We start from the raw sequence: 57671 nt of genomic DNA on the forward strand, positions 1-57671 counted from the left end.
GGAATCCGCCTCGCCTGACAACTCAACCAAGCCGGAAATCTCCACTTCCGACCGGGACTAATTCTGGTTCAGGGTCAGTTCACTGGAGAGAAAGAGTTTGAGTACAAGGGCAACTGGTATCCGCTTAAAGACGCTGATATGGCGCACCAAACGGACGCGGTTACCTGGTGGAACAATGTTGGGCGAGAGTATGGGGCGAAAGCTCCAGAGGTTCGTGCATGGATGCTCGATTCTAAGAATTACGATTTGCAACCATACTGGGTCAACAGATCCCTTGGTGCTAAACTGGGTGAACGTTATCTGTAGTGGCCTAATGAACCCGGACACTGATTTAGGCGAGAATGCTCGCCATGGAGAGGTGTCTGATGCCGAAGCAACGTCGTTCGTTTTCCCCCGAGTTCAAACAGCAAGCAGCCAGCCTGGTGCTTGACCAAGGCTATAACTTTTCAGAGGCGAGCCGTTCGGTCGGCGTCGGCGAGACGGTGCTGCGCCGCTGGGTGCGGCAATTTCAGATGGAACGCCAGGGCAAGGCAATCACGCCGGATCAACAGCGTATTCAGGAACTCGAGGCGCGTATCGAACGCCTCGAGCGTGAGAAGGCCATTTTAAAAAAGGCTACCGCGCTCTTGATGTCGGAAGGCATCGAACGTACGAAGTAATTGATCAGATTGGAGCAAGCGAATCGGTCGAGCTGATCTGCGCGGTATTCGACGTGTCGCGGTCCTGCCTGTATGCCCACCGAGGGCGAGCCCGACGTGTTGATGCCGAGCGAATGGCACTGCGTAGCCGGGTACACGAGCTGTTCATCGAGAGTCGAAGCTCAGCCGGCAGTCGCAGCATCATGGGCATGATGCGCGAGGAAGGTACGGCGATTGGCCGCTTCAAGGTCAGCCGCTTGATGGAAGAGCTGGGGTTGATTTGCAAGCAACCCGGCAGTCACGCGTACAAACAGGCGACGGTTGAGCGGATCGATATCCCGAACCATCTCAACCGTCAGTTTGAGGTTGGTGCGCCGAATCAGGTCTGGTGCGGCGACATCACGTATGTCTGGGCACAAGGCCGTTGGCATTATCTGGCGGTCGTGCTCGACCTGTTCACGCGGCGAGTTGTCAGTTGGGCTTTCTCGACACGCCCGGACGCCGATTTGGTCGTGCGGGCGTTGGAAATGGCCTACGAGCAACGAGGCCGACCGCAGGGGTTGTTGTTTCACTCGGACCAGGGCGGCCAATACGCAAGCCGGAAGTTCCGTCAGCGTCTGTGGCGCTACCGGATAAAGCAGAGCATGAGCCGTCGTGGAAATTGCTGGGACAATTCCCCGATGGAGCGGCTGTTCCGCAGCTTCAAGACGGAATGGCTGCCGTCAGTGGGTTACATGTCGGCGCAGGAAGCACACCGGGATATCAGTCACTACCTGATGCATCGGTACAACTGGATACGGCCGCATCAGTTCAACGACGGACTGGCGCCGGCTGTCGCGGAAGAAAAACTTAACGCAGTGTCCGGAATCAGTTGACCACTACAATCTACCCCCATTGAAGTAAGGTGCATATGGCCATGAAGCTACCAGAAGAACTGACCAAAGACGTATACGCTTACGGTGCGGCGGGTCGGGAAGCTTGGAAGAAGGGAGACATCGCGGAAGCCGAGGTAAATTTCACAAAGGCGTGGGAGATTTTGCCCGAGCCTAGAGAGCAATACGACCTCGCGCAGTCGATGACACGTGGATTCGTCGTTTTTTATCGCGATACTAAACAGTTTGATAAGGCTGTTCACTGGTTGGCAGAATTGAAAAAGGCGTACGGTTCTGGAACCGGCCCGGATCTGACAATCGGCTTTCTTAGCGGAACAGTGTATTTTGAAGCCGGCGATCTAGATAAATCCGCTGAATTTTTTGTGCCGCTGTATGAGCAATTTGGAAACAGACCATTTTCCGGTGAGGATAAGAAGTATCTCGAATTCGCAAAGCGTGCATCGAAGGGAAGAAAATAAAGATGGCCAGGCTTCCCAAGAAAATCCAAGATGAGTTAGATGCTCTCTCGGAGCAGGGTAATGTCTTGTGTGATGCATCGAAGTTCGACGAAGCGATTCAGCGATGGAGTGCAGCTCTCGAGTTGCTTCCCGAACCTCGCGTTGATTGGGAAGCGTACACGTGGCTTTCCGCATCGATTGGTGATGCGCAATATCAGCTCGAAGAGTTTGAGGCAGCGCGACAGAGCTTCTTTGATGCGCTCAATGGCCCCGGCGGACAGGAGAACCCCTTTGTTCACTATCGATTGGGGCAAAGTCAGGTCAGTCTCGGAGACGAGGAGCAGGGAGTCGCCAGTTTACTAAAGGCGTACATGCTCGATGGCGAAGAGATTTTCGACGAGGACGACGAGGGCGAAAAGTATTTGCAGATGTTGCGTGATAGAAAGCTTGTCGGTTGATCCATCAAACCTTGTACTGCGTGAACTTTGGGGTAGTCCGCGATAAGGGTTGCAGGCGCTTGTAATTGGAAGGAAGTTGTCGCGGGCGGCGCGACTAGGACGGGCTTGTGGCGAAATCATTCGATGTGTCACAAGCGTAGTGGGAGCAGCTGGCGTTCTTGAGGCTGCGCGTCTATTTCACCGGCGGGCTGCGACGCTTCGACATCGGTGCACGTTGCGGCACCATAGCGGCGGCTTCGCGCGACTTAGAGAGCGGTCAGGACATCGTGCCAAAGAACCTCGATCGTGACTTGGCCAGCCGCTGTCACCGGCCAGCCCGCATCAGGTGTTGGCGCTCGACAGCGCTGGCTGAGACTTTTTTCACGGATCAGGCAATCGTCGACAGTCGCTTGAAGACGGACTTCTTCAAGCATCTCCCGGGGTGCTCACGGGCCTGGGGATCATCGGAACCTTCCTCGGCCTCATCAAGGGTCTCGTGCATTTCGATGTGAGCGTCGACCCGGCGGCGGCCCAAGCCTCTGTCTGGTGAGGTGGAGGCTGCTGCAGCATTTCTACTCAATGCCTCTCCACAGCCTAAGGAGATCGGGGTGAAAGCGGTAATGCGATTGGACGCGCTGACGGTGCGGTAACAGCATTTACTGAGAATGGGGAGGTGTATTCTGTTGGTGTGAGGAATCAACTTTCGAGCGATGTTCGTGGAATTAAGATCGGTTACAAAAAAGACGCGGTCATTCGTGTCTTGGGGAAGACGGATAGGTAGTAAACCGTTCATGACGGTATTGATCGTTGGTTTTATGATGCAAAGACGTTCATGAGAGTGGATTTTAATCCGAATCAAAGAACCGCCCATCACTCCACCGTCACCGATTTCGCCAGATTCCTCGGCTTGTCGATATCCGCACCCCGCAAGCACGCCGCGTGATACGCGAGCAGTTGCAACGGCACGACGTGCAGAATCGGCGACAGCAACCCGTAGTAGTCCGGCATTCGCAGTACCGACACGCCTTCACCGTTGTCGATCCGCGTATCGGCATCCGCGAACACATAAAGCTGCCCGCCGCGAGCTCGCACTTCCTGCATGTTCGACTTGAGCTTTTCGAGCAACGCGTCGTTCGGCGCGATCGTGGCGACGGGCATCGTATGCGTGACGAGCGCGAGCGGCCCGTGTTTCAGCTCGCCGGCCGGATACGCTTCCGCATGGATATACGAGATCTCCTTCAGCTTCAGCGCGCCTTCGAGCGCGATCGGGTAGTGCAGCCCGCGCCCGAGAAACAGCGCGTTTTCATGTCGCGAGAATTCCGCCGCCCAGCGCGCGACCTGCGGCTCCAGCCCCAGCACGTCTTCGAGCGCGCCGGGCAGGCGCCGCAACTGCATCGTGTAGCGCGCGAGCTGCGCGTCGTCGACGTAGCCGCGCAGCCGCCCGAGCGTGACGGCGAGAATGAACAGCGCGACGAGCTGCGTCGTGAACGCCTTGGTCGACGCGACGCCGATTTCCGGGCCGGCCCGTGTCAGGAAGCGCAAGCCGGTCTGACGCATCATCGCGCTGGTCGGCACGTTGCAGATCGCCAGCGTGTCGATGTGGCCGAGCGCCTGCGCATACTTGAGCGCGGCGAGCGTGTCGGCGGTCTCGCCGGATTGCGACACACTGACCACCAGCGTATTCGGCATCGCGAGCGCGTCGCTGTAGCGGTATTCACTCGCGATCTCGACCTGCGCGGGGATGCGCGCGATCGTCTCGAGCCAACGGCGGGCAGTCAGGCCTGAATAGTGGCTCGTGCCGCACGCGAGGATCAGCACGTTGTCGATCTGCTCGAACGCGCGCGCGGCGTCCGGGCCGAATACCGCGGGATCGAACAGCCCTGCATCGGGGATGGTCGCGGCCACGGCTTGCGGCTGCTCGAAGATTTCCTTCTGCATGAAGTGCCGGTATGGCCCGAGTTCGACCGCGCCTTGCGCGGACGAAACGGTTTGTATCGCGCGTTCGACCGGCGCGCCGGTGCGATCGAGCACCCGCACGCCACCCGGCGTCAGTTCGACGATGTCGCCTTCCTCGAGAAAGATGAAGCGGTCGGTGATGCCCGCGAGCGCGAGCGCGTCGGACGCGAGAAAACATTCGCCGTCTTTCACGCCGACGACGAGCGGCGAGCCGGCGCGCGCGCCGATCAGACGCTGCGGCTCGTGCTTGCTGAACACCGCGATCGCATAGGCGCCGTGCAGTTGCGAGGTCGCATCGCGTACGGCGGCGAGGAGGTCGCCGCGGTACTTGCTGTGGATCAGATGCGCGACCACTTCGGTGTCGGTCTGCCCGTCGAACTCGTAATGCGCGTCGGAAAGTTGCTTGCGCAACGTTTCGTGGTTCTCGATGATGCCGTTGTGAACCAGCGCGATTTCGTCGCGCGAGAAGATCGGATGCGCGTTGCAGGTGGCGGGCGCGCCGTGGGTTGCCCAGCGCGTGTGCGCGATGCCGGTGCTGCCGGTCAGGCCGGCGCTGCGCACGTGGGCGTCGAGATCGGCGACGCGCGACATGCTGCGCTCGCGGCGTGCCTGGCCGTCGACGACCGTCGCCACCCCGCATGAATCGTAGCCGCGATATTCGAGGCGGCGCAGACCTTCGATCAGAATCGGGACGATATCCCGTTGCGCGACCGCGCCGACGATGCCACACATGACCCGTCTCCTTCCCTGTAGATGTCCCCGGACCGTGCGCGTGCGTGGATCAGCGCGACGCGGTCTCCGTCGCCGCCGCCGTCGTGAAACCGCATTGAGCGGGCGCGACCGGGTCGGCCATCCGGCTTTCGAATGCCAGGTAAAGCGCCTCCTCCAGTACGTTCCAGTGCGCGCCGTGCCGGTACGGGCCCGATCGCGCATGCCAGCACGCGACCGTGTTCCTGTCGTTCATCTTGAAGGCGACCAGTGCGATCAAGCCCCATGGATAATCGGAGCCGGCGAGTTGAAGCCAGGTCTTTCCGTACTTCTGCATCCACTGCGCGTAGATCGTCTCGTTCGATTGTTCGGGAACCTGAATGCCGGACAGGAGCGGAAAGATTTGCGCGACTTTCGCCGGATAGAACGTCGTGTCGCTGATGCGCTGCGTGCTCGCGCGAAATCCGGTCTGCATGCCGCGCCAGAACACCTTCAGGATCGCGGACGCGAGCCGGTCGGCGCGCTGGCTCCACGGGCCGGCGCGCGCGTAGTCGGCATGCCGGACGTAATACGCCGCGAGCGCCCGGAACGCGCTGTGTACCTCGACGTTGTCCATCAGCAACGCGACGTGCAGCGTCGACGAGATCTGATAAACGCCGGTGGGCTTGCCGAGCAGCGTGTCGAGATGCGCACCTGCGCGATTGAGGCTGAGTTCCCATGCGGCAGGCAGACCGTCGGGCGGCGCGAAGCGGGCGAGGAGTTCGATCCAGGTCGCCATCATCGCGTCGTCGGCGTCGGCCTCGGCACAGGCGCTGTACTGGCCGTTCTTCACGCAGTAGCGGTCGAACCCGCCGTCCGGACGCTGGCGCGGCAACAGCCACGCGATCCATGCAAGCGCGGCCTGACGGGCGTCGAGCCCGGCATCGGCGGCGCCGAGCAGCGCTTTCGCCGCGAAGTAAGGATCGATGCCGGAACCGTTCAGGCGTACGGTGATCGCGCCGTCGGGGCGCTGGTAGAGTCCGTTGAGCTGGAGTTCGGCGGCGTCCGCATGCAGCGCGACGCCGCATGCGGCGACACAGCAGGCGACGCACCACCGGCGGCATAGCCGGGCGGTGGCCGCCGCGCGTGCGCGTGCGGCCGGGAAAAGCGCGGGCCGGTTCATGATCTGGAGGCTCCTGCGCGGTGGTCCTGCGCAAATCCCGCCGGGTGCGGTGTTGGCCGCGTCGCGCGCCGGCGGGTGTGTCGAGGTCGCGGCTCAGTGCACCTTGGCGCTGGTGAACGTGAGACTGGTGCCGCCGTTCGCGGTCACGAGCCAGTAGGTCGCGTCGGTGATGACGATGCTGCCGCTGCCTTGCGTGATCGACGGCAGTGCGAAGCCCTTCTTCGGCAGCAGCCACGTCATGTTCGCGAGGCTGGTCGGGTGGCTGGCGGCGAACGTCCAGCCGCTGCCCGTGTCGGTGGCCGACCATGTGACGTTCAGGCGTGCGCGGTCGAAGACCGTGATGTCACTCATCGTGTACCACTTGAACTGACCCGTCAGTTTCAGCGTATTGGCTTGCGAGAAGATCGCAGACAACGTCGACGTGTAGGACGACGCACCGAGCGGGTGCGCGTAGATCAGCCGGCTCGTGCGGTTCGCGACGACGAAGTTCATCAGGGATGCGTACCAGTTGTTCACGTCGCTCGTCGGCACTGCGTACTGCTGGAACTCCTCGAACGTCGCGTACTTGCCGAACGGCATCACCGGGTACGCCCACAGGCCCGGGTTCAGCAGTGCGCCGTTGCGGTATGCGCGGGTCGGCGGCGAGCCGGTGTGGCCGGTGAAGTAGTAGCCGTTGAAGCCGTTGCTTTCGAGCCAGTTGACCGACCAGGTCGGCGTGTTGCCTTCCGGCGCCGCATACTCGACATCGGGCAAGCCCGTCGCGGCCTGAACGGCCTGGTGATTCATCACCAGATACTGCGTGAACGTGCTCGCGTTCGTTTCGCTCGCATTCGCCCCCCAGTAATCGTGGATCCAGCCGCCGTGGCTGCCGACGTGCTGGCCCTTGCTCACGAAATACTTGACGAGACTCTGCGCGGTGGGGTTGTTGGCGAGGTTGATGCCGTTGCCGTCGCCGAATGCCGCTTCGTCGGGGCCGGCCGTGATGACGAGCGAGAACGGCCCGTTGTTCCAGACGCCGAGGCTCTTCAGGTAAAGCGCCGGCTGGATCTGGTCGCCCGCGCAGAAGTGCCAGTTGAATACGAGACCCGCCATTGCCTTCGGCAGCGGCGACAGCGACGCCAGGTTCAGCATCTGCGTGCCGAAATAATGCAGGTAGCCGTGGATCAGCATGCCGTCGGTTTGGCCGTCGAGGTAGGCGAGCGGCAGGTTGACGAACAGCACGCCGCCGTTGCCGTACGTGTTGTAGCCGGACACCAGCCCGAAGGTCGGCGAGGTCAGGATCGTCGTGCCGGTATACGTCCCCTGCGTGACGAAGCTCGGATAAGTGAGAAAACCGTATACGTAGCCGGAGATGCCTTCGAGCGTGTCGGTGGTCGTCGACAGCGTCGACGCGAGCGTGCTGGCCGTCTTGCCGGTCGACGTGCTCAGGAGCGAGTTGGCGGTATACGTCGTGGTCTTCTTCAGCTTGCCGGTGACGGTGCCGGTCAGCTTCGGGGCCGTCTGGTTCAGCACGCCGCTGCCGGTGGGCGGCGTCGTGTACTGGAACCATGCCGAGTGGTTGTAGTTGGCGAGGCCTCCGGGGTTCGACCGGCTGGCGGTCAGAAACTGTGCGCTGCCCGACGTCGAATTCGTCGACGTGCCCGCGGTGCTCGTCGATGCGAGCGCGCTCGCCGTCGTGGTGGACGACGAAGCGGTGGTCCACGCCATCGACTTGCCGGGGGGCACCTGGAGCGTACGCAGCCAGCTGCTCATGCCGGTCACGTTGCCGAGGCCGATCATGTTGCCGCCGTATTGGTCATACAGCACGTAATCCACACCGACCATGCTGCTGAAGCGCGATTTCGGGCTGACGTAGAAGCCGGCCGCATTCAGCACGCCGAAATCGTAGACGAGCATCACCTTGCCGCCGTTCAGCGCATAGTTCTGGATCGCCGTCACGAGCGTGTCGTCGGCCGTCGTATGCACCTGGTCGGGCAGGATCAGGCCCGGATACTGCGACAGCGACGCGCCGGCCGCCATGAACTGGCTGTCGGTCATCACCTTGATCTGCAGCCCTTCCTCCTGGGCACTGTCGAGCCATGCCGACACGCGCGAATCGGGCAGCGTCAGCGTGTCGGGCACCAACAGGAGAAGCTGGTTGCTGGCTGCCCGAGCGCCGCCCGGACTGAATGCGAACGCGAGCGCGAACAGCGCGAGCAGGATCCGCAAGAACTTGCCTGACTTTGCCAACATGGTGTGCTCCTCGCTCAAGGAATGGGGGCGTGCGGCAGCCGGAATGCGGTGTCGCCAGGTCGACCAATCCAGCCCCGTAGGTGTGTGCGGCTGTCCGGTTCGTCGGGTATCGAGCAGTGCGTGTAGACAGCGGCCGGATTGCGCCCATGCGCCGCCCTGCCGCGCTGCCTTCGCCGGTGAGAGGACTCGATGCGACGTATCCAACGAAGCGAACAACGTGCCATTGGCGCAGGAAGCCCGGTTCTGCTGGCTTCCTGCGATAAGGGTCGCGCGGCGCGTTCGGAAACACGGCGGAATCGTTTCATCGCTGATACGGCGCGTTTGGACGCGCTATCGGCAGACGGAATCGCGATCGCGCGTCAGCGCGCCGGGCCAGCTTGCGCAGTAGGTATAGAGCGTCACCAGCAGGCCGATCAGCAGCGGGCCGCCGAGCAGGAAATAGCAGAACGGCAGGAGCAGCAGCGAGCCGTGATGGATGATGGTCGCGTGCAGCAGCATCACGAACGGCAGCGCGAACACGAAGTAGCCGAGCACCAGCAGCGACGCGGCGGTCTTTTGCGGCAGCGAGAAATCGAGCGGGTAGTACAGCGCGGCCATGACCAGCGGGACCAGCGCGATCGCCGCGCCGTGCAGCACGAACATGTCGCGCAGATGCAGTTGCGGGACATACGGGAACGTGCCGGGCGCGAGCCAGAAGTACGCGCAAATCAGCAGTTGGGCGAAGCTCGCGATACGTAACAGATATGCAACAGGCAACCAGTTCGTCCGCCGGATGAAAGATGCGGCGAAGCCGGTCGCACAGAGCGCGGCGGTGGCGGCCAGCAGTGTGTCGCCCGGCATGCGGGCGGCGACGTCGATCGACAGCAGCGGCACGCGCGGCGCATCGGGCGGATAGCCGATCACGATCACATGAAGCGCCGGATCGATCTGCTGCGCGCCCCACGCCATGACCGCGCGCCAGTAGCGCCACGCGAGCGGCAATCCGAACCACAGCGACGCGTACAGCGCGGGCGTCAGCAGCGCGATCGACGAAAGCCAGCGTTGCGGGTACGCGTGGGTGCGCAGCGAACGATCGACGGGAGGACGGACCGGATGCGTGTGCATGGCGCCCGCCCGGTTACCAGCGATAGAAGACGCTGAGCTCGCCGCCGATTCGTGAGTAGTACGGGTTGTGGTAGTAGGCGAATTCGAGTTGCGTCCCCCACTTGCGCGTGAACCAGTAGCGCCATTTCGCGGTGATCTCGTGGCTGCGGAAATCGGCGATCTGCGTGCCGGAACCGGTGACCTGGTACGCTTCGCGGCCGACGCCGCCGCGCAGCACGATCACGCTCTTGCCGACTTCGCCGTAGGTGACGGCGCCGTAGTAGGCGGGCGCTTTCACCGATCCGGGCGAATCGACCGTATAGTTCGCGCCCGCCTCGAAAATCCACTTCGGCAATGCATACCAGATCACGCCGGCGTGATAGAGCTGATCGCGGTGGCCGCTGCGGGTCCATGCGTAGCCGGCGCCGAGCGACACGACCAGCGAACGATCGGACAATAGCTTGCGATTGATCGATACGTCGACGCGCGCACTCGGCAGGATCGTGCCCGACGTGGTGCCGGAAAAGCCGATTCCGCCGAACCAGTCGGGGCCGAGGTCCTGCACGTAGGTCAGCGCGCCGAGCTGCGTGTTCTCGCCGAAGCGGTGCAATTGCGCCAGTTCGCCGAGCACGGTGCGCCCGCCATCCTGATAGACGCCGCGCAGATGGACGCCGTACCAGTCGCCGTAGCCGTGCGTCAGGTGTGCGCTCGAATAGCCGAGCGACAGTTCGGTGTGCGATTCCTGCGGCGCCTGCACATGTGTGACGATTGCATCGGGCAGCGGCGGCCGGTTCGTATCCTCGGGCGTGAACTCGGCGAGCGGCACGCCGTCCGGCAGGCCTTCGGCGTCCACGCGCACGAACATCGATTCGTCGCGCGGCCGTGGCGTGATGACGATGGCGGAGGCCGGAGGTGGTACGGCTGGTTCGGCTGGTTCGGCGGGTACGGCCGGCATGGCGGCGACATCGTCCGGCTGCTCCGCCAGCGCCGCGGGCGCGCCGAAGGCGACGCCGCACAGCATCGCGAGGGTGGCAACCGGCACGCGCGGGCCGCGATGGCTGGGGCGATCGGACATGAGGCGCTCCTTAACGGGACGTGTGGAACCAGCCGCTGCGCCACGCAACGAGATCGCCATGCACGCACGCATGATCGACGACCGAGACGTCGCGCGCGCACGCACTGACCGGATGTCCGGCGACGCCGATGCGCGCACCCGTCAGCCGCAGCAGGCCGCCGGCCGACACGACGCCGTCGATGCAGCTCGCGTTGGCGAGCAACACGTCGTCGCGCGCGAATACCGCGCCGTGCAGCAACGCGTGACGCTCGAGTTCGACGCGATGCGCCTTGACGCTGCCGCGCAGCACGCAGCCTTCGCCGAGGACGAGCGTCCCTTCGACGATCAGGTTGCCTTGCACGACCGTATGCGCGGGCAGGCGAACGTCGCACGGCAGCAGGTAACGACCGTGCAGGAAGCGATGCGGCAGCGATGCGAAGTGGCGGGTGAGCGAGACCGCGCGGCGCGGGGCGGCCGGTGTGTCCGCGGGGCGCGCGCGGGGCGCCGCGCCGAAGACGATCGGCTCGCCATACAGGCACGCGAAGCCGCCGGCGCCGCGCAGGCGCAGCGTGTCGCCGACCACGGCGCCACGGAGCACCGCGTCGTCGACGTCGATCAGCGGCGCATGCGCGAGCGTGCCGATCGTCGCGCCGGCGCGGATGTCGATGTGCTCGTCGGCGAACGCGTAGGCCGCTCGCGCGCCATCGTCGAGCGTGATCGCGCGGCTGGCGTAGAGCACGTCGTCGCGATGCGCGTCGCGTGCGACATGGATCGCCTCGTCATGCTGGACGGCCAGCCCGAGCGCTTGCCAAGGCGGCGCGACGGACGCATCCGCCGGTGGCGTGCCGGCCACGTGCGCGCGCAGCGCGTCGTGCCAGCGCGCGGCGAGCAGCGCCTGATCGACGAACGGCCCGTCGCCGATCGGCAGCGCCGCGACGTCGCTGCGCCGGATCAGTTCATGCAGCATCGGCAGGAACGGCAGGGTGAGCACGCCGGCCACCGGCACCATCACGTTGAAGGTCGTCATCGCTCATCGCTCCGGTTTCAACTGTCGGCGAAAACGCTCGGTCTTGTCCCATTTCAGCTCGCGGCGGAACGCGGCGTCGAGCGCGAGTCCCCAGAGTGCGGAGACGACCGCCGCAATCGTCACGCAAAAGCCGACGACGTTGACCGGCACGAGCCGCAGGCGCGTCGCGCGGCCGTCGAGCCGCGCGGCGACGACGATCTCGAAGAACACGCCGAAGTTGCCGAAGGTGCTGAACGAGAACAGCGCGAACAGCGACAGGAGCAGACCGAGGGTGGTCGAGTTGACGCCGTTGAACAGGTAGAGCGCGAGCGCGGCGCTCCATGCGAGCGCGAGCAGCGCCGGCATCGCGAACACGCCGAGTAGCAGCGCGCCGTCGAGCCGGCAGCGCCGCGAGATCAGCGGATTGCGCAGCACCGGGACCAGATGGCGCAGCATCGTCTGGTTGTGACCCTTCGCCCAGCGCGTCAGTTGCCGGGCGCGGACGGCCCAGCGCTCCGGCACTTCCTCGTAGCATTCGGCGTGGTTCAGGTAGACCGTGCGCCAGTCGCTCAGCAGCAGCCGGTAGGTCATGTCGGTATCTTCGGCGAGCGTGTCGTCGCACCAGCCGCCCACGGCGTCGAGCGCGCCCTTGCGGATGCCGCCGACCGTGCCGCCGTACTGCGGCACCAGGTTGAGATTGTTGCGCGCTTGCTGATTGACCTGGTAGCCGCCCGCGCGCTCGAGATCGAGCAGCCGCGCGAGCAGGTTGCTGTCGGCGTTCTGCGGCACGACGCGGCCCATCACCGCGCCGACTTCCGGATCGAAGAACGGTGCGACCAGTTCCTTCAGCAGCCCCGGACGCGGCAGGTAGTCGGCGTCGAATACCACCATGATGTCGCCGCGGATGAAGCGCAGCGCGTCCTTCAGCGCGGCTGCCTTGCCCGGCTTGCCGGTATCGCGGTGAAACGGCCGGATCAGCTCGGGCGCGAGTGCCCGGACTTCGTCGATCAATGCGCGCGTGTTGTCGGTCGAGCGGTCGTTGACCGGGACGATCGTCAGCCGGTCGCGCGGATAGGTCGTGGCCAGCAGCGCCATCAGGCAGTCGACGATGACGGTTTCCTCGTTGTGGGCGGCGACGAAGACCGTGAGCCGCGGCCAATCGCCGTGGGTCATCGTTCGGTAGGGCGCGCGCTGCGGCTTGAACAGGCGGTCGAGGCTGAATACGTAATGCCGTGCGGCATACCCGCACGTCAGCAGCGTGAACAGCCACAGATACGCGATGCACGGCATCAGCAGCAGTTCGGGGTCGAACGTGATGTCGGGCGTGGCGGCGGACGGCGACGCGAGCGACGCATCGGGATCGGGCGAGGCCGGTGCGGCGGGCGGGAGCGTCGCGCTGTCGAGCGCGGTGCGCTCCATCGCGATCCGGGTGGTTGCGGCGTGGGTGGCGTGTGCGGCGGGCAAGTCGAACCGGGCCGGTTCGGCGATCGCTTGCGATGCGGTGTCGCGCACGATCAGCGAGCAGGCAAGCACGATCAGCAGCAGGATGCCTTGCTCGCAGCGTGACGCCATCCGCGTTTGCTTCATGTTCTGGTCCCCGTGCCCGCAGCGACGACCGATGAGAGCAGAAGGCGCTCCGTGGATCGCGCGGATGTCAATGGGAAGCGGTCGCGCATTCGTCGCACTGGGGCGGTGATCGGTTGCCCCCGGACGGACGCGTGGCGTCGCCTCCCGGCTTCGTTGCTGTGGCGTCCCCATCTGTCTGCTGCGATGCGAGTGCTTCGGGACGCACCCGTCTGACGTTAAGCAAGGCGTGAGCCATCTGCCGCGATGCCCCGCGCAGCAAGGGGTCGCGCGCGGGGAACGGATGCGGCAGGCGTGCAGTCGACGCGTTTTGATTCACCGACGAATCAGCGTGCGCGCGTTGCATCAGCCGCTGGCGGTCGATCGCACGCAGCGAGCAGGTCGCGCGGCGACCGGGTCGTCGTGCCCGTCGACGTCGCCGTGCCGGGTGCGGCTTGGTGCGACTGACCGCCGTGCATCGTGCATCGTGTGCGCGTCAGTCGAGCGGTCTGAACGGGAACCGCCGTCACATGCGACGAATAGACGGGACTCCGATGTATTTTCGGCTTTCGGCTCAGCGTTACACATTCGCAACATTTCCCGCCGCCGCGATTCGTGTGACGCAAGCCCCGTCGGGTGGCGGGAAATCCGGTGCGCGCGACGGTAGTCGACGCTCGGGTGCGTGCCGTGCACTGCACAGACGAAAGTGGCGAATCGAGGCGACGCAAAGCGCGTCGAAAGGTATACGCGATTGGCTTCGTCATGGGCGCTCGACATGCACGTGCGATTCATCGGACGACGTCGTCGGACGGACCGCGCGAGCGTCCGGCCGTTTGTCGTCGTCGTGTCGAAGCGGCGATGCGAGTGTCCGTAGCAGTTGTGAAACATTCCGTAACGCACCGTCCGTACGCGATGGCCGTGCAACGATGCAGGCCGGGATGCGGGCCGGCTGGTTTGAATATTGCTGTAGTGGGAGGACGTGACGCTCGACACGGCGAGGAACGGCTCATGACGTGATCGATTCAATGCAACGGGACGCCGGTAGCACGACGATTCGCGCGGCCCGGACCGCGCGGACGAGGCAGCGCGCTCGCCCCGCAACACCGCCGCGTGTCGATCGCACGCGGGTACGGGATGCGCCGCCCGAATACATGCTTCGCGCCGTGTGCTGGATCGCCGGGCACGAAGCGGCTAAAACGAGGATAACGATGAAGAAGATCTTGCTTGTGTTCGGGACTCGGCCGGAGGCCATCAAGATGGCACCGCTGGTGCGTGCGCTGAAGGTGCAAGCGGACGTCGACGCCCGGGTATGCGTGACCGCGCAGCATCGGGAAATGCTCGACCAGGTGCTGACGCTGTTCGACATCAAGCCCGACTACGATCTCAACCTGATGCGGCAAGGCCAGACGCTGACCGACGTGACGACCGGCATTCTTCAGGCGATCGGCATCGTCTTCGACGAATTTCGGCCGGACGTCGTGCTGGTACACGGCGACACGACGACCACGCTCGCGGTGAGCCTGGCGGCGTTCTATCGTTATCTGCCGGTCGGTCACGTGGAGGCCGGCTTACGCAGCGGCGACATCTGGTCGCCGTGGCCGGAGGAGCTGAATCGCCGCGTGACCGATGCGGTGTCGTCATGGCATTTCGCGCCGACCGGGCTGGCGCGCGACAACCTGCTGAGCGAAGGCGTACCGGGCGGCGCGGTGTCGCTGACCGGCAATACCGTGATCGATGCGTTGCACGAGGTCAAGCGCATGCTCGATCGCACCGCCGCGCTGTCGGACAGGATCGCCGCGTACTTCCCGTTTCTCGAACCGTCGCGGCGCGTCGTGCTGGTCACCGGCCACCGCCGGGAAAGTTTCGGCGAACCGTTCCGGCATTTCTGCGATGCGCTGTGCACGCTGGCGGGCCGCTATCGCGATGCGCAGTTCGTCTATCCGCTGCATCCGAACCCGAACGTGCGGGAGCCGGCGCGCGCGCGGCTCGGCGATATTCCCAATATCTACCTGATCGAGCCGCAGGAATATCTTTCGTTCGTATTCCTGATGTCGAGAGCGCATTTCATCATCACGGATTCGGGCGGCATTCAGGAAGAAGGGCCGGCGCTCGGCAAGCCGGTGCTCGTCACGCGCGAGACGACGGAGCGGCCCGAGGCGATTCAGGCCGGTACCGCGCGGCTCGTCGGCACCGATCGGGACAGGATCGTCTGGGAGGCGTCGCGGCTGTTCGATAGCGAGAGCGCATACGAGGAAATGTCGCGTGCGAGCAATCCATACGGCGACGGCCATGCGAGCGAGCGGATCGTTCATGCGCTGATGCGCACGCCCGGGGCGCCCACGAAGACGACGAGTTTCTCGATGGGCGCCACGGAGATGCCGTTCAACGCGCTCACGCTCGGGCTGCAGGCGTTGCGGTCGCCGTGACGCGGAGCGCGCGGTAGCCCGCTCCGGCGCGTTCGGCGTGAACGTCGGGCATCCGGTCCGGCCGCAAGGTCGGGCGATGCTCGCACGTGACGACCCGAAGCGCATTTCCCCGACGCATTCAAAGTCATGCCACCGACACGTCCCGTTCCGGGGCGTGCTTTCTCCCCGTTTGCCCGAAACGCCCGAATCGCGCCGATCCGACGCCGAATCCGAAATGGTTCGATAATGCGGACGGCGATCCATGCGGACGAACGGCTGACCGGAGCGAGATTGAAAGGTTGCGCAGGCAACCGGCCGACAGCGGCGTTCGCGGCATCTGCCCGACCGTGCCTGCACGCGACACGGTCGACGAAACGGCGCCACGCCTGCCTGATCGTCCGGAACGTGAGCCGCGCCGTTCGAATCCCCACCCGATGCCTGCCCGGCGGGCATCGCAACCAGGAGGTGAACGATGATCACGCTGACCGTCAACGGTAGCGAGCAGCACTTCGACGGCAATCCCGACATGCCGTTGCTCTGGTATCTGCGCGATGTGCTCGGCCACACCGGCACCAAGTTCGGCTGCGGGATGGCGCTGTGCGGTGCGTGCACCGTGCATCTCGACGGCGTGGCGATCCGGTCGTGCATCACGCCGGTCGCGGCGGCGTCGGGCAAGCGCGTGACGACGATCGAGGGGCTGTCGACGGACCTCACGCATCCGCTGCAGCAGGCGTGGCAGGAGTTGAACGTCGCGCAATGCGGCTACTGCCAGTCCGGGCAGATCATGCAGGCCGCGTCGCTGCTGAAGACGAATCCTCATCCGACCGACGCAGACATCGACGACGCGATGTCCGGCAACATCTGCCGCTGCGGCACCTATACGCGCATTCGCGCGGCGATCAGGCTTGCCGTGCGCCGAGGGGGTGACGCATGAGCGCGCCCGAACTCTCCGTCCGCAACGAAAGCCGTCGCGCGCTGCTGCTCGGTTTCGCGTCCGGCGGGCTGTTGCTCGCGTTCGGCGTGCCGTCGCTCGCCCACGCGGCTGCCCCGGTGCAGCCACCCGTCAGCGCGAATCCGCAGTATGGCGGCGCGGGGATGCCGCACGGGTTGCGCGACGATCCGAACCTGTTCGTTGCGATCGCAACGGACGGCACCGTCACGGTGACCTGCATCCGCTCCGAGATGGGACAGGGCGTGCGCACGAGCGTCGCGCTCGTGGTGGCCGACGAGCTGGGCGCGGACTGGGCGCGCGTGAAGGTCGCGCAAGCGGTCGGCGACGAGCCGCGCTACGGCAACCAGAACACCGATGGATCGCGCAGCCTGCGCCAGAGCTTCGCCGCGCTGCGCCGCGCGGGCGCGGCCGCACGCACGATGCTCGCGCAGGCGGCGGCTGCCGTGTGGGGCGTCGACGTGGGTCGGGTGAAGGTGACAGTGCACGAGGTCGTCGATACCGGCAGCGGGCGCAAGCTCGGCTTCGGCGAGCTGTCGGCGAAAGCGGCCGCGCTGCCGGTGCCGGATACGAAGACGCTCGCGTTGAAGGCGCCGGCCGAGTTCCGCTATATCGGCAAGGGCAAGACGGCGTTGATCGACGGACGCGACATCGTCGGCGGCCGTGCGCGGTACGGGATCGATACGCGGCTCGACGGCATGCTGTATGCAGTCGTCGCGCGACCGCCGGCCTACGGCGACACGGTCGGGTCGTTCGACGCATCGGCCGCCGAGAAGCTGCCGGGTGTCGTCAAGGTCGTGCAGCTGGCGTCGGCGCCGCTGCCGTCCGGTTTTCAGCCGCTCGGCGGGGTGGCCGTCATTGCGCGCGATACGTGGACGGCCATCCAGGCACGCGCGCAGTTGAAGATCGACTGGAAGCGCGGGCAGCATGCGGACTACGACTCGGCTGCGTATCGCAAGACGCTCGAAGCGGCCGCCGCGCAGCCGGGCGACGTGATCCGCGACGACGGCGACGCGGCCGCCGCGCTTGCCGGCGCCGCGAAACGCGTGCGTGCGACGTACTACGTTCCGCATCTCGCGCACGCGACGATGGAGCCGCCCGCGGCCGTCGCGCGGGTGGCCGACGGCCGCTGCGAAGTGTGGACCTGCACGCAGGCGCCGCAGACCGCGCGCGACGAGGTCGCGAAGGCGCTCGCGTTGCCGACCGAGCGCGTGACGGTCAACGTGACGCTGCTCGGCGGCGGCTTCGGCCGCAAGTCGAAGCCCGATTACGTGGTGGAAGCCGCGCTGCTGTCGAAGGCGGTCGGCGCGCCCGTGAAGCTGACGTTCACGCGCGAGGACGACATCGCGCACGACTACTTTCACGCGGTGTCGCTCGAAGCGTTCGACGGCGGGATCGATGCGTCGGGCAAGGTGATCGCGTGGCGGCATCGCACGGTCGCGCCGTCGATCCAGTCGACGTTCCGGGCCGGCGTCGTGCACGAGCAGCCGGGCGAGCTCGCGCAAGGCATCGCGGATCTGCCGTTCGCGATTCCGAACGTGCGGATCGAGAATCCGGCCGCGGAAGCGCACACGCGGATCGGCTGGTTCCGCTCGGTGTACAACATCCCGCATGCGTTCGGCATCCAGAGTTTCGTGTCGGAGCTCGCGCATGCCGCCGGTCGCGATCCGAAGGATTTCCTGCTCGAACTGATCGGGCCTGCGCGGCGTTTCGAGCCGCACATCACGGTGAAGAACGTGAACTACGGCGAGGATCCCGCGCTGTATCCGGTCGATACCGGGCGCCTGCGGCGCGTGGTCGAGACGGTCGCGCGCGAAGCCGGGTGGGGGCGCAAGCTCCCGAAGGGGCACGGGCTCGGGATCGCCGCGCATCGCAGCTTCGTGTCGTATACGGCCGTGGTGTGCGAGGTGCAGGTCGGTGCGGACGGCAGGATTTCGGTGCCGCGCGTCGACATCGCGATCGACTGCGGGCCGCAGGTCAATCCTGAACGGGTACGCTCGCAGCTCGAGGGCGCCGTCGTGATGGGGCTCGGCATCGCGCTGCACGGCGAGATCACGTTCAAGGACGGCCGTCCGGAGCAGAGCAACTTCAACGGCTTCCAGGTGCTGAGAATGAACGAGGCGCCGCGCGACATCCGCGTGCATCTCGTCGCGCCGGACGATTTCGCGACGCCGCTCGGCGGGGTCGGCGAGCCGGGCCTGCCGCCCGTTGCGCCGGCGCTGACCAACGCGATCTTCGCGGCGACCGGCACGCGCATCCGCAGCCTGCCGATTGCCGATCAGCTCGCGAAACCGCAGGCGGGTTGACGCGGTAACCGTCCCGCGCCGGGCCGCATCGTGCGGCCCGGCCCCCTCTCGACGCCCTGAACACCGGACCCATGATTCGTGTGAACCGGCCCTGACGCACGACGTTGTCGTTTGCGAACGACCGTGCTAAATTCCTGCCAGCACTTGCAGTCACGCAACCCTACATTCGGCTGACATGGCCGGTAGCCCGGGAGGCAGCACGATGAGTCTGTTGATGTCGCGACGCGATCTCGCGTTCCTGCTGTATGACTGGCTCGACGCCGAGGCGCTCGCCGCGCTGCCGCGCTACGCGGAGCACGGTCGCGAGACTTTCGATGCGGTGCTCGACACCAGCGAGCGGATTGCCGAAGACCTGTTCGCACCGCACGCGGCGCGCGGCGACCGCGAGGAGCCGCGGTTCGACGGCGAACGCGTGACGCTGATCCCGGAGGTCGAACCGGCCGTGCGCGCGTTCGCGGACGCCGGGCTGATCGCCGCGGGTCACGACGAAGCGCTCGGCGGCATGCGTTTGCCGAAACTGGTCGAAGCCGCGTCGTTCCTGTTCTTCCAGGCCGCGAACATCGCGACGGCCGCGTATCCGTTTCTGACCGTCGCCAATGCGAACCTGCTCGTCGCGCACGGCAGTGCCGCGCAGATCGACGCGTTCGCCCGCCCGGAGCTGGAAGGGCGTTTCCTCGGCACGATGTGTCTATCCGAACCGCAAGCCGGTTCGTCGCTGTCCGACATTGCGACGCGCGCCGATTTCGAACGCGATTCGCCGCTCGGCGCACGCTATCGGCTGACCGGCAACAAGATGTGGATTTCCGGCGGCGAGCACGAGCTGGCGGAGAACATCGTCCACCTCGTGCTCGCGAAGATTCCCGACGAACACGGCCGGTTGCCGCCCGGCACGCGCGGCATCTCGCTGTTCATCGTGCCGAAGTTCCTGACCGGCGCCGATGCCGACGCGAACGGCGAGCACAACGACGTCGTGCTCGCGGGGCTGAACCACAAGATGGGCTATCGCGGCACGACCAATTGCCTGCTGAATTTCGGCGAAGGGACGCGTTATCGGCCGCAAGGGCGTGCGGGCGCGATCGGCTACCTGGTCGGCCAGCCGAATCAAGGTCTGGCGTACATGTTCCACATGATGAACGAAGCGCGCATCGGGGTCGGCGCGGGCGCGGTGGCGCTCGGCTATACCGGTTATCTGCACGCGCTCGACTACGCGCGCAACCGTCCGCAAGGGCGCCCGCTCGGGCCTCGCGGCAAGGATGCGGCCGCGCCGCAAACGCCGATCGTCGACCATCCGGACGTGCGGCGCATGCTGCTCGCGCAGAAGGCTTACGTCGAAGGCGGTCTCGCGCTGATCCTGTATTGCGCGAGGCAGGTCGACGAAGCGCGCGCGCACGACGATGCGGCGGTGCGCGTCGATGCCGCGCGCCTGCTCGACATCCTGACGCCGATCGCGAAGAGCTGGCCGTCGCAGTGGTGTCTTGCCGCGAACGATCTCGCGATCCAGGTGCACGGCGGGTATGGCTACACGCGCGACTACGCGGTCGAACGGCTCTATCGCGACAATCGTCTGAATCCGATTCACGAAGGCACGCACGGGATCCAGGCGCTCGACCTGCTGGGCCGCAAGGTGAGTCAGGACGACGGCGCGTCGCTGCGCGCGCTCGATGTGCGGATCGGCGCGACCGTCGAGCGCGCGCGAGCGCTGGCTGCCGGCACGCGCGAGCAGGCCGATGCATTGGCCCGCCGTTGGACGAGGCTGTGCGACGTGACGCGCCAGTTGAGCGCGATCGGCGATCCGCAGACGCGGCTGGCGAACGCGAGCGTCTATCTCGAAGCGTTCGGCCATCTCGTCGTCGCATGGCTGTGGCTCGACGTGACGCTCGCCGCGCACGGGCACGACGGCGATTTCCACGACGGCAAGCGGGCGGCGGCCCGTTACTTTTTCCGCTGGGAACTGCCGAAGGTGGATGCGCAGCTCGACCTGCTGTCGAGCGTCGACACGACGACGCTCGACATGCGCGACGCGTGGTTCTGAACGTGGTTTCAACGATATTCCGGAATACCGACGATCTTGCCGATGCCGATGGCCATCGCATGCGCGTCGTGAACCGGCCGCGCGGGGGTATCCCACCCACCGCACCGATGCGCGGCCACGCCGCGCAAGGAGACAGAAGCACATGAAAGCCCTGTTGTGTACCGCATTCGGCCCGATCGATCGCTTGCGCATCGAGGACGTCGCGATTCCCGAACCGGCTGCCGGGCAGGTCCGGATCCGGGTGAAGGCGGCATCGCTCAATTTTCCCGACGCGTTGATCGTCCAGGGGCTGTATCAGGTGAAACCGGCGCTGCCGTTTTCGCCGGGCGCCGAGTTTGCCGGCGTGATCGACGCGGTCGGCGAGGGCGTCACCGCGTGGCGACCCGGCGATTCGGTGATGGCGTTTACCGGACACGGCGGGTTCGCGGAGCAGTGCGTGGCCGATGCGCACCAGCTCGCCGCGCTGCCGCCGGGCATGACGTTCGAGCAGGGCGCGGCGCTCGTGCTCGCCTACGGCACGTCGCTGCACGCATTGCAGCAGCGCGCGCGCCTGCAGGCGGGCGAGACGCTGCTCGTGCTGGGCGCGGCCGGCGGCGTCGGGATCGCCGCGATCGAGATCGCGAAAGCGCTCGGCGCACGCGTGATCGCGGCCGCGTCGAGCGCGGACAAACTCGCGCTGTGCCGCGAAGCGGGCGCCGACGAGACGATCGACTATGCGACCGAGGACCTGCGCCGCCGCGTCGACGAGCTGACCGGCGGGCGCGGCGCCGACGTCGTCTACGATCCGGTGGGCGGCGCGAGCAGCGAAGCGGCGCTGCGCGCGACCGCGTGGCGCGGTCGGTTCCTCGTGGTCGGCTTCGCGGCCGGCGAGATCCCGAAGATCGCCCTGAACCTCGCGCTGCTGAAGGAGCGCGACATTCTCGGCGTGTTCTGGGGCGATGCGGTGCGGCGCGATCCGGCGCAGCATGCCGCGAACATGCGGCTGCTCGCCGAATGGTTCGCGGCCGGCAAGGTGCGGCCCGCGATCACCGAGCGCGTGTCGCTGGCCGGCGCGGCCGACGCGATCGCGCGGATGGCGAACCGGCAGGTGAAGGGCAAGGTGGTGATTTTCCCGGACGCGTGATCCGGTTTCGCCGCGCGGCGATTCAACGCAGTCCGCGCGGCGGATGCTTCGCGAACGCGGGCGCGGCGCGACCTGTTGTAAAGAGCCGCGACCCGGTTTCCGTTCCGTCCAACCTCGATGCTGGAGACTTCGATGACACACGCCCCGCTGCATCTTCATCCCGCTGTCGCGAAATCGCTCGATACATGGCATGCGATGGTCGAGCGCAAGGATTTCGGCGCGCTGGACTCGATCGTCCATCCGGACGCCGTGTTCCGTTCGCCGATGGCGTTCAAGCCGTACGGGCCGGCGCCTGCGCTGCTGATGGCGCTGCGCACGGTGATCACGATTCTCGAGAACTTCACTTATCACCGCCAGTTCGTGACCGACGACGGCAAGAACGTCGTGCTGGAGTTCGGCGCGACCGTCGGCGACAAGGCGTTGAGGGGAATCGACATGATTCGCTTCGACGACGACGGCCGGATCGTCGAGTTCGAGGTCATGATCCGGCCGTTCAATGCGCTGCAGGCGCTCGGCGCGGAAATGGGCGCGCGGCTCGGGCAGCAGTTGCCGGCGTTCAAGACCGGCGGTTGAGCGGCGCGGCGGTGGCCGCGCAGGCTTTCGAAGGCAGTCTTCACCGCGGTACGCGCTACGGTGCGTTCGTGATCGGTTGCGCCGGCAACTTTCTTCGTCACGCCGTGCCGGATCATGCGGCACCCTGCGCGCGATTCAGCACGAAGTCGTAGTCGAGCGTGTAGAACGGCGTGTCCATGTAACGAAGAACCGTTTCTGCAGCAGTTCGCGAACGATACGCAGGCCGAAGTGAAGCGCGGAGCACGCGGCTTTCGCTGGCAAACGGTCGCGATCGGTCCGCGATTACGCGACAGAGGGAGCCGGCGTCGAGCGCGGTCGTGACGTACCCACACGAGTACGCGATGCGCAACCGGCCGCAGGGCGAGAACCCAAGCTGTCAAAATCCTGACGGATCAAGTTGATATATTGTATCATCTGACGTTTTCGTCGCCGGCCGGCCGGGTTGTCCGGGTCGGCCGCGTGCGACGACAGCTACGAAGATCGATACGACGTGACGAGAATCGGACACACCGCGGCGCACGTGGAGCGGCGCCATGCCGCGACGCGCCGGCACACGGGCGCCTCGCGCGCACGCGCGGCACGCAGTTGCACGACCTTGCTGGGCTGCGCGATGGCCGCCACCGGCGCGTTGGCCGCCGAAGCCGCCGCAGTGGCGCCGGACGACCGGCATGCGCTGCCGGCGATCAGCGTCACCGCGTCGTCCGCGCCGTCCGACCCGCTGACGCAACCGCTCGAAACGGGCTCGCGGCTCGGGCTTGCCAGCCTCGACACGCCCGCAAGCGTCGAAACCGTCACGGCCGACACGATCGCAGCACGCGGCGATCGCACGGTGCTCGACGCGCTCACGCGCACGGCCGGCTTTTCGAGCGCGATCGCGCCGGGCACCGGCGGCACCGCGTCGAGCGTGCGCGGCTTCAGCGGGCAGGAGTCGGTGATGATGCTGCTCGACGGCGTCCGGTTGATGCCGGCGGCCGGCACGATCACGTTTCCGTTCGACACGTGGTCGGTCGCGCGCATCGAGGTACTGCGCGGCCCGGCATCGGTACTGTACGGCGAAGGGGCGATCGGCGGTGTCGTCAACGTGGTGCCGAAGCGGCCGCAGCGCACGCGCGAGACGACGCTGCAGGCGGGCGTCGGCCCCGACGGCGCGAAGCGCTTCGCGTTCGATACGACGGGCGCGCTCGGCCCGCGGCTGTCGTACCGCTTCTACGCGAGCGATGCGCGCGCGAACGGTCTCGCCGAGCGGGCCGATACGCATACGACGGCCGTCGGCGGCGCGCTGACGCTCGACGTGAGCCCGCAGCTTGCGCTGACGCTCGACCACGACTACGGAAGGCAGATGCCGGCGACGTACTATGGCGTGCCGGCGCCGAGCGGCGTGCTCGATCCGTCGCTGCGCAAGCTGAACTACACGGTCGGCGACGCGACGATTTCGTACCACGACCAGTGGACGCGCCTGTCGGCCCGCTACCGGCCGGCGGTCGGCGTGACGATCGACAACCAGCTTTACTATCTGACGTCCAACCGCCATTGGCGCAACGCCGAATCGTACGTGCTCGACCCGGCGTCCGGGCGCGTCACGCGTGGCGACTATCTCGACATCGGGCACCATCAGCGGCAGATCGGCGACCGGCTGAGCGCGCGCGTCGACGGGATGCTGTTCGGTCGCGCAAACCGCTTCGTCGTCGGCACGGAATTCAGCCAGATTACGTTCAGCGGTACCAACAATTCACCGTACGGCGGCGAAACGACCGTGCCGGCGCACGGCTTCGATCCCGGCGTCTTCACGAGTCCCGACCCGACCGTGCCGCAGTTCAGCACGCGCGCGCGGCAGGCGGCGGTATTCGCGGAGAACCGGCTCGAAGTGCTGCCGCGGCTCGCGTGGGTGAGCGGCCTGCGCTACGACCACATCGCGTTCAGCCGCGAACAGGCGGCAACCGGCGCGGGCTTCGACAAGCGGTTCGCGAACGTCGGCTGGCGTACCGGTCTCGTGTTCGACATCGCGCCGACGTTCAGCGCGTATGCGCAGTACACGACGGGTGCGGAGGGCGTCGGCTCGCTCGTGACGCTGTCCGCTTCGCAGATGCATTACCGGCTCGCGACCGGCGAGCAGTGGGAAGCCGGGCTCAAGCAGACGCTGCTCGACGGTCGCGCGTACTGGACGGTCGCGGTGTACGACATCACGAAGCGCAATCTGCTCAGCACCGATCCGTTCAATCCGGCCCTGCGCCAGCAGGTCGGCCGGCAGTCGTCGCGCGGCGTCGAGCTGACCGGCGGCGCGCGGCTGCCGCACGGCTGGACGATCGATGCGAACGTTGCGCTGCTGCATGCGCGCTACGACGCATTCAACCAGACCGTCGGCGGCGCGACGGTGTCGCGGGCCGGCAACGTGCCGTCCGGCGTGCCGCAGCAGACCGCGAACCTGTGGCTCGGCTGGGCGTTCGCCGAGCGCTGGCACGCGAATGCGGGCGTGCGTTACGTCGGTGCGACCTACGGCGACGACGCGAATCGCGTGCAGGTGCCGTCGTACACCGTGTTCGATGCGTCGCTGCGCTGGCAGCCGACGTCGCGCACCGCGCTCGCGCTGTATCTGCGCAATCTCGCGAACCGCACGTACGCGGTGACGACGTCGAATGGCGGCGAGCAATGGCTGCTCGGTCCGTCGCGCGCGGCGGAGCTCGTCGCGACGATGCGCTTCTGAAGCGGCACGACATGCGCCCCGTCACTCACATGCTCGACATCGAACGCGTGCGCTGGTCTCCCGGCGGCGCGGTCGACGTGCTCGATTCGGTGACGCTGACGGTCGCCGAAGGCGAGTTCGTCGGGCTGGTCGGCCCGAACGGCAGCGGCAAGACGAGCCTGCTGCGCTGCGTGTTCCGCTACGCGCGGCCCGACGCGGGCCGCGTCGCGCTCGACGCGCAGGACGTGTGGCGCATGCGGCCGCGTGCGCTCGCGCAGCGCATCGCGGTGCTGCAGCAGGAAACGCCGGACGATTTCGGGCTGACGGTCGACGAGCTGGTCGGCATGGGTCGCACGCCGCACAAGCGGCCGTTCGATGCGGAGTCGGCCGACGATCGGCGGATCGTCGAAGCGTCGCTGCACGCTGTCGGTCTCGTCGAGCGCCGCGCACAGCGCTTCGCGTCGCTGTCGGGCGGCGAGAAGCAGCGCGCGCTGCTGGCCCGCGCGCTCGCGCAGCAGCCCGACCTGCTGTTGCTCGACGAACCGACCAACCATCTCGACCTGCGTCACCAGCTCGAACTGCTCGCGCGCGTGCGCCGCCTCGGCATCGCGACGCTCGCGACGATTCACGACCTCAATCTCGCGGCCGCGTATTGCGACCGGCTCCATGTACTCGCGCACGGCCGCGTCGTCGCGTCCGGCGTGCCGGACGAGGTGTTGACCGCAGCGCTGCTGCGCGACGTGTTCGGCGTCGCCGCGCTGGTCGATCGCCATCCCGTCACGGGCCGCCCGCGCATCACGCCGCTTCACCCGGAATGACCGCCATGCCGTTTCCTGTTCCGTCCTTCGTCTCCCGCCGGTTCGTCGCCGCTGCCGTGCTCGGCTGCGCGGCCGTTCACGCGGCGGCCTATCCCGTCACCGTACGCAGTTGCGATCGCGACGTGACGTTCGAGCGCGCGCCGACGCGCGCGGTGAGCAACGACGTGAACCTGACCGAGATGATGCTCGTGCTCGGCCTGAAGGACCGGCTCGTCGGCTATACGGGCATCGGCGGCTGGAAGACGGGCACCGCGCGCGTACGCGACGCATTGCGCGGCGTGGCCGAACTGGCGAGCCAGTATCCGTCGCTGGAAGTGCTGGCCGCTGCGCGTGCCGATTTCTATCTCGCGGGCTGGAACTACGGGATGCATGTCGGCGGGCCGGTGACGCCGGCGACGCTCGCGCCGTTCGGCATCCGCACGTACGAACTGACCGAATCGTGTTCGCACGTGATGAAGCAGTCGGCCGCATCGTTCGACGACGTGTTCCGCGACCTGAACAATCTCGGCCGGATCTTCGGCGTCGAGGCGCGCGCCGCGCAAGTCGTCGCCGCGATGCGCGCGCGGCTCGCGGCGGTGTCGCGCACGATCGGTCGCCCGGCGCCGTTGCGCGTGTTCGTTTACGACAGCGGCACCGACAAGCCGATGACGGCGGGCGGGCTCGCGATGCCGACCGCGTTGCTCGCGGCGGCGGGCGCGCGCAACGTGATGGCCGACGTGCCGCGCAGCTGGACGCAGGTGAGTTGGGAAAGCGTGGTCGCGCGCGACCCGCAGGTGATCGTGATCGTCGACTATTCGGCGATCACGGCCGCGCAGAAGCAGCAGTTCCTGACGAGCCAGCCGGCGCTCGCACGCGTGGCCGCGATTCGCGACCGGCGTTTCGTCGTGATTCCGTACGATGCCGCGACGCCAGGCCCCGAGAACGTCGCGGCCGTCGAGACGCTCGCCCGCGCGCTGTATCCGGCCGCATTTGCCGGGGCGGCACGGTGAGCGTGCGCGGGCAGGCGGCGCGGCCCGGCATGCGGGTGGTGCTGCCGGGGCTGGCCGTACTGCTGATCGTGTCGATCGTCGTGTCGGCCGCGTTCGGCCCCGCGCCGATCGCGATGCCGGCCGCGGTGCGGATCGTCGCCGCGCACGTCGCGTCGGCGTTCGGCGGCGCCGACGCGTTCGCGGCGGGCGCGGGCGACGACAGCATCGTCTGGCTGATCCGGATGCCGCGTGCGCTGCTGGCCGCGATCGTCGGCGCGACGCTGGCGGCGGTCGGCGTCGCGTTGCAGGCAGCGACCGCGAACCGCCTGGCCGATCCGCACCTGCTCGGCGTGAGCGCGGGCGCGATGCTCGGCGCGATCGCGGTCACGGTGGTGGCCGGCGCGGCGTTCGGCCCGTTCACGCTGTCGGCCGCCGCTTTCGCGGGCGCGCTCGGGGCCACCGCCTGCGTGGTCGCGCTCGCTTACCGGGGCGGCCGGCTCGAATCGGACCGGCTGCTGCTCGCGGGCGTATCGGTGTCGTTCATGATGGCCGCGTTCGGCAACCTGCTGCTGTACCTCGGCGATCAACGGGCCGCGTCGTCGGTGCTGTTCTGGATGCTCGGCGGGGTCGGGCTCGCGCGCTGGGACTTGCTGCCGGTGCCGGCCGTGTGCGCGGTGCTCGCCGGCGGCGCGCTCCATGCGCGTCGGCGCGAACTGAACGCGCTGATGTCGGGCGATGTCGCCGCCGCGTCGCTCGGCGTGCCGAGCGCCAGGATGCGGCGCGAAGTGTTCGTCGTCGCGTCGTTCGCGACGGGCGCGATGGTCGCGGTGAGCGGCGCGATCGGCTTCGTCGGGCTCGTGACACCGCATCTGTGCCGTCGCGTCGTCGGGGCCGAGCACGGCCGGCTGCTGCCGGTCGCCGCGCTGGCCGGCGCGATCCTGCTCGTGTGGGCCGATGTCGCCGCGCGCACGCTCGCGGCGCCCGAGGATCTGCCGATCGGCATCGTGACCGCGCTGTTCGGCAGCCTGTTCTTCGTCGCGCTGCTGCGGCGGCGCTGAACGCGGGCGCTGTCAGGCGAGGGCGGGCCGAGTTCCGTGGTTCGTCTTCATCGAAACGGGATGACCGTGCCCGTGCCGTGGCGGCCGCGCCTATCGGCGTGCGGGTTCGCAGCGTCGAACAGGCTGTCCGGCAGCGCACGCAGGGGCAGCGTGATCACGAAGCGTGCGCCGCCGAGCGGCGAATCCTCGAGCCGCACGTCGCCGCCGTGCACCTGCGCGACGCGTCGCACGATCGCGAGCCCGAGCCCGAAGCCGCCGGTCTGCCGGTCGCGGCTCGAGTCGAGCCGCTGGAACGGTTCGAACACGCGGGCGCGCTCGGCGGCCGGGATGCCCGGCCCGTCGTCGTCGACGCTCAGCACGAGCGCACCGGACCGATCTCGCGTGGCGGCCAGCACGACCTTGCGCGACGCATAGCGGGCGCCGTTGCGGATCAGGTTCAGCAGGGCACGGGCGACGAGCTTCGGATCGCAGACGTGGGTCGCGGGCGCGTCGAGCGTCGACACGTCGAGCGCGATGCCGCGATCGGCGATGTCGTCCGCGACGTTGCCGGCGACGCTGTCGAGCAGCGCGTCGACGACGACCTCCATCGGCGCGAGTTCGCTCGCGCCCTGTTCGAGCCGGCCGATCGTCAGCAATTCGGTGACGAGCTCGTCGAGTTCGCGCACGTCGCGCCGCAGCGCGTCGCGGCGCTCGCGCATCCGGCCGGTTTCGTCGGGATCGGCGAGCAGCGCGAGCCCGAATTCGAGCCGGGCGAGCGGCGTTTTCAGTTCATGCGAGATGCCGTGCATCATTTCGCGCTGCTGCTTGATCGACGCCTCGATGCGCGCGGCCATGTCGTTGAACTGCTGAGACAGCTCGTAGATGTTCGACTTGCCCGACAGTTTCACGCGCGTCGACAGCATCCCGGCGCCGAATGCGCGCGCGGCGTCCTGCAGCCGGCGAATGTCGCGCCAGTGATGGTGAATCCACAGCACCACCGCGAACAGCGTCGCGAGCGCGAGCAGCATGTACGCATAGATGCGGATGTCGAGGTCCGCCGCCTCGATCGGCCGCGCATGCAGCACCGAGCCGTCCGCAAGCGGCATGTAGTAGTCCTTGCCGTCGTAGCTGATCGCGATCCTGCCGGCATCGAGATCGCGCAGCGGCGCGCCGCTCAGTCGCGCACGCGCGTCGGCCATCGACATGAACCCGAACCCTTCGCGGCCGTGCAGCGCCAATTCGCGCAACGCGAGCTCGCGCTGCGCGCCCGGATGGCGCTCGAGGTAATCGTTCAGCACGAACGCGTAGGTCGTCAGCGAGTCGCGCTGCGCCTGCGCGACGCGCTCGTAGAAGATCCGGTCGAACGACAGCTGGATGAAGACGATCGACGCGCCGACGCACAGGATCACGACGAGGTACAACCGGAGCAACGGGCGCAGCATTTACTCGTCCCACGCAGAAGGGCTGAACAGGTAGCCGCGGCCCCAGATCGTCTTGATCTTGTGCGGCTCCGATGACGCATCCTCGAAGCGGCGGCGCAGCTTCGAGATGCCGGAATCGACCGAGCGGTCGAGCCCGTCGAATTCGATGCCGCGCAACTGCTTGAGGATGTCGTCGCGGCTCAGCACGGTGCCGGCCGCGCGCGCGAGGATCAGCAGCAGGTTGAATTCGGCGGTCTTCAACTCGACCGGCTCGCCGCGCCACGTGACGGTGCGGTTCGGCGGCGAGATCGTCAGTTCGCCGAATACGAGCGCGTCGGGCGCGACGGCGCTCGCTTCCGCCGCGGCCGGCTGCGCGCGGCGCAACAGCGCACGGGCGCGCGCGACGAGCACGCGCGGCTCGATCGGTTTCGTCACGTAGTCGTCGGCGCCGGTCTCGAGCCCGGCGACCTGGTCGTACACGTCCGCGCGCGCGGTCAGGATCAGCACGGGGACGTTGGTGAACGCGCGGATGCGCCGGCAGACTTCCATGCCGTCGAGATTCGGCAGCATCAGGTCGAGTATCACGAGGGCCGGCTGGTGCTCGCGCACCGCGGCGACGGCGAGGTCGCCGCGCCGCACGACCGTCACCGCGAATTCATAGCCGTCGAGGTATTCGCGGACGAGCTGCGCGAGGCGATCGTCGTCCTCGATCAGCAGCACACGGTATTTGAGCGGAACTTCGTTCATGGTCTCCTCAGGATGCACGCGCCATCTCGTTCCCGGCAGACCGATGCGCGGCGGCACGTGAATTCTATCCGGCGGACCGGCTGCCGGGGCAGCGGGGCGACAATCTCGAACAATCGAACACAATTGCGCACAGATTCTCCGCACATTCAGGACAGTCTCGGCGCAGGGCGGCCCCTAGACTGCGGGCTTCGTCACTCGGATCTCGATATTGTGCGCCCATCCCTTCGCCGCTACCGCTATTGCATGCCGCTCGCCGGCCTGACCCTCGCCGCCGCCGCCCACGCGGAAAACCAGTATTCGTTGTCGCTCGGCGGCGGATTCGCACCGCGCTATCAGGGCAGCAACCAGTATCGCGGCGTCGTCGCGCCGTCGTTTTCCGCCACGTTCGGCAACGGCTTCTTCGTCGACGGCACGCAGGGCGCCGGCTACCGGCTGAACCTGCCGCACGGTGCGTTCGTGTCGGCGGCGGTGAGCTACGACGCGGGCCGCGCGGACGAGAACCGCTTCGACCTGCCGGGCTCCGACTACCTGAAGGGGATGGGCCGGATTCCCGGCTCGGTGCTCGTCGGCGTGCGCGCCGGCGTGTCGCTCTTCGATGCGGCGGAACTGAGCATCACGGTCGATACGCCCGTGACTCACACGTCGCGCGGCGTGTCGGGGCACGTGGATCTCGCGGTGCCGGTACTCAAGACGTCGCAGCACGAGATCGTCGTGACGGGCACCGTGCACGCGGGCTCGGGACGCTACCTGCAGACCTTCTACGGCGTGACCGACGCGCAGTCGATGACGAGCCGGTTCCGGCCGTATTCAGTGAGCGGCGGGATCGACAGCGCGGCGATGGCGGTGGCGTGGAACTGGACGCTGTCGCGGCACTGGTCGGTGCTCGCGACCGGCGGCGTGACGCGCCTGCTCGGCCGCGCCGGCGACAGCCCGATCGTGCAGTCGCGCAACAACTACTACGGCATCGCGGGCGTGACGTACAAGTTCTGAGCGCATTGCCGACGCGGGCCGGTGCACGCCGGTGCGCCCGGTGCGTCGGCGTCGCGCCGTCGCTGCGAGCCGCGTGCGGTAACATGCGGGCGGGTTCGGCGTCAGGCCGGCCCTGCGACGCCGGTGCGCCGAGGCGGCTCGGCCGGGTCGCGAAAGGCCGCCGTTCGCCGACCGGCTCCATCGGGAAACGGCCGGCAGCGTGCGGAACCGATCACGCATGCGATGCCCGGTCGTGCGCGAATGCCGCCACGGACTGCCGGGCCGCGACAGGGAGAAACCGATGAAGAACACGATCGCGATGCTCGTTGCACTCGTTGCGAGCGCAACCGTTGCAGGATGTGCGGACATGGAAACGAAGCACCCCAACGCCACCGCCGGCGGCGCGGCCAGACCCCCTCTGGAGCCGGGTGCCGCGCAGGTATGCAAGGCGAATGCCGCGCCGGACGATGCGCTGGTCGGCAAGACCGAGACCGATGCGACCGCGTTGCTCGACGGCTGCCTGTGGCGCGTGCTCGAGCGTGACGGGAAGTCGCTGCCGGGCACGATGGATTACCGGGAGGAGCGCCGCAATCTCGGCATTCGCGACGGGAAAGTGATCTGGGTGCGGCGCGGGTGAGGCATTCGGCGTCAGTGTGGCGTGCTCCCGTGCGTGCCGTGACCCGACACGCGTTGCCCGGCGTCGCCGTGCATGCCGGGCCGCCGATGAGGATGAGGGCGCGGGCGCTCGCATGGGTGCTGACGGTGCCGTGCGTGCTTGCCGGATGCGGGCCGCACGACGGCGATGCATCGGCCGACGCGCGTACGGTGTGCATTACCGGATACAACGAGTACACCCGCAAGCTTCACGAATTCTGGCTCGACAACGAGCATCGGTCGGGATGCTTCGGCAATCCGTCGGCACGGGACGCGGGCGAGGCATTCGGCGGCGGTGGCGGGTTCGCGTGCGGCTGCAAGGTCACGCCGGGGCGGAAGGTGAAGCTGTACTGGGCATTCGCGCAGCCGCTGGACGAGATCGAGCGCGGCGTCCCGGCGGAGCACCAGACGATCGACGTGACGATTCCGCAGCCGGAATCGTCGACGTCGCGTTATCTGCGCGTGTATTTCCGGAAGAACGGCACGGCCGAACTGCAATGGGTGGACGACATGAACGCGCCCGAACTGCGGCCGACCGCGGATCGATGAGCGCGGCGACGGGCGTGCGATCGGACGCGCGTTACTTCGAGAGGTACCACAGCGCGTCCGCGCTGACGCGCGACGGCTGAGCGGCCGCGGCCGGGGCTTGAGCCGGCGCGGGCGGCGGCGTGTTCGACGTGATGGCCGTCGGCAGCGTGGCGGGAATATTCGCGGTCGAAGGCGAGGCCGCCGCCGTCCCCGACGTCGACGGCGTATTCACGTACCACAGCGCATCGGCCGAGGCGGTGCGTTTCGCCGTCGTATTGGGCGCCGCGTTCGCCGCCGTACTGGCCGACTTCTTCGATGCCGAGGCCGATGCGCCGGCGGTCGCCGTATTCGCCGTATTCGCCGTCCCGGCCTGCGCGGTCATGCCTGCGGCCGCCGCACCCCGCTGCGCGCGCGCTTCGAACGGCCCGAGCTGGAAGATCAACGTTTGCGCGGGACGCGTCAGAACGGCATACGGGAATTGCAGCTCCCACGACATCAGCACGCGTCCCGACGACGTTTCGGTGAAGATCGCCGGCACGTGCTTCATGTCGCTGAACTGCACGTAGATCCGCGCGCCGTCGTCGAACACCTGGGTCGGCTTGGCCTGGTCGGCGCCGGTCACCGTCCATCCGAAGTTGTACGTACCGGCCGGGCCGGCGGGGCCGCCCTGCGTCGGCGGAGGCGGCGCGGCCGGCGAGATCGTACGGGCACGCGTGACGGGCGGCGCCGACACGCTCAGGCTCGCGAACGGGTTGTACGTCTGCGCCTGTTGCGGCGGCGTGAAGGAGGGGGGAAGGATGGGCATGGGAGTATCCGGCGAATCCGGCATGGTCCGGATTGCATCATAGACCTTGCGCGCGTACGCGAGGCGCTTGTCGGGCGACGCGGAGTTGTACGCGCCGATCGCGTTCCAGTTGGGGCCGAGCTGGCGGATGTTCTGCGACAGGATCCACGCGCCGACGTACGCGTTGGTGCACGCATCGAACAGGCTTTCCCGCGTGATGCCTTCGCGCGCGAGCGTCGGCAGCCACGTGCTGTTGATCTGCATCAGCCCGATGTCGACCGTGCCGTTGGTATTCGTGTTGACCGCGTTCGGATTCATCCCCGATTCGACCTGCGCGATGCCGCGCATCAGGCTGACGCTCACGTGCTGGAACGCGGCCGCGTCGTCCAGGCAATCGGCGCGCGCGACGCCGCAGAGCGCGCACGAGAGCGCGATCGTCGAGGCGATTGTCAGCGTGTCGCGGCTGAGCGGGCGAGTGATATGACGCGGCATGGCAGGATGGGGCGGAATCCGGCCGCCCGGTGCAAGGAAATTACGCAGACGCGAAGTGTGCCATAGCAAGCGGGCAAATGGCTCGCGTCAAACTTTCCTTTGCATTTGTGCGCGCATGCGCCGCGCATTTTTATCGCGCCGGATCACGGGTCGAGCCGATGGCCGGTCGGTAAAAATGGCCGGTATTTGCGCGCATGCGATTGCAACGGCAGCGATCATATCCTGACGTATTACGTCAGTTGCGCGATTAAACGGTGATGGCCGGAGCGAAAAGGGATAATCGCGTCGCCGCCGATGGCGGGCGAAAGCAAGCGACATGAAAACGGCGGCCGAAACCGCCGTCTGCGCAATCCGAAGACGGGCGGCCACACCGCGTTGCGCGTTGCGCAACCACTGTAGCCGGCCGTCTCCGAGCATGCCGTCAGAAGCGGTGACGCAGGCCGAGGTTGACCATCGTCTGCGAGCTCGTGCCCGCATAACCGTACGATCCGATCGACGCCTGCGCGGCCATCGACCCGCCATTGCCGTCGCCGGTCTGGCCGCTCGCGTGCTGGTACGCGGCGGTCAGGTAGACGTCGGTGCGCTTCGACAGGCTGTAGTCCGCGCCGGCCGATACCTGGTGATAGGTCGCCGACGTGTCGCCGCCCGAGCGCGTGTAACTGTAGCCGACGCCGACGAGCAGCGCATTCGTCGCCTGGTAGTTCACGAAACCTTGCCCCGTGTTGTAGTGCTCGTTCGAGCCGAACACCGAACTTGCGTCGCGGCGGTACTGCGCGTTGCTGTAGCCGAGGCCGAACGTGAACGGGCCGGCGACGTACTGGCCCGCGATGCGGGCGATGCCGAGCGAGTGCGCGCTGGCATAGCCGCTGTTGATCGGGCCGTCGAACGTGCCGTCCGACGAACTGGTCCAGCCGTTGCGCAAGCCGTTCGACGCGGGGCTGTTGGTCGCGTGGAAGTAGCCGCCCGCGACGCTGAACGGCCCGTTGTTGTACGACACGGCGGCCGAGTACGACTGCGCGGCGCCGGTGCTGCCGGCGATGCCGCCGAACGAATACATCGCCGAGAACTGCAGGCCCGCATAGACGGCCGACGTGTACTTCACCGCGTTGTCGACGCGGAAGCTGTTGTCGTAGTTGTCGACGTCGCCCGGCGTCGCGAACACGCTGCCGAGGTAGTTGTCGGCGGTGATGCCCTGCACGAGATCGACGAGCGGATCGTACTGGCGGCCGAACGTGAGCGTGCCGTAGCGGTCGCTCGTCAGGCCGACGAACGCTTGCCGGCCGAAGAGGCGGCCGCCCTGGCCCTGCCGGCCGTTGCTCGGGTCGAAGCCGTTCTCCAACTGGAACAGCGCCTTCAGCCCGCCGCCGAGATCCTCGGTGCCTTTCACGCCCCAGCGGCTGCCGGCCAGGTTGCCCGCGCTGCTGTTGCCGAGCATCCATGCGTTGTCCTTGCCTTGCGCATGGTTCACATAGGTGATCGACGTGTCGATCACGCCATACAGCGTGACGCTCGACTGCGCATGCGCGACGGGCATCGCCGCGAACGACGCGAGCGAAATCAGCGAGAGGGTCGTGCGTTTCATTGTCATCTCCTTGCGCATCGGTGTGGGTTCGTGATCCGGAATGGCAGGAGACTACAGAGCCGTAATAAAACGGCAAAAATGAAATTCTCCGTTGTGGTCTGATGCCGACAGGCGCATTCCCGGAAATTCATTTTTGAGGGATTTGGATTATTGAACACTATGCATCAATGGATTGCCGTTTCGCGATTTTTCCATTGCGTTTTGCGCGGGGCGTGATAATACGGCGCGATATTCGGGTGAATTCCGGCAATCGCAATATTGTTATCGATCCGTCAAATCATTATTTAACGAATCGAATTGGCCGACGTGGAACGAATGTGATAACCGCGCGCGATTCGCATCCGACGGCGGTATCGACTTCGCCATCCGTCGCTGCGTCAGCGTCGCTCGCGTACCGAAACCGCGGTCACCATCTCGCTTTTGTATATAATAATCATTCTCATTTACAGAATGGTTGACGCCTGCGCACCCCGGAACCCGGCCATGTCCGCTGACAAGCTGTCCCTCCATCGAGAAATCGACGCCCTCTATGCCGGCCACCACGCGTGGCTGCGCGGCTGGCTGAGCCGGAAGCTCGGTTGCGCGCACCGCGCGGCCGATCTCGCGCACGACACGTTCGTGCGTCTGCTCGCACGCGACGAGCCGATCTGCGCCGCCGAGCCGCGCGCGTTCCTGACGACGGTCGCCCAGCGTGTGCTGAGCAACCACTGGCGGCGTGAGCAGATCGAGCGCGCGTATCTCGACGTGCTCGCGCAGCGCCCGGAAGCCGTTGCGCCGTCGCCGGAAGAACGGGCCGTCGTCGTCGAGACGCTGCTCGACATCGACCGGCTGCTCGACGGCTTGCCGCTCGCGGCGAAGCGCGCGTTCCTGCTCGCGCAGCTCGACGGGCTCACGCAGACCGACATCGCGCGCGAACTCGGCGTGTCGCTCGCGACGGTGAAGCGCTATCTCGTGAAGGCCGGCACGCAGTGCTTTTTCGCGATGGCGGCCTGACCGATGGCCGCCCCGGGAGCGCCGGCGGTGCCGCCGCACGTCGCACGTCGCGCGGTCGAATGGTGGGTCGACCGGCAGTCCGGCCGGACGGACGATGCGTTCGTCGCCGCGCTCGCGCGCTGGCGCGCGGAGGATCCGGCGCACGACGCGGCGTGGCGTCACATCGAAGCGATGCAGGGCCGGTTCGATCGGCTGGCGGGCGGGCTTGACGCGCAAGCCGCGCATGCGGCGTTGCTGCCGAAGCGGGCGGGCCGCCGCGCGGCCGTGAAGGCGCTGGCCGTGCTGCTGTTCGCGGGCGGCGCCGCATGGATGGCCGAGCCCGCACGGCGCGCGGCGATCTGGCCGGCCGACCTGCGCACGGCCGTCGGCGAGCGGCGCACGGTGACGCTCGCGGATCGCACGGTCGTCGTGCTCGATACCGACACGGCGCTCGACGTGCGCTTCGACGACGCGGCGCGGCGCCTGCACTTGCTGCGCGGCACGATCATGGTCACCAGCGGTCACGACGGGCGTGTGCCTGCGCGGCCGCTCGTGGTCGCGACCGCACAGGGCGAGTTGCGGCCGCTCGGTACGCGCTTCGCGGTGCGGCAGCGCGACGGTGCGACGCGCTGCGAGGTGTTTGCCGGCGCCGTCCGGGTGCAACCGGTCGATGCGTCGGCCGGCACGCGCGTAATCGCGGCCGGAGAGGGCGCGGATTTCACGCGCGCCGCGATCGGGGCGGCGGCGCCGCTCGATCCGTACGCGTCCGCGTGGACGGGCGGCATGCTCGTCGCGTCGCGTATGCGGCTGGCCGATCTCGTCGCCGAACTCGACCGCTATCGGCGCGGCAGCCTGCGCTGCGATCCGGCCGTGGCCGATCTGCGCGTGTCGGGCACCTATCCGCTCGACGATCCCGCACGCGTGCTCGATACGCTGACGGCGACGCTGCCGATCGACGTCCACTACCTGACGCGTTACTGGGCGACCGTCGTGCCGGCCCGTTCGTGAGCGCGCCGAAAATTTTTTTTCGCCGACCTGAGCTGTTTCTCGATGTTCGCGTGACATGGGTCATGAACACAGCACTGGCCCATCGTCCACCGACTCCCCGATCATGGCTTCCATCCGTCTCACGTATCGGCGCCGTCCGGCGCCCGCCCGTCGTCTGCCGTGCGCGTCGCGCCCGGCCACGCCGGCCCCGTTTGCCCGCCGGCTGGCCGGCGCCGTCCTGCTGTCGGCACTGCTGCCGCTGCCGGCGCTGGCCGACACCGATGCCGATGCGGCGCCCGCCGCGCAGCGGGCGTCGCGTCGCGCGTTCGATATTCCGGCCGGCCCGCTCGAAGCGGTGCTGAACCGGTTCGGCCGCGACGCGGGCATCCTGCTCGCGTTCCCGGCCGACCTGACGGCCGGCCTGACGAGCGGCGGCGTGCACGGCCGGTTCGACGTCGACGGCGGGTTCGACCGCCTGCTCGCCGGCACGGGGCTCGTCGCGCTGCGCCAGCCGGGCGGCGGCTACACGCTGATGCGGGCGGACGGTTCGGCGGCCGCGCTCGTGGCGGCTGGCGCCGCGCCGGCCGCCGAGTTGCCGACGATCGACGTGCGGTCCAGCGCATTGCGCGCCGAAAGCTATCGTGCGCCGAAGGAAGCGGGCGTGCTGCGCACCGACGTGCCGCTGCTCGATACCGCGCAGGCCGTCAACATCGTGCCCGCGCAGGTGCTGCGCGACCAGCGGCCGCGCAATCTCGACGACGCGCTCGGCAACGTGAGCGGCATCACGCAGGGCAACACGCTCGCGGGCACGCAGGACACGATCATGAAGCGCGGCTTCGGCGGCAACCGCGACGGCTCGATCATGCAGAACGGCATGCCGCTCGTGCAGGGCCGGGCGTTCAACGCGGCGACCGACAGCGTCGAGGTGCTGAAGGGGCCGACGTCGCTGCTGTACGGGCTGATGGACCCGGGCGGCGTCGTCAACGTCGTCAGCAAGCAGCCGCAGCTCACGCGCTACAACGCGATCTCGCTCGGCGCGTCGACGTTCGGGCACGGCAAGAACGGCGGCAGCGCGACCTTCGACTCGACCGGGCCGGTCGGCGATTCGCGACTCGCGTACCGGCTGATCGTCGATCAGTCGAACGAGCAGTACTGGCGCAACTTCGGCGAGTACCGGCAGACCTTCGTCGCGCCGTCGCTCGCGTGGTACGGCCGCGATACGCAGGTCGTGGTGTCGTATCAGTACCGGAAGTTCCATTCGCCGTTCGATCGCGGCACCGCGCTCGATCCGCGCACCAATGCGCCGCTCGACATTCCCGCGCGGCGGCGCATCGACGAGCCGTTCAACGACATGGACGGCGAATCGCATCTCGCGCAACTGAGCGTCGATCATCAGTTCAACGCGGACTGGAGCGCGCATGTCGGCTACAGCTACAACCGCGAAACTTACGACGCGAACCAGTTGCGCACGACCGGCGTCGATCCGGTGAAGGGCACGCTGACGCGCAGCAACGATGCGACGCACGGGTCGCTCAGCACCGACAGCTACGGGATCGGCTACGTGACCGGCAAGCTGACGCTCGCGGGGATGCGGCACGACGTGCAGGTCGGCTTCGATACCGAATACCGCCGCATCTATCGCAAGGACATGCTGCGCCAGGCCGTGAAGACGCCGTTCAGCTACGTCGATCCGGTGTACGGGCTGCTGCCGCCGTCGAGCACGGTGTCCGCGAGCGACAGCGACCAGACCGACACGCTGCACGATGCGTCCGCGTTCTTCCAGGATACGGTCCACCTGACCGACAAGTGGATCGTGTCGGGCGGCCTCCGCTACATTACCTACAACCAGGTCGCGGGACGCGGCCGGCCGTTCACCGCGAACACCGATCTCAGCGGCTCGAAGTGGTTGCCGCGCGCAGGTGTCGTCTACAAGTGGACCGATACGTTCTCGCTGTACGGCAGCTATTCGCAGTCGCTGAAGCCGTCGTCGTCGATCGCGCCGATGACGGGCTACGTGATCGACGGCGCGACGCCGCCCGAGGAAGCGACCGCGTGGGAAGTGGGCGGCAAGCTCGACCTGCCGGGCGGAATGACCGGCACGCTCGCGCTGTTCGACATCGACAAGAAGAACGTGCTCGTGTCGCAATACAACGACGCGACGAAGCTGACCGACTGGCGCACGTCGGGCAGGGCGCGCTCGCGCGGCATCGAGCTCGACGTGTCCGGCAAGATCGGCGAACGCGTGAACGTGATCGCGAGCTACGCGTACATCGACGCGAAGACGACCGAGGATCCGCAGTACACGGGCAACCAGCTGTGGAACGTCGCGCGTCACACTGCATCGCTCGCGGCCGTCTACGACTTCGGCACGGTGGCGGGCGGCGACGACCTGCGCATCGGCGCGGCCGCGCGCTACGTGGGCGCTCGGCCCGGCGATTCGGCGAACAGCTTCACGCTGCCGTCGTACGTGCTCGCCGATGCGTTCGCGACCTACGACACGCGGATCGGCAAGCAGAAACTGTCGTTCCAGTTCAACGTGAAGAATCTGTTCAATCGCACGTATTACCCGTCGAGCGCGAACCGCTACTTCGTCGCGATCGGCGACGCGCGGCAGGTGTCGCTGCTGACCACGCTGCAGTTCTGACCATGCAATCGCCGCGCGGCCGTTACGCCGGCGCGCGGCCTCGGAGAGTAATCCAGATGAATCTGAAGACGAAGACCGGTGCGCGCCGCCGCTTGTTGCGCACGATCGCGGGTTCGGCGCTCGCGCTGTCCGCGGGCGTCGGTGCCGGCGCCGGCGCGTCGGCACCCGCATTCGCCGCCGATGCGCCGCAGCCCGTCACGCGCGTCGCGATGCTCGTGCAGTTGCACGGCCCGAACCTGAAGGTCGACGAACGCATCGGCCAGCATCTCGGCGAACGCGGCTACGCGGTGCGCCTGATCGACGAGGCGGCCGCGCCCGATGCGGCGCGCGACGCCGATCTGGTGGTGATCTCGTCGACGGTATCGTCGAAGAACGTGCGGCCCGGCTGGCGCACGCTCGACAAGCCGCTCGTGACGTGGGAAAACGACCTGCTCGACGATCTCGCGATGACGGGCAAGCGGCACGACGTCGACTTCGGCGAAACGGGCAAGGAGCGTTACCTGTGGCTCGTCAATGCGCCGCATCCGATGGCGGCCGGGCTGCCGGCCGGCGCGACGAACGCGTACGGCAAGCAGGCGCCGATGAGCTGGGGCAAGCCGGGGCTCGGCGCGATCACGATCGCGACCGTGTATGGGCAACCCGACAAGGCCGCGATCTTTGCATACGAGAAGGGCGCGACGATGGACTACGAAACGCTCGCGCCGGCGCGCCGCGTGATGTTCTTCCTCGACAACGACACGTTCACGAACCTGTCGCCGGCCGGCGTCGCGCTGTTCGACGCGGCGGTGGATTGGGCGGCCGGGCGGCGCTGAGCCGCCACGCGTCGATCACGCGGCCCGCGGCGGCGGGCGCCGACGCGACGCGGCGTCGATCAGTCGCGCGAGCGTCTGCGCGGGTTCCGACATCGTGCGCCGGGCGCGATGCACGAGCCCGATGTCGCGGTGAAACGTGTGATGCCCGAGATCGATCGCGCGCACGCCGGCCGGCCAGCGGCGATACCCGGCGGTTTGCGGCACGATCGCGACGCCGACGCCGTTCTCGACCAGCTTGACGATCGCGTCGAGCTCGTCGAGTTCGCAGGTGTCGCGCACCGCGATGTGCATCTTGCGCAGAAAGCGGTCGACCTGGCGGCCGCCGAACGACCCGCGGTCGTAGCGCACGAACGGCTCGCGCGCGAGCAGCGCGGCCCAGTCCTTGCCCTTCACGCCGCGCGGCACGATCAGCCGGAACGGTTCCTGCGCGAGTGTCGTCCAGTGCAGGTCGCTCTGCAGCGCGAACGGCGGGCGGATGATCGCGGCCATGTCGATTTCGCCCGTGTCGACCCGGTTGACCAGCTCGATCGACAGCCCGGGTATCACGCGCGTCCGGCATGCAGGGTGCAGGCGATGGAAATCGGCCAGCGCGGCAGGCAGCAGCGCGCTCTGCACCGAGGCGATCGCGCCGATCGTCACGCGCACGGCGGCCGGCGAGCCGGGCGCGGTCGAGCTCAGGTTCTCGTACAGGCCGATCAGCGCCTGCGCCTGGTCGAGCACGTGATGGCCCCGCTCGTTGAGCCGCGCCGATCGCCCTTGCCGATCGAACAGCGCGAAGCCGAGTTCGGCTTCGAGACGCTGCATCTGCGCGCTCACGGCCGCTTGCGTGAGCCCGATACGATTGCCGGCCGCGGCAAAGGTGCCTTCGCGGGCGACGGCGACGAGGGTTTTCAGTTCGCGGATCATTCATCGATTCCGTTTATGAATCGCGAAATTATATATTGATTTAATTTTTGCTCGGCCTTGTCTACCATGATGCCGTCCTCGCGCCACGCGAGCATTTCTTTCACGAGGCCATCATGAGTCTTTCCCCGTTTCACCTGGCGATTCCGGTCTACGACCTGCCGGCCGCGCGCGATTTCTACGGTCGCGTATTCGGGCTCGAGGAGGGGCGCTCGAGTGCACAGTGGGTCGACTTCGACTTTTACGGGCATCAGCTCGTGATCCACGAGCATCCGAAAACCGCCTCGCAGGAAGGCGCACATACGAATGCGGTCGACGGTCACGACGTGCCGGTGCCGCATTTCGGGATCGTGCTCGACTGGGCGAGCTGGGAAGCGCTGGCCGAACGCTTGCGCGCGTTCGGCGTGACTTTCGCGATCGCGCCGTACGTGCGGTTCCGGGGGCAGGTCGGCGAACAGGCGACGATGTTCCTGTTCGATCCGTGCGGCAATGCGCTCGAATTCAAGGCGTTCCGCGACATCGGCCAATTGTTCGCGAAGTAACCGGCAGCGGCGCGGCGCCGATTGAAATTGGGTGCGAGAATGCGGCCTGCGGCCCGGCCGCGCGCAGCTGCGACGGCCGGCGCCGCGCCGCACGGCATCCGCCCGTGCGCGTCGTTCTCCAAGGAACCCGTATGGACAATCACATCGCTCCGGTGGAGCTGAAGAAAGCCTACCGCCTCCTCAATCACGGCCCGACCGTGCTCGTGTCGGCCCGCCACGACGGCGTCGACAACGTGATGGCCGCCGCCTGGGCGTGCGCGCTGGATTTCCTGCCGCCGAAGCTGACCGTCGTGCTCGACAAATCCGCGAAGACGCGCGAGCTCGTCGAGCGCAGCGGTACGTTCGTGATCCAGGTGCCGACGGCCGCGCAACTGCAGCTCACGCATGCGGTCGGCAGCCACAGCCTCGCGGAGCGGCCCGACAAGCTGCGCGAAGCGGGCGTCACGCTGTTCGACGTCGCCGGTCACGACCTGCCGTTCGTCGCCGGCTGCTCGGGCTGGCTCGCGTGCCGGTTGATTCCGGAGCCGCACAATCAGCAGACCTACGATCTGTTCATCGGCGAGGTGATCGGCGCATGGTCCGACACGCGCGTGTTCCGCGACGGCCACTGGTATTTCGAATCGGCCGACCCCGCGCTGCGCAGCCTGCACTACATCGCGGGCGGCAATTTCTATGCGATCGGCGAATCGCTGCACGTCGATCCGGACGCGCAGTAAGCGCCGGGCGCGCTGTCCCGGATCGGGCGCGCTTCATGCGCGCTTTTTCAGTTCGGCGAGCATGAGGTCGGCGAACGTCTGCGCGACGCGTGGCAGCGTGCGCCCGCGCTTCGCGACGAGCGCGATCGGCCGTACGAACGCGCGATCGTCGATCGGCTTCGCGACCAGGTCGGGCTCGGCGCGCACCTCGCGTGCGGTCGCGGGCAGGATCGTCACGCCGAGGCCGCCGCGCACCATCGCGACGGCCGTCATCATGTAGGTGGGCTCGCACGCGATGTCGGGCGTGCAGCCGGTCGCTTTCAACGCGGCATCGACGACGCTGCGCACGCTCGTGCCCTGCGCGGTGAGCACGAGCGGCACGCCGGCGACGTCGGCGGTGCTCACGCGGCGCTTGCGCGCGAGCGGATGATCCTTCGGGCATACGGCGACGAGCCGGTCGGCGCCCGCGTACAGCACCTCCAGCGACGCATCGAACATGTCGCCGCCGGTCAGTCCGAGATCGGCTTCCTCGTTGCGCACCAGCGCGGTGACGAGGCTCGCGACGCCGTCGCGGATCTCGAAGCCCGCGCGCGGCACGTCGCGCCGAAACGACTGGATCAACTCCGGCAGCACGCTGGACGCGAAGGTCGGCAGGCACGCGAGCCGCACCGTGCCGCTCGTGCCTTCGCCGAGCGCGCGCGCATCGCGCAGCACGCGCTCCATGTCGTCGAGCGAGCGCTGCAACAGCGGCAGCAACTCGCGCCCGGTCTGCGTGAGCGCGACGCTGCGGCTGTTGCGGTCGAACAGGCGCGCGCCGACGATGTCCTCGAGCCGGCGGATCTGCACGGTCAGCGCCGGCTGTGACAGATGCAGCCGCGCGGCGGCGCGCGTGAAGTTGCCGGCGTGCGCGACGGTGACGAACGCGCGAATGTCGCGAAGATTCAGATCCATAACGCTTCGTGATTGCTGCGATCAAATCATTTCAATTGTGCTATCGCTGCGCCGACCTTACGCTCGTCTCCAACAAAAGACAAGGTAGGAGACACCGATGCTGCCGTTACTCGGGCTGGGCACGATCGTCGTGCTGCTGGCCGCGATTCTGTCGAAGCGGATGTCGCCGCTCGTCGCGTTGATCGTCGTGCCGATCGCCGCGTCGCTGCTCGGCGGCTTCGGGTTGCACACCAGCAAGTTCGTCATCGACGGGCTGAAAGGGCTCGCGCCCGTCGTCGGGATGTTCGTGTTCGCGATCCTGTATTTCGGGACGATCACCGACGCCGGCACGCTCGATCCGATCATCGACCGGATCCTCGGCGCGGTCGGCACGCGGCCGACGCGCATCGTGATGGGCACGACGCTGCTTGCGCTGCTGATCCACCTCGACGGCTCGGGCGCCGTCTGCTTTCTCGTGACGATTCCGGCCGTGCTGCCGCTGTACGACCGACTGAAGATGGACCGGCGCGTGCTGGCCGCCGCCGTGTCGATGGCCGCGGGCATCAACTTCCTGCCGTGGACCGGGCCGATGATCCGCGCGTCCGCGTCGCTGCACCTGCCGGTGTCGGCGCTGTTCAATCCGCTGATCCCGGTGCAGGCGATCGGGCTCGTGTTCGTGTTCGGCGTCGCCTACTGGCTCGGGCGGCGCGAGGAGAAGCGGCTCGGCCTGTCGCGCGACGATGCGTCGATTCCGTTGCCCCGACGCGAACTGACGGCCGACGAGCAGGCGCTGCGCCGGCCGCACCTGTTCTGGTTCAACCTCGTGCTGACGCTCGTCGTGCTCGGCACGATGGTCGTGATGGGCGAGAAGATTCCGCCCGCGATCATGTTCATGGTCGGGCTGTGTGTCGCGCTGATGGTGAATTACCCCGACGTCGACATGCAGCGAAAGCGCATCGACGCGCACGCGCGCGCCGCGCTGATGATGGCCGGCATCCTGCTCGCGGCCGGCGTGTTCACCGGGATCATGCAGGGCAGCGGGATGCTGAAGGCGATGGCGCAGGCGGCGGTCGGCTTCGTGCCGCCGTCGATGGCGGGCCATATCCCGGTGGCGCTCGGTCTCGCGTCGATGCCGCTCAGCATGTTGTTCGATCCCGATTCGTTCTACTTCGGCGTGCTGCCGGTGATCGCGGAGGTGGCCGGCCAGCTCGGCGTGCCGGCCGTGCAGGTCGGGCAGGCAGCGCTGCTCGGCCAGATGACGACGGGGTTCCCGGTCAGCCCGCTCACGCCCGCGACGTTCCTCGTCGTGGGCCTGTGCGGGATCGAGTTGGCCGAGCACCAGAAATTCACGTTTCCGCTGCTGTTCGGCGCGTCGATCGTGATGACGATCGCCAGCGTCGCGCTCGGCATCTTTTGATTCTTCCCGGCGGCGCGTGTCGCCGGACGACGGTACGGACATGACAGCCATGCAAACTGAACGACGCGTGCGAATCGGCGCGGGCGCCGGCTACTCGGGCGACCGGATCGAGCCCGCGGTCGAACTGGCCGAACACGGGCAGCTCGACTATCTGGTGTTCGAATGCCTGGCCGAGCGCACGATCGCGATCGCGCAGCAGGCGCGCCGCAACGATCCGGCGCTCGGCTACGATCCGCTGCTCGACGCGCGGATGCAGGCGGTGCTGCCGGTCGCGGCGGCCAGGCGCGTGCGCATCGTATCGAACATGGGCGCGGCGAACCCGCGCGCGGCCGCACGACGTACCGCGCGGATCGCGCAGTCGCTCGGCATCGCGGGGCTGAAAGTCGCGGCGGTCGAAGGCGACGACGTGCTCGACGTCGTGCTGCGCGGCGCGTTCCGTTTCGAGGAATCGGGCGATGAAGTCGCCGCGTATCGCGAGCGCATCGTGTCCGCGAACGCGTATCTCGGCGCCGCGCCGATCGTCGATGCGCTCGCGGCCGGCGCGGACGTCGTGCTGACCGGCCGCGTCGCCGACCCGTCGCTGTTCGCCGCGCCGCTGATCCACGCGTTCGGCTGGCGGATGGACGACTGGGACACGCTCGGCCAGGCGACCGTCGTCGGCCATCTGCTCGAATGCGCGGGGCAGGTGACGGGCGGCTATTTCGCCGATCCCGGCTACAAGGACGTGCCGAATCTCGCGCGGCTCGGCTTCCCGATCGGCGAGGTCGCCGCCGACGGCTCGGTCGTGATCACGAAGGTGCCGCATGCGGGCGGCCGCGTGAGCGCGGCGACCTGCAAGGAACAACTGCTCTACGAGATTCACGACCCGGCGCGATATCTGCAGCCCGACGTCGTGGCCGATTTCACGCGCGTGGCAGTCGCCGAGGAAGCGGTCGATCGCGTGCGCGTGACGGGCGGGCGCGGCGCCGCGCGGCCCGATACGCTGAAGGTGTCGGTCGCGTATGTCGACGGCTGGATCGGCGAAGGCCAGATCTCGTACGGCGGCCCGGGCGCGCTCGCGCGTGCGCGTCTTGCGCTCGACATCGTTCGCGAGCGGCTCGCGCTGACCGGCGTCGCGGCGAGCGAGCTGCGCTTCGACCTGATCGGCGTCGATGCGCTGTACGGCGACGCGACGCCGGCCGGACGCGGCGAGCCGGCCGAGGTGCGCGTGCGGGTGGCCGGCCGGGCAGCGACCGCCGCCGAAGCCGCGCGGATCGGCAACGAAGTCGAGACGCTCTATACGAACGGGCCGGCCGGCGGCGGCGGTGCGTTCAAGTCGACGCGCGAGGTGATCGCCGTGCAGTCGGTGCTGCTGCCGCGCGCGGCCGTGACGCCGTCGTTTTCATTCGTGGAGGCCTGATGCAACTGCGTGAACTCGCGCATGCGCGCACCGGCGACAAGGGCAATACGCTGAACGTGTCGGTCATCTGCCGCGATCCGCGTCATTACGATCATCTGCGCACGCATCTGGATGCGCAGACGGTCAAGGCGTGGCTGGCGGGTATCGTCCACGGCGACGTCGTGCGCTACGAGTTGCCGGCGCTCGGCGCGTTCAACTTCGTGCTGCGCGATGCGCTCGGCGGCGGCGTGACGCGCTCGCTCGCGCTCGATGCGCACGGCAAGTCGATCAGTTCGGCGCTGCTCGCGATCGAGGTGCCGGATCCGGCGTGACACAGGCGTAGTGCCGGGACGGGGCCGGACGCTCACGGCATCGGGTACGCGCGGCGGCTAGGCCATCCACGTGCACTGGACGGTGAAGTTCGACGCCGCGCGCGGGCGTCAAGGCGTGCCGAAGGCGCTGCGCGGCGGATACTGAGTCGTCGTGCGCCGGAACGGGCGACGTTACGCCGCCCACCCCTCACACGTACAGGTAGCGCACGAGGTGGAAGAACACCGGCGCGGCGAAGCAGATCGAATCGACGCGATCGAGCATGCCGCCGTGGCCGGCGATCATCGAGCCCCAGTCCTTCGTGCCGAGCGAGCGCTTGACGGCCGACAGCACGAGCCCGCCGACGAAGCCGGCGATCACGATCGCGAGCGAGATCCCGAACGCCGCGCCGAAGCTGAACGGCGTCACGCGATACAGCGAAGCGCCGCACAGCGTGGCCAGCAGGCCGCCGCCGACGAAACCCTCGATCGTCTTCGACGGCGACAACTGCGGCGCGATCTTGCGGCGTCCGAACAGTTTGCCGACCACGTACTGCAGCACGTCGCTGATCTGCACGACGAACAGAAAGAAGAACAGCAGCAGCGCGTTCTGCCCGGCGTAGCGCGGAATGTCGAGGATCAGCACGGCCGGCGCGTGGCTCAGCCCGTACACGCACACCATCAGCGCCCAGTTGATCTTCGCGTTGCGGCTCAGGAATTCGCGCGTGTCCTGCGTGAGCGCCGATACGAGCGACATCGCGAAGAACAGGTGCACGGGCACGAAGATCGAATACATCCCGTACCAGTTGATCCCGAGCAGCAAGTATTGCACCGGGATCGCGACGAAGAACGCGATGAAGAGCGTCGTATGGTCGCTCGCGGTGGTCGGCGTGAGCGTGATGAATTCGCGCAGCGTCAGGTACGACAGCAGCGCGAACACCAGGTACGTGACGTTGTTGCCGAGGCCGATCGCGACGGCCATGATCGCGATCATCGCCCACCATGCGCGGATGCGCTGGTTCAGGTTGACGATGGTCGCGCTCGTGCCGCCGCTGCGCGCGCCGAGGATCGCGCCGATCACGGTCGCGACGACGAGCACGCCCGTGACGCCCGCGACCAGTTCCCAGAAGAGGGTTCGCATGGTTGATGTCCGGAAAAGGGAGAAGGGGGCGCCGCGTTCAGCCGGCCGGCCGCTGCGGCGGCGCGAGCGCGATGACCGCGTCGCGCATGCGGGCGAGGAACGTCGGCTTGTCTTCCTGAGCGCCGAGCGCTTCGTTTGCGCCGAAATGCACCTTGCAGATCAGCGGCACGGGCCAGATCGCGCCCTTCGGCATGATGCGCTGCAGGTTCTCGAGATAGACGGGTGCGAGCGCGACGTCCGGGAACTCGGTTGCGAGATGGAACAGCCCGCTCTTGAACGGCTGCGGCAGCACGTCGGCGCCGCGCGTGCCTTCCGGGAAGATGATGATCGAGTGACCCTGGCGCAGCGCATCGCGCACCGGGTCGAGCGGGTCGCCCCCGCTTTCGCGATGACGGTCGATCAGCACGACGTTCAGGAGCTTTTGCGCGATGTGGCGCTTCAGGTTGCTGCTGTCCCAGTAGTCGCGCGCGGCGACCGGCCGCACGACTGCGCGTACGTCGCGCGGCAGCGCGGCGAGGATCGCGAGCGTGTCGATGTGGCTCGTATGGTTCGAGAAATAGATCTTCTGAGTCGGCGACGGCGGCGCCTGATGCCAGACGGGATACGCGCCGGCGACGAGCCGCACGATGGACAGCAGGAAGTCGCGCTGCCAGACGTTGAGGACGTTCATCGGTACACCGGCTCCTGCATGCATGCCCGGCCCGCTGCGCACGCGCGGCGGACGGAACCCCGGAATGCCGGCGCGGCAGGATGCGCGCCGGATCGCTCTCGTTTACATTTTTTCAAGTTCGTGGCTGCCTGTCGCAGGTCCGCGATGATCGGACGATTCGCCGTCGCACGCTGTTGCGTCGCGGCGAATGCGCCGGACGGCGGCGTGATGATCGGCTGTTGCACGCGTGCCCGTCTGCAGTTCGAATCGATCTCGCCGCGATCGGGCCAGCGGATTATCGCGAGTTTCGAAGAAAAACGCCAGATTGGCGCCGCCCGGGCGGGCCGGCCCGCATGCTTGACGCAGCGAGGCCGCTCGGCGACGATGAGGGCCGTTCAATCCAGGCCGGCGACGGCCGTTTCGCCGCCCGGGGCATGGCGGCGGGAAACGTAGCCGACCGTCTCGCGCGAATAATACGAATACGAAACGATGAGCCTCTACGCACTCAAACCCAAATTCCAGGACCGTCTGCGCCCGTTCGCGAATGCGCTCGCCGAACGCGGCGTCACCGCCAACCAGGTCACGCTGTTCGCGGCCGGCGGCTCGATCGTCGTCGGCGCGCTCGCGGGGCTCGGCGTGTTCGCCCGCGTGCTGTTCCTGCTGATTCCGTTGTGGCTGTTCGCGCGGATGGCGCTCAACGCGATCGACGGGATGCTCGCCCGCGAGCACGGGCAGAAGAGCACGCTCGGCGCGTACCTGAACGAGCTGGGCGACATCGTGTCCGACGTCGCGCTCGTGCTGCCGTTCCTCGCCATTCCGGCGTTCGCGCCGGCGGACGTCTGGCTGTTCGCGCTGACGGCGGTGATCGTCGAATGCGCGGGGCTGATCGGCCCGCTCGTCGGCGCGACGCGCCGCTACGACGGCCCGTTCGGCAAGAGCGACCGGGCGCTGGCTCTCGGCGCGTTCGCGCTGTGGATCGGCTTGGGCTTGCCGGTCGGCAGTGTCGCCGCATGGCTGTGGCGGCTGCTGATCGTGCTGTCGATCGTGACGGCGGTGCGGCGCGTCCAGGCGGGCATTGCCGAAGCGGGCGGCTGACGGGGCGGGCGCCGGAGGGCGGCGCTACATGATTCGAACAACGAAACGAGAGAGATCGCATGAGCACACGCACGGCCCGTGAGGCCGACTTCATCACGCACGACGGTCAAACGCTGTTCTATCGACACTGGCCCGCGACGGGCGCACGCTGCCGCGGCGCCATCGTGCTGCTGCATCGCGGGCACGAACATTCGGCGCGCGTCGCGCACCTCGTCGACGAGCTCGACCTGCCGGATTTCGCTTTTTTCGCGTGGGACGCACGCGGCCACGGCCGCTCGCCGGGCGCGCGCGGCTACAGTCCGAGCGCGGCCGCGTCGGTGCGCGACCTGCAGACCTTCGTCGAGCATATCCGCGACACGCACGGCATCGCGATCGAGGAGATGGCCGTGGTCGGCCAGAGTGTCGGCGCGGTGCTCGCGGCGACCTGGGCGCACGACTATGCGCCGCCGATCCGCGCGCTCGTCGTCGCGTCGCCGGCGTTCCACATCAAGCTCTACGTGCCGTTCGCGCGGCCGGGTCTGCGGCTGATGCACACGCTGCGCGGGCTGTTCTACGTGAACAGCTACGTGAAGCCGAAATTCCTCACGCACGATCCGGAGCGGATCGCGAGCTACGCGTCCGATCCGCTGATCACGCGGCCGATCGCGGTCAACATGCTGCTCGACCTGCACGACACCGCGCGGCGGATCGTCGCCGACGCGGCCGCGATCACCGTGCCGACGCAATTGCTGATCTCGGGCGCCGATTGGGTCGTGCATCGCGGCCCGCAGGACCGCTTCTTCGAACGGCTCGGCTCGGCGCGCAAGGAGCGCATCGTGCTGCCGGGCTTCTATCACGACACGCTCGGCGAGCGCGACCGTGCGCAGGCGCTCGCGCCGCTGCGTGCGTTCGTGCTGCGCGAGTTCGATGCGCCGAGCCCGCGCGTGTCGCTCGCGGATGCGGACCGGCGCGGCGCATTCCACGACGAATACGCGGCGCTCGGCCGGCCGCCGGCCAACGTGTTCGCCCGTGCGTACTGGGCACTCGCGCGCGCCGGCCTGAAAGCCGGCGGCGCGCTGTCGGACGGCATCGCGCTCGGGCTGCGGCTCGGCTTCGATTCGGGCTCGACGCTCGACTACGTGTACCGCAATCGCGCGCAGGGGAGATTCGGCGTCGGCGCGCTGATCGACCGCACGTATCTCGATTCGCCGGGCTGGGTCGGCATTCGCCAGCGCAAGGTGCATCTGCAGGAATTGATCGGCGCGGCGATCGGCCGCCTGCGCGGGCACGGCTCGCCGGTGCGGATCGTCGACATCGCGGCCGGCCACGGGCGCTACGTGCTCGACGCGATCGCGATGGCCGCCGAGCGCGACGGCGCGGCGCCCGACGACATCACGCTGCGCGACTACAGCCCGCCGAACGTCGAGGCCGGGCGTGTGCTGATCGCGCAGCGCGGTCTCGAGCCGATCGCACGCTTCGAGCGCGGCGACGCATTCGACGAGGCGTCGCTCGCGACGCTCGAGCCGCGGCCGACGCTGGCGATCGTGTCGGGGCTGTACGAGTTGTTCGGCGAGAACGCGCTGATCGAGCGCTCGCTGCGCGGGCTCGCGCAGGCCGTGCCGCCGGGCGGCTATCTCGTCTATACGGGGCAGCCGTGGCATCCGCAGCTCGAATTCATCGCGCGCGTGCTGAACAATCACCGCGGCGAGTCGACCTGGGTGATGCGCCGCCGTTCGCAGGCCGAAATGGACGAGCTCGTCGCGCGGGCGGGCTTCCGCAAGCTCGACCAGCGGATCGACGAGATGGGCATCTTCACGGTCAGCCTCGCGCAGCGGGTCGACGCGTCATGAGCGCGCTCGGCGGCGGCGCGGGCGCGCGGGGCGGGCTGGCCGAGCCGGCGGCGGCCGGCGCGCGCGACGCGTCGTTCGCGCTGCGCGTCGGCTGGCTCGCGGCGATGGGCGCCGTGTTCTTCTCGACGTACGGCTTCGCGAACTGGCTCGCCGCACGCCGCGCCGCGGTGCCGACGTTCGCGTTCGGCTGGGAGCATGCGATCCCGTTCGTGCCGTGGACGATCGTGCCGTACTGGTCGATCGACCTGCTGTATGCGCTGTCGTTCTTCTTCTGGACGCGCCGCGACGATCTGCTCGATCACGTGAAGCGGCTGTTGACCGTGCAACTGGTGTCGGTCGCGTGCTTCATCGCGTGGCCGTTGCGCTTCGGCTTCGAACGGCCCGACGCGGGCGGCATGGCCGGTGCGTTGTTCACGCTGCTGATGGGTTTCGACAAGCCGTTCAACCAGGCGCCGTCGTTGCATATCGGCTTGCTCGTCGTGCTGTGGGCCGTCTATGCGAAGCACCTGCGCGGCACGTTCGTGCGGGCCGTGCTGCATCTGTGGTTCGCGGCGATCGGCGTGTCGGTGCTGACGACCTACCAGCATCACGCGATCGACGTGCCGACCGGTGCGGCCGTCGGCTGCCTCGCGCTGTTCCTGTTTCCGCTGCGCGATGCCGCGGGCCGATTGCCGGGCACCGATGCGTTGCCGTGCGCGGCCGGTCGCGCGCTCGCGCGCCGCTATGCGTTCGGCGCCGCGCTGGTCGCACTCGCGGCGCTGGCGTGCGTGCCGCGCGCGCCGGGCTGGGCGCTGGCGGCAGGGTGGGTCGCGCTGGCGCTCGCCTGCGTCGCCTGGGCCTACCGGCGCGGCGCGCCCGGCGCGTTTCAGAAAGATGCGCACGGGCGGCTGCCGGTCTTCATCGGCTGGCTGCTCGCGCCGACGATCGCCGGCGCGTTCGTCAATTCGCGGTTGTGGACGTTCCGGCAGCCGGCGCCGGTGCGGATCGACGAGCGCGTGTCGATCGGCCGTACGCCGACGACGCGCGACGTCCGGCGCCACGGCTTCACCGCGCTGGTCGACCTGACCGCCGAGATGCCGCGCTGGGCCGCGGCCGATGCATCGTTCGCGTATGCGTGCGTGCCGCAGCTCGACCTCGTCGCACCGACGGCGGCGCAGCTCGCGCAGGCCGTCGCGGCGCTCGAACGCCTGCATGGCGAAGGGCGCGACGTGCTGGTCTGCTGCGCGCTCGGCTACGGGCGCAGCGTGCTGTGCGCGGCCGCCTGGCTCGCGGCGCGGCGCGGGCTGACGAATGCGCGGGACGCACTGGCCGCGGTGCGCGCGGTCCGGCCGCACGCGGTGTGGTCGGAGGAGGGCGTGGCCGTGCTGCAGCAGTGGATCGATCGCCGTCGCGATGGGGAGCACGGGTGATGCGCGATCCGTCCGCTCCGTTCAGGATTGCCGCCGCGCGCGGCGCGCTCGACGCGGGTGCGTGGGCGATCGCGGCCGCGCTGGCCGCGGCCGGCGCCGGCGGGTGGATCGCGGCGGGCTGGCCGCCGATGCTCGCCCGCGTGCTGCTGGCCGCCGTCAGCACGGGAGCGGGGATCGCGGCGCTGTGGTACGCGGTGCGCATCGAGATCGATCGGCGGTTGTTCGCCGCGTTGGTGCAGGCGGCGGGAGGTCATGCATCGATCGACGATGGGCTCGCGGCGCTCGACCGCGCGCTCGTCGATCTGGGCTGGATCGACGCAGCGAAGGCCGGGCGCACGCTCGACGCGCGCGTGCGCGGCGCGGTCGGGCTGTGCCGGGCCGCCGTGCTCGTCGCGGTCGTGCAGTGGATCGTCGTCGGGATCGCGATCGCGGGGCGGCCGATCGGCTAGCGATGCATGCCAGGCGTCATGCGGGCGCGGAGCGCTGCGACCGCGTTCGCTTGGCTTCGTACATCGCCTGATCCGCCCGCTCGATCAGCGCATTCATGTCGGTGCCGTCGTCCGGCAGCATCGCGATCCCGATGCTGACGCCCAGCCGCAGCGCGTGCCCCTCGAATTCGAACGGCTCGCCGACCTGCCGCGCGAGCCGCGTGCTTTGCACATGCGCATCGTCGCGGGTGCCGATGTTCGGCAGGATCACCGCGAATTCGTCGCCACCGACGCGCGCGACCGTATCCGAGCGCCGCACCGCAGCCTGCATCCGCACGGCGATCTCGCGTAGCGCGGCGTCGCCCGCGCGGTGGCCGAACCCGTCGTTGATCGGCTTCAGCCCGTCCATGTCGATGTTGAGAATGCCGAGCCGGCCGCTCGCACGCAACGCCGTGTGCATCGACTGGCGCAGGCGATCGTAGAACAGCGCGCGGTTCGGCAGCCCGGTGAGCGCGTCGTGCGTCGCGCGCAGATAGAGTTCGTTCGCTTCGTTACGCGCCGCGTGGAACATTGCGGCGGCGACCAGATCGGCCATCAGCCGCAGCGTACCGGCGTCGGCCGGCGAAAAGCCGTCGACATCCGGCGACATCACCTTCAGCACGCCGACCGTCGTATCGGCATGCGTGAGCGGCATCACCAGCATCGAGCGCAGGCCGACCCGGCGGCACGCATCGCGATCGACGCGCGGGTCGGTTTCCGAATCGATGCAGTGGAGCAACTCGCCCTGCTGCACGCACAGGCCCGACAGGCTGCCCGAGCGCCGCAACCGTAGCCCGAGCATTCCGGCGGCCGTGCCCGACGCGGCGCGGTACACCATGTCGTCGCCTTCGGCGAATTCGACCGCGGCGGCGCTCGCGCCGGTGAGCCGCGGCACCTGCTCGGCCACGTAGGCGATCACGCTGCCGAGGTCGAGGCCGAGTTTCGCGATTTCGGTTTGAGCGGCGATGATCCGCAGCAACGTGTCGGGGGACGGGGTGGCGGAGTCGACGATTTGATTCAAGTCAGTTTTCCACGAAGAAAATTCGTCGCGCGGCGCGTGCTTGCGGTAGCATACGCGCCGCTCGCGGCAGCGTGTTCCGGGCGGTCTGCAACGGAGCGCGGCCGACGCCCGGCGAGCCGTTCCGCGCCGGCAGTATGCCGTTCCGGCCGTCCGGCAGCAACGGCGCAATTCTTGCCATTCATGCTTCCCGCGCAGCATTTCCGACCGAATTGAGATTTTTTTCGCTTCCCAGTCGCGAATCGCGGTGAATTTTGTTCTATTTTTGAGATAGTGTGACGAATGGGCGGGCGCCGGTGCCAGGCGCTTCGCCACGCGACGAACGAATCATTGAAGAATGCGTCGCGTCGTTCCGATAAATGTAATCAGGCCATATACGCGTTACGCGACGCGCAACATACATGAGGGGAAGCAGAGGGGATGTGCACTCACGGGCATAGCTGCTTTGCGCGCGTCGGTTCCGACGCGCAGGATGACCGGACGATCGTGACGCCGTGGAGCCGCGCATGAAGCCGGCCGTGTCGCTGTTCGTCCTGGCGGCCGCGATGACCGGCGCTTTCCACGCGGCCGTGCTGTCGGCCGCGCCGATGCCGACGGCCCCGGCCGCCGCTTCGACGGCCGCTGCCGGTCACGCGGCGGCGCCCGATGCCGCGCCGGCCGCGGTGCCCGCGACGGCGCCGACGGCGGCCAGCGCGCCGGCCGCCGGGCTGCCGGCGACGACCGTGCATGTGCCGTTCGCGTCGCTCGGCGCGTTCGATCCGCTACGCCTGCGCGGCGCCGACGACGCCCGCACGATCAACGCCGGCGTGCGGCTCGATCGCGTGATCACGGGCGCGCGGTTGCGCCTGACCTACGCGTATTCGCCGTCGCTGGTGTTTCCGCTGTCGCACCTGAAGGTATCGGTGAACGGCGAGGTGATCGCGACCGTCCCGTTCGACGCCGCGCGCGCGGGCCGCACGGTGACGCAAGAGATCCCGATCGATCCGCGCTACTTTTCCGACTTCAACCAGATCGGCCTGCGCCTGATCGCGCACTACACGCTCGATCACTGCGAGGATCCGGCGAACTCGGCGCTGTGGGCCGACGTGAGCCCGACGAGCGAGCTGATCCTCGACGAATCGCCGGTGCGCTTGCCGAACGATCTCGCGCTGTTGCCCGCGCCGTTCTTCGACCGGCGCGACAACGGCCGCGTGCGGCTGCCGTTCGTGCTGCCGGCCGCGCCCGATTCGGCGACGCTGCGCAGCGCGGGCGTGCTCGCGTCATGGTTCGGTGCGCTCGCCGACTACCGGCATGCGCGCTTCCCGGTGTCGGCCGCGTTGCCGGCCGACGATCAGGCCGTCGTGGTCGGTACGGCCGCGACGCTGCCGGCCGGTCTCGCGCTGCCGCCAGTCGATGGCCCGCTGCTCGCGGTCGCCGACAACCCGGCCGCGCCGGGCCGCAAGCTGCTGGTCGTCACGGGCCGCACGGCGGCCGAAGTCGACGACGCGGTCGCGACGCTCGTGCTCGGCCGCGCGGCGCTGTCGGGACCGGCGGCGACGGTCGCGCACGTCGATCTCGGCGCGCCGCGCAAGCCGTACGACGCGCCGCGCTGGTTGCCGGTGAATCGGCCGATCGCGTTCCGCGAACTCGTGAACGACCCGCGCCAGCTGGAAGTGCGCGGCACGACGCCCGACGCGATCCGGCTGAACCTGCGCGTGCCGGCCGATCTGCATTCGTGGAACGGCGCGGGCGTGCCGATCACGCTGCGCTACCGCTATACGGCGCCGACCGTACAGGACAATTCGACGCTCGCGGTCGAGATCAACGATCAGCTCGTGAAGTCGTACCGGCTCGGGCCGGCTCATGCGGAGGACGCGCACGGTCGCATGCAGCTGCCGCTGCTGGCGGTGCCGGAAGGGCGCGTGACGAGCGACGTCGACATTCCCGCGTTCCGCGTCGGCAGCGGCAACCAGCTGCAGTTCCGCTTCACGCTCGATTCGCAGAAGACGGGGCTGTGTTCGAGCACGGCCACCGAGCCGCAGCGCGCGGCGATCGATCCCGATTCGACGATCGACTTCTCGCACTTCGTCCATTACGCGCAATTGCCGAATCTCGCGTTCTTCGCGAACAGCGGCTTCCCGTTCACGCGCTTCGCGGACCTGTCGCAGACGGCCGTCGTGATGCCCGACCGGCCGTCGCCGCAGGAACTGGAGGCCTACCTGACGATGCTCGGCCACATGGGCGAATGGACCGGCTTCCCGGCGCTGCGCGTGCAGGTCGCGCGGCCCGGCGACGTCGCCGCGCTGTCGGGGCACAAGGATCTGCTCGTGATCGACGGTTCGCCGGCGTCGCCGCTGCTCGCGCACTGGCGCGCGGCGCTGCCGCTCGTGATCGGCGAGCAGGGCGGCGCGGGCGGCGCGGGCGCGACGCGCGTCGCGTTCACGGTGAAGGAGCGCTGGCGCAACGGCGTGGGCGTCGCCGACGGCGGCGCGCACATCGAACAGACCGGCCCGCTCGCGGCGCTCGCCGGGTTCGAGCTGCCGGGCAGCCGCGGCCGCAGCGTCGTCGCGCTGACGGCGACCGACCAGCGACGCCTCGGCGATCTGCTCGACGTGTTCGAGAACGCCGGACTCGTGTCGCAGTTGCAGGGCGACCTCGCGCTGGTGCGGCCGGGGCAGGTCGACAGCCTGCGGGTCGGCGAGCCGTACGTGGTCGGCTTCGTGCCGTGGTATGCGCGCGTGTGGACGCAGGCGGCGCGGCATCCGGTCGTGCTCGGCGCGGTCGGCGTCGTCGCGGGGCTGCTGCTCGCGCTCGGCGTGTTCAGCGTGCTGCAGCGGATTGCCGCGCGTCGACGGGGGATGTAACGGATGGCGCGGGCAATGACGAAGCGACGGGCAACGCAGCCGGCGCGGCGTGTCGGCGCGACGCTCGCGCTGGCGGTTGCGGTGACGTGCGCGGCGGCCGGCATGGCCACGCGCGCGCACGCCGCCGGGGCCGGCGCAGCCGACGCGGCGGCCGCGGGATGCGGCGCGGCGTGGCCGCGCTGGGAGGCGTTCAAGCGCGATTTCATCTCGGCGGACGGCCGCGTGATCGACGTCGGCTCGGCCGATTCGCGCACGGTATCGGAGGGTCAGGCGTATGGACTTTTCTTCGCGCTCGTCGCGGACGACCGGCGCATGTTCGACACGATCCTCGCATGGACCGAGAACAACCTCGCGCAGGGCGACCTGAGCGCGCATCTGCCGGCGTGGCTGTGGGG

At 67.9% G+C, this 57671-nt stretch carries 47 protein-coding genes and 1 pseudogene (1 of these 48 running past the window's edge); 32 read left to right on the top strand and 16 right to left on the bottom strand.

The window, feature by feature from the left end; translation table 11 throughout:
* Positions 1-365: 365 nt before the first annotated feature.
* From WT53_RS02695 to WT53_RS34020, 4 genes and pseudogenes are all read left to right on the top strand, one after another.
* Positions 366-1513 (top strand): IS3 family transposase gene (locus WT53_RS02695; RefSeq protein WP_155294437.1). Its coding sequence is split into 2 segments (ribosomal slippage): positions 366-606 and positions 606-1513, totalling 1149 coding nucleotides; the frame shifts between segments, so codons are not numbered across the junction.
* 41 nt (positions 1514-1554) lie between these two features.
* Entirely contained in the window at positions 1555-1989 is a 435-nt protein-coding gene (locus tag WT53_RS31755) for an SPO22/ZIP4 family meiosis protein (protein ID WP_257127811.1), read from the top strand.
* Positions 1990-1991: 2 nt separating this feature from the next.
* Positions 1992-2426 (top strand): tol-pal system YbgF family protein, encoded by a 435-nt coding sequence (locus WT53_RS02700; RefSeq protein WP_034206982.1) that lies wholly within the window; start codon positions 1992-1994, stop codon positions 2424-2426.
* A 317-nt stretch (positions 2427-2743) separates the two neighbouring features.
* Positions 2744-2949, top strand: a pseudogene (locus WT53_RS34020) (hypothetical protein); the annotation flags it as partial.
* Between the two features lie 326 nt (positions 2950-3275).
* Here WT53_RS34020 and glmS read toward each other — a convergent pair.
* The 7 genes from glmS to WT53_RS02735 form a co-directional block, all read right to left on the bottom strand.
* On the bottom strand, positions 3276-5093 hold the full coding sequence (gene glmS, locus WT53_RS02705) for a glutamine--fructose-6-phosphate transaminase (isomerizing) (protein ID WP_034206983.1): 1818 nt from the start codon (positions 5091-5093) through the stop codon (positions 3276-3278).
* Positions 5094-5142: 49 nt separating this feature from the next.
* Positions 5143-6231: a hypothetical protein gene (locus tag WT53_RS02710; protein ID WP_034206984.1), complete on the bottom strand. Its 1089-nt coding sequence runs from the start codon at positions 6229-6231 to the stop codon at positions 5143-5145.
* A 93-nt stretch (positions 6232-6324) separates the two neighbouring features.
* Positions 6325-8463: a membrane protein gene (locus WT53_RS02715; protein WP_034206985.1), complete on the bottom strand. Its 2139-nt coding sequence runs from the start codon at positions 8461-8463 to the stop codon at positions 6325-6327.
* A 330-nt stretch (positions 8464-8793) separates the two neighbouring features.
* Entirely contained in the window at positions 8794-9567 is a 774-nt protein-coding gene (locus tag WT53_RS02720; RefSeq protein ID WP_034206986.1) for a hypothetical protein, read from the bottom strand.
* 13 nt (positions 9568-9580) lie between these two features.
* A complete protein-coding gene (locus WT53_RS02725; protein ID WP_034206987.1) occupies positions 9581-10621 on the bottom strand; it encodes a YaiO family outer membrane beta-barrel protein in 1041 nt (346 codons plus the stop codon).
* A 10-nt stretch (positions 10622-10631) separates the two neighbouring features.
* Entirely contained in the window at positions 10632-11627 is a 996-nt protein-coding gene (locus WT53_RS02730; protein WP_034206988.1) for a polymer-forming cytoskeletal protein, read from the bottom strand.
* A gap of 3 nt (positions 11628-11630) precedes the next feature.
* Positions 11631-13193: a glycosyltransferase family 2 protein gene (locus tag WT53_RS02735; protein WP_034206989.1), complete on the bottom strand. Its 1563-nt coding sequence runs from the start codon at positions 13191-13193 to the stop codon at positions 11631-11633.
* Between the two features lie 1184 nt (positions 13194-14377).
* Here WT53_RS02735 and wecB point away from each other — a divergent pair.
* From wecB to WT53_RS02785, 10 genes are all read left to right on the top strand, one after another.
* On the top strand, positions 14378-15595 hold the full coding sequence (gene wecB / locus WT53_RS02740) for a non-hydrolyzing UDP-N-acetylglucosamine 2-epimerase (RefSeq protein ID WP_034206990.1): 1218 nt from the start codon (positions 14378-14380) through the stop codon (positions 15593-15595).
* Positions 15596-16046: 451 nt separating this feature from the next.
* On the top strand, positions 16047-16508 hold the full coding sequence (locus tag WT53_RS02745; protein ID WP_034206991.1) for a (2Fe-2S)-binding protein: 462 nt from the start codon (positions 16047-16049) through the stop codon (positions 16506-16508).
* Positions 16505-18829, top strand: a complete 2325-nt coding sequence (locus WT53_RS02750) for a xanthine dehydrogenase family protein molybdopterin-binding subunit (protein WP_034206992.1) — start codon at positions 16505-16507, stop codon at positions 18827-18829. The genes WT53_RS02745 and WT53_RS02750 overlap by 4 nt, the downstream gene beginning before the upstream one ends.
* A 202-nt stretch (positions 18830-19031) precedes the next feature.
* The gene (locus WT53_RS02755) at positions 19032-20861 is read left to right on the top strand and encodes an acyl-CoA dehydrogenase (protein ID WP_034206993.1); all 1830 of its coding nucleotides are present in this window, start codon (positions 19032-19034) and stop codon (positions 20859-20861) included.
* Between the two features lie 142 nt (positions 20862-21003).
* Positions 21004-21984 carry an NADPH:quinone oxidoreductase family protein gene (locus tag WT53_RS02760; RefSeq protein WP_059782687.1) on the top strand — a complete coding sequence of 327 codons (981 nt, stop codon included), beginning with the start codon at positions 21004-21006 and terminating at the stop codon, positions 21982-21984.
* A 132-nt stretch (positions 21985-22116) separates the two neighbouring features.
* A complete protein-coding gene (locus WT53_RS02765; RefSeq protein ID WP_060258438.1) occupies positions 22117-22557 on the top strand; it encodes a nuclear transport factor 2 family protein in 441 nt (146 codons plus the stop codon).
* 610 nt (positions 22558-23167) lie between these two features.
* On the top strand, positions 23168-25258 hold the full coding sequence (locus WT53_RS02770) for a TonB-dependent siderophore receptor (RefSeq protein ID WP_060258444.1): 2091 nt from the start codon (positions 23168-23170) through the stop codon (positions 25256-25258).
* An 11-nt stretch (positions 25259-25269) separates the two neighbouring features.
* A complete protein-coding gene (locus tag WT53_RS02775) occupies positions 25270-26055 on the top strand; it encodes an ABC transporter ATP-binding protein (RefSeq protein ID WP_060258441.1) in 786 nt (261 codons plus the stop codon).
* Positions 26052-27044, top strand: coding sequence for an ABC transporter substrate-binding protein (locus WT53_RS02780; protein WP_060258391.1), 993 nt, complete (start codon positions 26052-26054; stop codon positions 27042-27044). The genes WT53_RS02775 and WT53_RS02780 overlap by 4 nt, the downstream gene beginning before the upstream one ends.
* A 29-nt stretch (positions 27045-27073) precedes the next feature.
* Complete coding sequence (locus WT53_RS02785) at positions 27074-28081, top strand: iron ABC transporter permease (RefSeq protein ID WP_155294465.1); 1008 nt, start codon at positions 27074-27076, stop codon at positions 28079-28081.
* 47 nt (positions 28082-28128) lie between these two features.
* On the opposite strand, the gene WT53_RS02790 is transcribed toward WT53_RS02785, so the two are convergent.
* Positions 28129-29502, bottom strand: a complete 1374-nt coding sequence (locus WT53_RS02790) for an ATP-binding protein (RefSeq protein WP_034207002.1) — start codon at positions 29500-29502, stop codon at positions 28129-28131.
* A complete protein-coding gene (locus WT53_RS02795; protein WP_034207003.1) occupies positions 29503-30228 on the bottom strand; it encodes a response regulator in 726 nt (241 codons plus the stop codon).
* Between the two features lie 243 nt (positions 30229-30471).
* Between WT53_RS02795 and WT53_RS02800 the strand changes: the two genes are divergently transcribed.
* From WT53_RS02800 to WT53_RS02810, 3 genes are all read left to right on the top strand, one after another.
* Positions 30472-31218, top strand: a complete 747-nt coding sequence (locus WT53_RS02800; RefSeq protein WP_034207004.1) for a MipA/OmpV family protein — start codon at positions 30472-30474, stop codon at positions 31216-31218.
* Positions 31219-31498: 280 nt separating this feature from the next.
* Positions 31499-31834, top strand: coding sequence for a hypothetical protein (locus WT53_RS02805; RefSeq protein ID WP_034207879.1), 336 nt, complete (start codon positions 31499-31501; stop codon positions 31832-31834).
* Between the two features lie 86 nt (positions 31835-31920).
* A complete protein-coding gene (locus WT53_RS02810; RefSeq protein ID WP_034207880.1) occupies positions 31921-32400 on the top strand; it encodes a DUF3304 domain-containing protein in 480 nt (159 codons plus the stop codon).
* 31 nt (positions 32401-32431) lie between these two features.
* On the opposite strand, the gene WT53_RS02815 is transcribed toward WT53_RS02810, so the two are convergent.
* Together WT53_RS02815 and WT53_RS02820 are read right to left on the bottom strand one after the other, a co-directional pair.
* Positions 32432-33655: a transglycosylase SLT domain-containing protein gene (locus WT53_RS02815; RefSeq protein WP_034207005.1), complete on the bottom strand. Its 1224-nt coding sequence runs from the start codon at positions 33653-33655 to the stop codon at positions 32432-32434.
* A gap of 421 nt (positions 33656-34076) precedes the next feature.
* Entirely contained in the window at positions 34077-35237 is a 1161-nt protein-coding gene (locus WT53_RS02820; protein ID WP_034207881.1) for a porin, read from the bottom strand.
* A 483-nt stretch (positions 35238-35720) separates the two neighbouring features.
* On the opposite strand from WT53_RS02820, the gene WT53_RS02825 reads away from it, so the two are divergent.
* Genes WT53_RS02825 through WT53_RS02840 form a run of 4 tightly spaced genes read left to right on the top strand, consistent with a single transcriptional unit; the run spans position 35721 to position 40652 of the window.
* Positions 35721-36230, top strand: coding sequence for a sigma-70 family RNA polymerase sigma factor (locus WT53_RS02825; RefSeq protein ID WP_034207006.1), 510 nt, complete (start codon positions 35721-35723; stop codon positions 36228-36230).
* Positions 36231-36233: 3 nt separating this feature from the next.
* Entirely contained in the window at positions 36234-37217 is a 984-nt protein-coding gene (locus tag WT53_RS02830) for a FecR domain-containing protein (RefSeq protein ID WP_034207007.1), read from the top strand.
* Between the two features lie 55 nt (positions 37218-37272).
* A complete protein-coding gene (locus tag WT53_RS02835) occupies positions 37273-39840 on the top strand; it encodes a TonB-dependent receptor (protein WP_034207008.1) in 2568 nt (855 codons plus the stop codon).
* 56 nt (positions 39841-39896) lie between these two features.
* On the top strand, positions 39897-40652 hold the full coding sequence (locus WT53_RS02840; protein ID WP_034207009.1) for a hypothetical protein: 756 nt from the start codon (positions 39897-39899) through the stop codon (positions 40650-40652).
* 15 nt (positions 40653-40667) lie between these two features.
* Here the strand turns inward: WT53_RS02840 and WT53_RS02845 are convergent, their stop codons facing one another.
* Positions 40668-41558, bottom strand: a complete 891-nt coding sequence (locus tag WT53_RS02845; RefSeq protein ID WP_034207010.1) for a LysR family transcriptional regulator — start codon at positions 41556-41558, stop codon at positions 40668-40670.
* A 113-nt stretch (positions 41559-41671) separates the two neighbouring features.
* Between WT53_RS02845 and WT53_RS02850 the strand changes: the two genes are divergently transcribed.
* Both WT53_RS02850 and WT53_RS02855 read left to right on the top strand, forming a co-directional pair.
* A complete protein-coding gene (locus WT53_RS02850) occupies positions 41672-42097 on the top strand; it encodes a VOC family protein (RefSeq protein WP_060258447.1) in 426 nt (141 codons plus the stop codon).
* A 131-nt stretch (positions 42098-42228) separates the two neighbouring features.
* Positions 42229-42813 carry a flavin reductase family protein gene (locus WT53_RS02855; protein WP_059782708.1) on the top strand — a complete coding sequence of 195 codons (585 nt, stop codon included), beginning with the start codon at positions 42229-42231 and terminating at the stop codon, positions 42811-42813.
* 33 nt (positions 42814-42846) lie between these two features.
* Here the strand turns inward: WT53_RS02855 and WT53_RS02860 are convergent, their stop codons facing one another.
* Complete coding sequence (locus WT53_RS02860; RefSeq protein ID WP_034207013.1) at positions 42847-43743, bottom strand: LysR family transcriptional regulator; 897 nt, start codon at positions 43741-43743, stop codon at positions 42847-42849.
* A 97-nt stretch (positions 43744-43840) separates the two neighbouring features.
* Here WT53_RS02860 and WT53_RS02865 point away from each other — a divergent pair, with 97 nt between their 5' ends.
* Genes WT53_RS02865 through WT53_RS02875 form a run of 3 tightly spaced genes read left to right on the top strand, consistent with a single transcriptional unit; the run spans position 43841 to position 46849 of the window.
* Positions 43841-45139 (top strand): CitMHS family transporter, encoded by a 1299-nt coding sequence (locus WT53_RS02865; protein ID WP_059782711.1) that lies wholly within the window; start codon positions 43841-43843, stop codon positions 45137-45139.
* 40 nt (positions 45140-45179) lie between these two features.
* Positions 45180-46538, top strand: coding sequence for an acyclic terpene utilization AtuA family protein (locus WT53_RS02870; protein WP_060258450.1), 1359 nt, complete (start codon positions 45180-45182; stop codon positions 46536-46538).
* Complete coding sequence (locus WT53_RS02875; protein WP_060258394.1) at positions 46538-46849, top strand: hypothetical protein; 312 nt, start codon at positions 46538-46540, stop codon at positions 46847-46849. The genes WT53_RS02870 and WT53_RS02875 overlap by 1 nt, the downstream gene beginning before the upstream one ends.
* 187 nt (positions 46850-47036) lie before the next feature.
* Here the strand turns inward: WT53_RS02875 and WT53_RS02880 are convergent, their stop codons facing one another.
* Entirely contained in the window at positions 47037-47966 is a 930-nt protein-coding gene (locus tag WT53_RS02880) for a phosphatidate cytidylyltransferase (protein ID WP_006481850.1), read from the bottom strand.
* Between the two features lie 37 nt (positions 47967-48003).
* A complete protein-coding gene (locus WT53_RS02885) occupies positions 48004-48636 on the bottom strand; it encodes a lysophospholipid acyltransferase family protein (RefSeq protein WP_059782716.1) in 633 nt (210 codons plus the stop codon).
* 468 nt (positions 48637-49104) lie between these two features.
* Between WT53_RS02885 and WT53_RS02895 the strand changes: the two genes are divergently transcribed.
* Genes WT53_RS02895 through WT53_RS02910 form a run of 4 tightly spaced genes read left to right on the top strand, consistent with a single transcriptional unit; the run spans position 49105 to position 53397 of the window.
* Entirely contained in the window at positions 49105-49710 is a 606-nt protein-coding gene (locus tag WT53_RS02895) for a CDP-alcohol phosphatidyltransferase family protein (RefSeq protein ID WP_034207018.1), read from the top strand.
* Between the two features lie 59 nt (positions 49711-49769).
* A complete protein-coding gene (locus WT53_RS02900; RefSeq protein WP_060258399.1) occupies positions 49770-51539 on the top strand; it encodes a bifunctional alpha/beta hydrolase/class I SAM-dependent methyltransferase in 1770 nt (589 codons plus the stop codon).
* Complete coding sequence (locus tag WT53_RS02905) at positions 51536-52948, top strand: phosphatase PAP2/dual specificity phosphatase family protein (RefSeq protein WP_060258402.1); 1413 nt, start codon at positions 51536-51538, stop codon at positions 52946-52948. The genes WT53_RS02900 and WT53_RS02905 overlap by 4 nt, the downstream gene beginning before the upstream one ends.
* Complete coding sequence (locus WT53_RS02910) at positions 52948-53397, top strand: hypothetical protein (protein WP_060258406.1); 450 nt, start codon at positions 52948-52950, stop codon at positions 53395-53397. The genes WT53_RS02905 and WT53_RS02910 overlap by 1 nt, the downstream gene beginning before the upstream one ends.
* 16 nt (positions 53398-53413) lie before the next feature.
* On the opposite strand, the gene WT53_RS02915 is transcribed toward WT53_RS02910, so the two are convergent.
* Positions 53414-54436, bottom strand: coding sequence for a sensor domain-containing diguanylate cyclase (locus WT53_RS02915; protein ID WP_059782727.1), 1023 nt, complete (start codon positions 54434-54436; stop codon positions 53414-53416).
* A gap of 503 nt (positions 54437-54939) precedes the next feature.
* Between WT53_RS02915 and bcsB the strand changes: the two genes are divergently transcribed.
* Positions 54940-57276 carry a cellulose biosynthesis cyclic di-GMP-binding regulatory protein BcsB gene (bcsB, locus tag WT53_RS02920; protein ID WP_060258408.1) on the top strand — a complete coding sequence of 779 codons (2337 nt, stop codon included), beginning with the start codon at positions 54940-54942 and terminating at the stop codon, positions 57274-57276.
* Between the two features lie 3 nt (positions 57277-57279).
* On the top strand, positions 57280-57671 hold the beginning of the coding sequence (gene bcsZ / locus WT53_RS02925) for a cellulose synthase complex periplasmic endoglucanase BcsZ (RefSeq protein ID WP_060258410.1). Its footprint extends 838 nt past the window's final position; only the first 392 of its 1230 coding nucleotides appear in the window; the start codon lies at positions 57280-57282; the stop codon falls past the right edge of the window.

Source organism: Burkholderia sp. MSMB2157WGS (assembly GCF_001532755.1).
GTDB lineage: Bacteria > Pseudomonadota > Gammaproteobacteria > Burkholderiales > Burkholderiaceae > Burkholderia.

Coding starts and splice junctions, on each gene's coding strand:
- WT53_RS02715 (WP_034206985.1), bottom strand. CDS start 8,463: ATGTTGGCAAAGTCAGGCAAGTTCTTGCGGATCCTGCTCGCGCTGTTC.
- WT53_RS02735 (WP_034206989.1), bottom strand. CDS start 13,193: ATGAAGCAAACGCGGATGGCGTCACGCTGCGAGCAAGGCATCCTGCTG.
- WT53_RS02880 (WP_006481850.1), bottom strand. CDS start 47,966: ATGCGAACCCTCTTCTGGGAACTGGTCGCGGGCGTCACGGGCGTGCTC.
- WT53_RS02910 (WP_060258406.1), top strand. CDS start 52,948: ATGCGCGATCCGTCCGCTCCGTTCAGGATTGCCGCCGCGCGCGGCGCG.
- WT53_RS02700 (WP_034206982.1), top strand. CDS start 1,992: ATGGCCAGGCTTCCCAAGAAAATCCAAGATGAGTTAGATGCTCTCTCG.
- WT53_RS02780 (WP_060258391.1), top strand. CDS start 26,052: ATGACCGCCATGCCGTTTCCTGTTCCGTCCTTCGTCTCCCGCCGGTTC.
- WT53_RS02840 (WP_034207009.1), top strand. CDS start 39,897: ATGAATCTGAAGACGAAGACCGGTGCGCGCCGCCGCTTGTTGCGCACG.
- WT53_RS02720 (WP_034206986.1), bottom strand. CDS start 9,567: ATGCACACGCATCCGGTCCGTCCTCCCGTCGATCGTTCGCTGCGCACC.
- WT53_RS02755 (WP_034206993.1), top strand. CDS start 19,032: ATGAGTCTGTTGATGTCGCGACGCGATCTCGCGTTCCTGCTGTATGAC.
- WT53_RS02750 (WP_034206992.1), top strand. CDS start 16,505: ATGAGCGCGCCCGAACTCTCCGTCCGCAACGAAAGCCGTCGCGCGCTG.
- WT53_RS02865 (WP_059782711.1), top strand. CDS start 43,841: ATGCTGCCGTTACTCGGGCTGGGCACGATCGTCGTGCTGCTGGCCGCG.
- WT53_RS02775 (WP_060258441.1), top strand. CDS start 25,270: ATGCGCCCCGTCACTCACATGCTCGACATCGAACGCGTGCGCTGGTCT.
- WT53_RS02760 (WP_059782687.1), top strand. CDS start 21,004: ATGAAAGCCCTGTTGTGTACCGCATTCGGCCCGATCGATCGCTTGCGC.
- WT53_RS02895 (WP_034207018.1), top strand. CDS start 49,105: ATGAGCCTCTACGCACTCAAACCCAAATTCCAGGACCGTCTGCGCCCG.
- WT53_RS02900 (WP_060258399.1), top strand. CDS start 49,770: ATGAGCACACGCACGGCCCGTGAGGCCGACTTCATCACGCACGACGGT.
- WT53_RS02805 (WP_034207879.1), top strand. CDS start 31,499: ATGAAGAACACGATCGCGATGCTCGTTGCACTCGTTGCGAGCGCAACC.
- WT53_RS02710 (WP_034206984.1), bottom strand. CDS start 6,231: ATGAACCGGCCCGCGCTTTTCCCGGCCGCACGCGCACGCGCGGCGGCC.
- wecB (WP_034206990.1), top strand. CDS start 14,378: ATGAAGAAGATCTTGCTTGTGTTCGGGACTCGGCCGGAGGCCATCAAG.
- glmS (WP_034206983.1), bottom strand. CDS start 5,093: ATGTGTGGCATCGTCGGCGCGGTCGCGCAACGGGATATCGTCCCGATT.
- WT53_RS02745 (WP_034206991.1), top strand. CDS start 16,047: ATGATCACGCTGACCGTCAACGGTAGCGAGCAGCACTTCGACGGCAAT.
- WT53_RS02860 (WP_034207013.1), bottom strand. CDS start 43,743: ATGGATCTGAATCTTCGCGACATTCGCGCGTTCGTCACCGTCGCGCAC.
- WT53_RS02885 (WP_059782716.1), bottom strand. CDS start 48,636: ATGAACGTCCTCAACGTCTGGCAGCGCGACTTCCTGCTGTCCATCGTG.
- WT53_RS02785 (WP_155294465.1), top strand. CDS start 27,074: ATGCGGGTGGTGCTGCCGGGGCTGGCCGTACTGCTGATCGTGTCGATC.
- WT53_RS02770 (WP_060258444.1), top strand. CDS start 23,168: ATGGCCGCCACCGGCGCGTTGGCCGCCGAAGCCGCCGCAGTGGCGCCG.
- WT53_RS02815 (WP_034207005.1), bottom strand. CDS start 33,655: ATGCCGCGTCATATCACTCGCCCGCTCAGCCGCGACACGCTGACAATC.
- WT53_RS02845 (WP_034207010.1), bottom strand. CDS start 41,558: ATGATCCGCGAACTGAAAACCCTCGTCGCCGTCGCCCGCGAAGGCACC.
- WT53_RS02835 (WP_034207008.1), top strand. CDS start 37,273: ATGGGTCATGAACACAGCACTGGCCCATCGTCCACCGACTCCCCGATC.
- WT53_RS31755 (WP_257127811.1), top strand. CDS start 1,555: ATGAAGCTACCAGAAGAACTGACCAAAGACGTATACGCTTACGGTGCG.
- bcsB (WP_060258408.1), top strand. CDS start 54,940: ATGAAGCCGGCCGTGTCGCTGTTCGTCCTGGCGGCCGCGATGACCGGC.
- WT53_RS02850 (WP_060258447.1), top strand. CDS start 41,672: ATGAGTCTTTCCCCGTTTCACCTGGCGATTCCGGTCTACGACCTGCCG.
- WT53_RS02730 (WP_034206988.1), bottom strand. CDS start 11,627: ATGACGACCTTCAACGTGATGGTGCCGGTGGCCGGCGTGCTCACCCTG.
- WT53_RS02795 (WP_034207003.1), bottom strand. CDS start 30,228: ATGAACGAAGTTCCGCTCAAATACCGTGTGCTGCTGATCGAGGACGAC.
- WT53_RS02870 (WP_060258450.1), top strand. CDS start 45,180: ATGACAGCCATGCAAACTGAACGACGCGTGCGAATCGGCGCGGGCGCC.
- WT53_RS02855 (WP_059782708.1), top strand. CDS start 42,229: ATGGACAATCACATCGCTCCGGTGGAGCTGAAGAAAGCCTACCGCCTC.
- WT53_RS02905 (WP_060258402.1), top strand. CDS start 51,536: ATGAGCGCGCTCGGCGGCGGCGCGGGCGCGCGGGGCGGGCTGGCCGAG.
- WT53_RS02765 (WP_060258438.1), top strand. CDS start 22,117: ATGACACACGCCCCGCTGCATCTTCATCCCGCTGTCGCGAAATCGCTC.
- WT53_RS02830 (WP_034207007.1), top strand. CDS start 36,234: ATGGCCGCCCCGGGAGCGCCGGCGGTGCCGCCGCACGTCGCACGTCGC.
- WT53_RS02825 (WP_034207006.1), top strand. CDS start 35,721: ATGTCCGCTGACAAGCTGTCCCTCCATCGAGAAATCGACGCCCTCTAT.
- WT53_RS02810 (WP_034207880.1), top strand. CDS start 31,921: ATGAGGATGAGGGCGCGGGCGCTCGCATGGGTGCTGACGGTGCCGTGC.
- WT53_RS02875 (WP_060258394.1), top strand. CDS start 46,538: ATGCAACTGCGTGAACTCGCGCATGCGCGCACCGGCGACAAGGGCAAT.
- WT53_RS02725 (WP_034206987.1), bottom strand. CDS start 10,621: ATGTCCGATCGCCCCAGCCATCGCGGCCCGCGCGTGCCGGTTGCCACC.
- WT53_RS02790 (WP_034207002.1), bottom strand. CDS start 29,502: ATGCTGCGCCCGTTGCTCCGGTTGTACCTCGTCGTGATCCTGTGCGTC.
- WT53_RS02820 (WP_034207881.1), bottom strand. CDS start 35,237: ATGAAACGCACGACCCTCTCGCTGATTTCGCTCGCGTCGTTCGCGGCG.
- WT53_RS02800 (WP_034207004.1), top strand. CDS start 30,472: ATGCCGCTCGCCGGCCTGACCCTCGCCGCCGCCGCCCACGCGGAAAAC.